The sequence below is a fragment of the Dokdonella sp. genome (assembly GCF_036518555.1).
Taxonomy (GTDB): domain Bacteria; phylum Pseudomonadota; class Gammaproteobacteria; order Xanthomonadales; family Rhodanobacteraceae; genus Dokdonella_A.
This window is the reverse complement of sequence record NZ_DATDMY010000268.1, coordinates 1-44,381: the sequence shown is the minus strand read 5'-3', so window position 1 is coordinate 44,381 and position 44,381 is coordinate 1. Positions and strand designations below refer to the sequence as shown.

Annotated in this window: 34 protein-coding genes, 1 other RNA gene and 1 riboswitch; of the genes, 12 read left to right on the top strand and 23 right to left on the bottom strand. The window is 69.9% G+C overall.

Translation table 11 applies throughout. The features are described from left to right. The 8 genes from VI238_RS14595 to VI238_RS14560 form a co-directional block, all read right to left on the bottom strand. Positions 1-1,388: choice-of-anchor Q domain-containing protein (locus tag VI238_RS14595; RefSeq protein WP_331652631.1), on the bottom strand; the 1,388-nt coding region annotated here is incomplete at its 3' end. An 80-nt stretch (positions 1,389-1,468) separates the two neighbouring features. After that, positions 1,469-2,113: a ribose-5-phosphate isomerase RpiA gene (rpiA, locus tag VI238_RS14590; RefSeq protein ID WP_331652629.1), complete on the bottom strand. Its 645-nt coding sequence runs from the start codon at positions 2,111-2,113 to the stop codon at positions 1,469-1,471. A gap of 127 nt (positions 2,114-2,240) precedes the next feature. Beyond that, positions 2,241-2,693, bottom strand: a complete 453-nt coding sequence (locus VI238_RS14585; protein ID WP_331652627.1) for an EVE domain-containing protein — start codon at positions 2,691-2,693, stop codon at positions 2,241-2,243. A 74-nt stretch (positions 2,694-2,767) separates the two neighbouring features. Further along, on the bottom strand, positions 2,768-3,379 hold the full coding sequence (locus VI238_RS14580; protein WP_331652625.1) for a 5-formyltetrahydrofolate cyclo-ligase: 612 nt from the start codon (positions 3,377-3,379) through the stop codon (positions 2,768-2,770). Between the two features lie 263 nt (positions 3,380-3,642). Continuing rightward, positions 3,643-3,831: non-coding RNA, 6S RNA (gene ssrS, locus VI238_RS14575), on the bottom strand. Positions 3,832-3,838: 7 nt separating this feature from the next. Continuing rightward, positions 3,839-4,144 (bottom strand): cell division protein ZapA, encoded by a 306-nt coding sequence (locus VI238_RS14570; RefSeq protein WP_331652623.1) that lies wholly within the window; start codon positions 4,142-4,144, stop codon positions 3,839-3,841. Then, positions 4,141-4,359 carry a TIGR02449 family protein gene (locus tag VI238_RS14565; protein ID WP_331652621.1) on the bottom strand — a complete coding sequence of 73 codons (219 nt, stop codon included), beginning with the start codon at positions 4,357-4,359 and terminating at the stop codon, positions 4,141-4,143. The genes VI238_RS14570 and VI238_RS14565 overlap by 4 nt, the downstream gene beginning before the upstream one ends. 87 nt (positions 4,360-4,446) lie before the next feature. Further along, positions 4,447-9,027 carry an EAL domain-containing protein gene (locus tag VI238_RS14560; protein WP_331652619.1) on the bottom strand — a complete coding sequence of 1,527 codons (4,581 nt, stop codon included), beginning with the start codon at positions 9,025-9,027 and terminating at the stop codon, positions 4,447-4,449. A gap of 172 nt (positions 9,028-9,199) precedes the next feature. On the opposite strand from VI238_RS14560, the gene VI238_RS14555 reads away from it, so the two are divergent. The 5 genes from VI238_RS14555 (at position 9,200) to VI238_RS14535 (ending at position 14,158) form a co-directional block, all read left to right on the top strand. Next, positions 9,200-9,748 carry a UPF0149 family protein gene (locus VI238_RS14555; protein ID WP_331652617.1) on the top strand — a complete coding sequence of 183 codons (549 nt, stop codon included), beginning with the start codon at positions 9,200-9,202 and terminating at the stop codon, positions 9,746-9,748. A gap of 77 nt (positions 9,749-9,825) precedes the next feature. After that, on the top strand, positions 9,826-11,139 hold the full coding sequence (gene pepP / locus VI238_RS14550) for a Xaa-Pro aminopeptidase (protein ID WP_331652616.1): 1,314 nt from the start codon (positions 9,826-9,828) through the stop codon (positions 11,137-11,139). Further along, positions 11,136-12,575: an AcvB/VirJ family lysyl-phosphatidylglycerol hydrolase gene (locus VI238_RS14545; RefSeq protein WP_331652614.1), complete on the top strand. Its 1,440-nt coding sequence runs from the start codon at positions 11,136-11,138 to the stop codon at positions 12,573-12,575. Before pepP ends, VI238_RS14545 begins: the two co-directional genes overlap by 4 nt. A 95-nt stretch (positions 12,576-12,670) precedes the next feature. Further along, on the top strand, positions 12,671-13,135 hold the full coding sequence (locus VI238_RS14540; protein WP_331652612.1) for a hypothetical protein: 465 nt from the start codon (positions 12,671-12,673) through the stop codon (positions 13,133-13,135). A gap of 9 nt (positions 13,136-13,144) precedes the next feature. Further along, positions 13,145-14,158 carry a DUF2167 domain-containing protein gene (locus VI238_RS14535; protein WP_331652610.1) on the top strand — a complete coding sequence of 338 codons (1,014 nt, stop codon included), beginning with the start codon at positions 13,145-13,147 and terminating at the stop codon, positions 14,156-14,158. A gap of 9 nt (positions 14,159-14,167) precedes the next feature. Here VI238_RS14535 and mprF read toward each other — a convergent pair whose 3' ends face one another. From mprF to VI238_RS14490, 9 genes are all read right to left on the bottom strand, one after another. After that, entirely contained in the window at positions 14,168-16,792 is a 2,625-nt protein-coding gene (gene mprF / locus VI238_RS14530; protein ID WP_331652609.1) for a bifunctional lysylphosphatidylglycerol flippase/synthetase MprF, read from the bottom strand. A gap of 159 nt (positions 16,793-16,951) precedes the next feature. Next, positions 16,952-17,776 (bottom strand): AcvB/VirJ family lysyl-phosphatidylglycerol hydrolase, encoded by an 825-nt coding sequence (locus VI238_RS14525; protein WP_331652608.1) that lies wholly within the window; start codon positions 17,774-17,776, stop codon positions 16,952-16,954. 64 nt (positions 17,777-17,840) lie between these two features. Next, complete coding sequence (cydX, locus tag VI238_RS14520; protein WP_331652606.1) at positions 17,841-17,969, bottom strand: cytochrome bd-I oxidase subunit CydX; 129 nt, start codon at positions 17,967-17,969, stop codon at positions 17,841-17,843. Between the two features lie 99 nt (positions 17,970-18,068). Beyond that, the gene (gene cydB / locus VI238_RS14515; protein ID WP_331652604.1) at positions 18,069-19,199 is read right to left on the bottom strand and encodes a cytochrome d ubiquinol oxidase subunit II; all 1,131 of its coding nucleotides are present in this window, start codon (positions 19,197-19,199) and stop codon (positions 18,069-18,071) included. A gap of 72 nt (positions 19,200-19,271) precedes the next feature. After that, a complete protein-coding gene (locus VI238_RS14510) occupies positions 19,272-20,855 on the bottom strand; it encodes a cytochrome ubiquinol oxidase subunit I (RefSeq protein WP_331652602.1) in 1,584 nt (527 codons plus the stop codon). After that, a complete protein-coding gene (gene cydP, locus VI238_RS14505) occupies positions 20,845-21,066 on the bottom strand; it encodes a cytochrome oxidase putative small subunit CydP (RefSeq protein ID WP_331652600.1) in 222 nt (73 codons plus the stop codon). Before cydP ends, VI238_RS14510 begins: the two co-directional genes overlap by 11 nt. Before the next feature lie 38 nt (positions 21,067-21,104). Continuing rightward, the gene (locus VI238_RS14500; RefSeq protein ID WP_331652598.1) at positions 21,105-21,488 is read right to left on the bottom strand and encodes an MmcQ/YjbR family DNA-binding protein; all 384 of its coding nucleotides are present in this window, start codon (positions 21,486-21,488) and stop codon (positions 21,105-21,107) included. A 35-nt stretch (positions 21,489-21,523) separates the two neighbouring features. Further along, positions 21,524-22,858, bottom strand: coding sequence for a Xaa-Pro dipeptidase (pepQ, locus tag VI238_RS14495; protein ID WP_331652596.1), 1,335 nt, complete (start codon positions 22,856-22,858; stop codon positions 21,524-21,526). 68 nt (positions 22,859-22,926) lie between these two features. Continuing rightward, entirely contained in the window at positions 22,927-23,448 is a 522-nt protein-coding gene (locus VI238_RS14490; protein WP_331652594.1) for a DUF3016 domain-containing protein, read from the bottom strand. 230 nt (positions 23,449-23,678) lie between these two features. Here VI238_RS14490 and VI238_RS14485 point away from each other — a divergent pair, with 230 nt between their 5' ends. The 5 genes from VI238_RS14485 (at position 23,679) to VI238_RS14465 (ending at position 31,342) form a co-directional block, all read left to right on the top strand. Then, a complete protein-coding gene (locus VI238_RS14485) occupies positions 23,679-25,271 on the top strand; it encodes a hypothetical protein (RefSeq protein WP_331652592.1) in 1,593 nt (530 codons plus the stop codon). Positions 25,272-25,640: 369 nt separating this feature from the next. Continuing rightward, positions 25,641-25,735, top strand: a riboswitch (TPP riboswitch). A 90-nt stretch (positions 25,736-25,825) separates the two neighbouring features. Continuing rightward, entirely contained in the window at positions 25,826-27,703 is a 1,878-nt protein-coding gene (thiC, locus tag VI238_RS14480; protein ID WP_331652590.1) for a phosphomethylpyrimidine synthase ThiC, read from the top strand. Positions 27,704-27,807: 104 nt separating this feature from the next. After that, positions 27,808-28,404: a ferritin-like domain-containing protein gene (locus tag VI238_RS14475; RefSeq protein ID WP_331652588.1), complete on the top strand. Its 597-nt coding sequence runs from the start codon at positions 27,808-27,810 to the stop codon at positions 28,402-28,404. A gap of 96 nt (positions 28,405-28,500) precedes the next feature. Continuing rightward, positions 28,501-29,514, top strand: a complete 1,014-nt coding sequence (locus VI238_RS14470) for a DUF2333 family protein (protein ID WP_331652586.1) — start codon at positions 28,501-28,503, stop codon at positions 29,512-29,514. Positions 29,515-29,698: 184 nt separating this feature from the next. Further along, a complete protein-coding gene (locus VI238_RS14465; RefSeq protein ID WP_331652584.1) occupies positions 29,699-31,342 on the top strand; it encodes a glycosyltransferase family 39 protein in 1,644 nt (547 codons plus the stop codon). 156 nt (positions 31,343-31,498) lie between these two features. Here the strand turns inward: VI238_RS14465 and ppa are convergent, their stop codons facing one another. Further along, entirely contained in the window at positions 31,499-32,047 is a 549-nt protein-coding gene (gene ppa, locus VI238_RS14460; RefSeq protein ID WP_331652582.1) for an inorganic diphosphatase, read from the bottom strand. Between the two features lie 365 nt (positions 32,048-32,412). Continuing rightward, positions 32,413-34,503, bottom strand: coding sequence for a prolyl oligopeptidase family serine peptidase (locus tag VI238_RS14455; protein ID WP_331652580.1), 2,091 nt, complete (start codon positions 34,501-34,503; stop codon positions 32,413-32,415). 288 nt (positions 34,504-34,791) lie between these two features. Here VI238_RS14455 and VI238_RS14450 point away from each other — a divergent pair, with 288 nt between their 5' ends. Together VI238_RS14450 and VI238_RS14445 are read left to right on the top strand one after the other, a co-directional pair. Continuing rightward, positions 34,792-38,085, top strand: a complete 3,294-nt coding sequence (locus VI238_RS14450; protein WP_331652578.1) for an InlB B-repeat-containing protein — start codon at positions 34,792-34,794, stop codon at positions 38,083-38,085. A 118-nt stretch (positions 38,086-38,203) separates the two neighbouring features. Next, entirely contained in the window at positions 38,204-38,644 is a 441-nt protein-coding gene (locus tag VI238_RS14445) for an LIC_13387 family protein (RefSeq protein ID WP_331652576.1), read from the top strand. Positions 38,645-38,653: 9 nt separating this feature from the next. On the opposite strand, the gene VI238_RS14440 is transcribed toward VI238_RS14445, so the two are convergent. The 4 genes from VI238_RS14440 to VI238_RS14425 form a co-directional block, all read right to left on the bottom strand. Further along, positions 38,654-39,757 carry a putative porin gene (locus tag VI238_RS14440; protein ID WP_331652574.1) on the bottom strand — a complete coding sequence of 368 codons (1,104 nt, stop codon included), beginning with the start codon at positions 39,755-39,757 and terminating at the stop codon, positions 38,654-38,656. A 2-nt stretch (positions 39,758-39,759) separates the two neighbouring features. Next, positions 39,760-42,438, bottom strand: coding sequence for a serine/threonine-protein kinase (locus tag VI238_RS14435; protein ID WP_331652572.1), 2,679 nt, complete (start codon positions 42,436-42,438; stop codon positions 39,760-39,762). Continuing rightward, positions 42,425-43,084, bottom strand: coding sequence for a methylamine utilization protein (locus VI238_RS14430; RefSeq protein ID WP_331652570.1), 660 nt, complete (start codon positions 43,082-43,084; stop codon positions 42,425-42,427). Before VI238_RS14430 ends, VI238_RS14435 begins: the two co-directional genes overlap by 14 nt. Positions 43,085-43,549: 465 nt before the next feature. After that, positions 43,550-44,381, bottom strand: an 832-nt coding sequence (locus VI238_RS14425) for a sodium/proton-translocating pyrophosphatase (RefSeq protein WP_331652568.1), incomplete at its 5' end; no start/stop codon positions are given.

Sequence of the window (44,381 nt, the reverse complement as noted above, 5' to 3'; positions counted from 1 at the left end):
GCGCCGATATCCGCCGCCGCACCGAACACGCGCGGGAAGTTCGCGCCGCGCTGGTCGAACGCGAGGCCGCCGACGTTGCTGCCCGCGTCGATCGCCGGACTGCCCACGCCGAGTGCGTGCGTGCGCGTCGGGCCGCCGTTGGCACGCAGCGGCCCGAGCAGCGGATCGGCGTCGCGCGTGTCGGCGGGCAGCGCGATCGCGGGATCGCTGAGCCCGATGAGGTTGTTGCCGCCGCCGACGGCGAGGGGCTCGTTCGCGAGCGGATCCACTCCGCCCACGTTTGCGGAGCCTGAAGTGCTCGAGTTTCCGTAGACGATCGTGCTGTGCAGCTCGGTGCCGTCGGCCGCGATCCAGATGCCGCCGCCCGCGGTGGAACGGTTCGCCGCAATCGTGCTGTTGGTCGCGAACAGGACCGAGGGCCAGCGCATGAACACGCCACCGCCGACGCCGTCCGCGGCGACGTTGCCCGATATCGTGCTGTTGGACACCGCCAGCGGGTTGAACGAGGCCACGCCGCCGGCGCGACCCTCGCTGTAGTTGGTGTCGATCGTCGAACTGCGGATGTTGCCGCCGACGACGGCGACGATCGCGCCGCCGATGTCGTAGCTCGATCGGCCGGGCCGCACCACGTGTTCGGCGCGGTTGCCGCTGACCGTGCTCGCGGTGAGGTCGAGCACGTACGTGAACACCGCTCCGCCGAACGCGGCCGTGCCCGAATCCTCGTGGATGCCCTTCGCGACGTTGCCGGACAGCGTGCTGCGGTCGAGCGTCACGGCGTAGGCGTAGATCGCCCCGCCGTACGAGCCTTCCCCGCCCGCATAGCAGTTGCGCACGGTCGAGTCGCGCAGGTAGACGAAGGCAGCCGAGGCGATGCAGCCGCCGCCGGCGACGTCGAAGCCGCTCGCCCGGTTCCATCCGTTCTCGATCGCGAGGCCTTGCACGGTCAACGCGCCCGAGCCCGGATGCACGAGCAAGCGGTCGTAACGGTTGCCGTCGATCGTGAGGCGATCCCGACCGGGGCCGGTCAGCGTGAGGCTGTCGACGTCGACCTCGATCCCGCCGGTCGTCAGCGTGATGCGCGAGCATGCGAGGTGGCGCAGGTCGATCTCGTCGTTGTCGCTGGCCGCGGCGACGGCTGCGCGCAGGCTGCCGGGGCCGTCATTGGCGCAATTCGTCACCGGCAGCACGGCAGCGGGCGCGGAGGGGCGCGGCATGCTTCGGTCGGGCGCGAACGAGCGAAAGATGCGCCGTGCAGGGTCGTCGCGCAGGCGCGGCGACGAGTCCGCTTGCTTCGCGCAGGCCGGGGACGCGAACGCGCCGCCGATGACGGCCGCGAGGGCCGACGCGAGCAATCGGCGCGGCAGGCGATGCGCGAAGGGGGCGGTCATGCAGCGGTCTCCGTCGAGGCTGCCGGCGGCGGCGGGCTGGACCCGCATGGGAGCACGGCCGCGGCGAGACGGTCAAATGCTCAGCGCATGACCTCGGCGCCGATCAGCACGACGTCGGCCGGGCGCTGAGCGAACAGCCCGACCGTGACGACGCCGGCGATCTGGTTCAACTCGCGCTCGAGCTCGACCGGCTCCGTGATGCGCAGGCCGTGCACGTCGAGGATCCAGTTGCCGTTGTCGGTGACGACGCCGTCACGCCAGACCGGATTGCCGCCGCGCTTGACGATCTCGCGCGCGACGTAGCTGCGCGCCATCGGGATCACTTCCACCGGCAGCGGAAAGCGGCCGAGTACGTCGACACGCTTGGCCGGGTCGATGATGCAGACGAACGTGCGCGAAGCCGCGGCGACGATCTTCTCGCGCGTGAGTGCGGCGCCGCCACCCTTGATCAGGCACCTGCGGCCGTCGCATTCGTCGGCGCCGTCGACGTACAGTGGAATGTCGCCGGTCGAGTTGAGATCGAGCACGGGGATGCCGCGCTCCTTCAACAGGCGCGACGACTGTTCCGAACTCGACACCGCGCCCTCGATGTCGGCGCGCCGCTCGGCCAACGCGTCGATGAAATGCGCGACGGTCGAACCGGTGCCGACGCCGACGATCATGCCGTCCTCGACGTAGCGCATCGCGGCGCGCCCCGCAAGGCGCTTCTGGTCGTCCTGGCTCATCGCGTGCTCCGCAGGCTGGGTTCGAGGTCGCGCATGGTACGCGTTTGGCGCGGCCGGCTCACGCGCCGGGTCGAGGCGTCGTCACGCGGCGCCCGCCCGTACCGGGCGCAGGCCCGTGTTCCGCTCGCTACTCGAGCGCGAGGATCGCGTCCCACTGCGCCTTCGCCACCGGCAGCACCGACAGGCGATTGCCCCGCTGCAGCAGCGCGAAGCCGTCGAGGCGCGGGTGCTCCTTCAGCTCGGCGAGCGTGATGGTGCGCCCGAGCTTGCGCTTGAACGCGACGTCGACGAGCATCCAACGCGGATCCTCGCGCGTGCTCTTCTCGTCGTAGTACTCGCTCGTGCGATCGAACTGGGTCGGATCCGGGTAGGCCGCGCTCGCGACCTCGGCGACGCCGGCGACGCCGGGCACCTCGCAGCTCGAATGGTAGAACAGCACGCCGTCGCCCTTGCTCATGCCGTCGCGCATGAAGTTGCGCGCCTGGTAGTTGCGCACCCCGGTCCACGGCTCGACGCGCACGCGCGCGAGATCGTCGATCGAGAAGACGTCGGGTTCGGATTTCATGAGCCAGTAGCGCATCGCCGCAATCCGTCGGCCGGTGAAGCGGCGAGAGTAGCGGGTTTCGGCGCGGGCGTCCGTCGTGCGCGCAACGCCTACAGCGCCGCGACCGGCGCGGTGAAGTCGAGCAGTTCGCGCTCGGTCGCGACGTAGTCGAGGCGCACGTCCCAAGGCTGTGCGTCGAGGGCGTCGATCTCCTGCCATGCATAGGCGACGCCGACGAGTACGGGCTTGCCGACGTCGGCGCGCGCGGCGAGGAACGCGAAACTGCGGTCGTACCACCCGCCGCCGAAGCCGAGCCGGTGGCCGTTGCGGTCGAATCCGAGCATCGGCACGAGCACGACGTCGAGCTCGCCGGCGGCGAGCAGGTGCGTGGGCGCGAAGGCGGGCTCGGGGATGCCGAACCGGTTCGTCGCCAATGCGTCGCCCGGCCGCCACGGCGCGAAGCGCAGCAGGCGATCCGCGCCGACGACGGGCAGGCAATACTGTTGGCCGCGTGCTCGCATGCCGCCGATCAGTGCGGCGAGCGGCAGCTCGCCCTCGACGGCCCAATAGCCACCGATGCGCCGATCGGTCATGAACTCGGGCACCTGCTCGAGCTGCGCGACGACCGCCTGCGCCGCCGCGATCCGCTCCGCTGCCGGCAGCGCCGCACGCCGCTCGCGCAGAGCCTTCCTCAGCACGGCGCGGTTGGGAGTGGCGTTCATGTCATGGGGTCCTGCGCGCCGCTGCTCACGTCGAGGCCGGATCAGGGGCAAAATGGATGCCCGCTTTCGCGGGCATGACGTCGAGGAGTTTTGCACGACCGTGAGGACCGCTGCGCCGCAGCGCGCCCAGGCGAAAAGGTCGAGCAAAGGGCTCCACCTGAAAAGTGCGGCCAAGGACGGCCGCTCTGGACTGGACCAGAACGCGGCGCGCACACCGCACGAACGCTTCAGAGAGCCGCTTTCACGGACGAAAGCAAAAGAAGATGTCCTCCGCGATGTGCCGGTGCGCATCGAACGACCTTGATCCTCGGGATCAGGTGGGAGGGCTGACGGAACCATAAGGCTTTCCGCTCGTGGCGGACCTGCACACCGGTTGTCGTCTCGCCGTCCCGGGGTCGTCTATAGGAACAAGGCAATATGTAAGAGTGCGCTGCCGGGCACTGCAGAGGACACCTGGCGCTATTGTAGTGACGCGGGCAACACGCGTTCAAGCTTCAGGTTGATCGCTTGCAGTTTCTCTGCCATCTGGCGGGATTCGCTCGACTCCCGCGCGCGCTCGTCGAGCAGTTCATGGCAGATGTTCAATGCGGCGAGGATCGCGATCCGGTCGAGCCCGGCCGTGCGCGCGTTGTTGCGCATCTCGCGCATCTTCTCGTCGAGGTAGCGAGCCGCGGCGAGGAGCCCGGCGCGCTCGTCCGGCGTGCAGGCGACGTGGAACTCGCGGTCGAGGATGTGGACGGTGACAGGTTCGCCGGGACCATTCATGCCTGGTTCTGCTCCAGCGACTTGAGCCGCATGATCATCGCCTCGACGCGCGATCGTGCCTGCTCGTTGCGCGCGATCAGCTGCGCCCGCTCGTTCGCGAGCTGCTCCTGGCTGTTGCGCAGGCTGCGGTTCTCCTCCTGCAGCGAGCGGCACAGGTCGAGCAGGCGGTCGACCCGTTCGCTGATGGCCAGCAGGCTTTGCTCGTGCGCGGACATGCGGCCGAATATAGCGGGAATCCGTGGCAGGGAACAGCGAGGCAGGACGCGGATCCCGGCGCCGATGGCGCCCGGCCCGCGGCGGCCTCAGCCGCGTTCGTCGAGCGCCGCCCGGCGCCGCTGCGCGCGTTCGCGCAGGAACGCGAGGCACTGGTCGGCGGGCAGCGGATAGGAGAGCCAGTGGCCCTGCACCTCGTCGCAGTCCTGCTCGCGCAGGTAGTCGACCTGCTCGACCCGTTCGACCCCTTCGGCGACGACGTTGAGGCCGAGGGAATGGGCCATCGCGATCACGGTCGCAGTGATCGCCTCGTCGTCGGGGTCGGTGGTGATGTCGCCGACGAATTCCTTGTCGATCTTGAGCGCGTCGATCGGCAGGCGCTTGAGGTAGCTCAACGACGAATAGCCGGTGCCGAAATCGTCGATCGCGAGGTTGACGCCGATCGCCTTGAGCCGGCGCAGCGTCGTGATCGACTGCTCCGCGTTCGCCATGACCATGCTCTCGGTGAGCTCGAGCTCGAGCTGGTTCGGCGCGATGTCGTGCTCGGCGAGCACGTCGCACAGGCGACGGATCAGGTCCCCGCGCAGGAGCTGCGCGACCGATATGTTGATCGACATCGTGATGTCGTGCAGGCCGGCGTCGCGCCACTGCGCGAGCTGCGCGCACGCGTGCTCGACCACCCAGTCGCCGATCTCGATGATCATCCCGGTCTCCTCGGCGATCGGGATGAACACGCCCGGCGACACGTCGCCGAGGTCGCCGCTGCGCCAGCGCAGCAGCGCCTCGACGCCGGTGATGCGGTCGTCGAGCAGGGACAGCTTGGGTTGGTAGTGCAGGGTCAGCTCGTTGCGCTCGAGCGCCTTGCGCAAGGCCGCCACGGTGGTCGCGCGCAGGCGCGCGGCGGCGTCCATCGCCTCGGTGTATACCATCCACGTCTTGCGGCCGTGCTCCTTGGCCTGGTACATCGCGGTGTCGGCGAACTTGAGCAGGTCGCTCGCCGCCTGGCCGTGGTCCGGGTGCAGGCTGATGCCGATCGACGGCGAGATGACCACCTCCTGGCCGTTGTCGAGCTCGAGCGGCTGCTCGAACGCGGCGATGATCTTCGCCGCGACGTGTTCGGCCTCGGTGCTGCTGCCGATGTCCTCGATCACGACCGTGAATTCATCGCCGCCGACGCGCGCGACCGAATCGCCTTCGCGCACGACGTGCCGCAGGCGCGCGCCGGCCGCCTTGAGCATGCTGTCGCCGGCGGCATGGCCCATCGAATCGTTGACGTGCTTGAAGCGGTCCAGGTCGAGGAACAGGACCGCGACCTTGCGTCCGTTGCGCCGCGCGCGCGCGATCGCGTGCGCGATGCGCTCGCTGAGCAGGGTGCGGTTCGGCAGGCCGGTCAGCGCGTCGTAGTTGGCGAGATAGCGCAGTTCCTGTTCGGCGCGCTTGCGGTCGGTGATGTCGGAAGTCACGCTGACGAAGTGCGTGCGCTTGCCGTTGGCGTCGCAGATCTCCGAAATCTCGACCCAGCTGAGGAACTCCTCGCCGGTCTTGCGCCGCTGCCACAGTTCGCCGCGCCAGTGGCCGTCGCGATTGAGCACTTCGCGCAGTTCGAGGTACTGCTCGACCGGGTGCCGCGCGCAATTGAGGATCGCCGCCGAGCGGCCGACGATCTCCTCGACGCGCCAGCCGGTGATGCGCGTGAACGCGGGGTTGATCGTCATGAAGCGGAATTCGAGGTCGGTCACCGCGACCGCTTCGCCCATGCTGCGGATGACCTCGTGCGCGACGCGGCGCTCGTGCTCGGCCGCGCGTTCGGCGGTGACGTCGCGCGCGGTGCCGCACATGCGCAGCGGCTGGCCGTCGCTGTCGCGCTCGACGATCTTGCCGCGCGCGAGCGACCAGCTCCATTCGCCCTTCTTGTTGCGCACGCGGTGCTCGGACTCGAAGGTGTCGGTCGTGCGGTTGATGTGCTGGTCGAGGCGTCGTTCGACCGCGGGCAGGTCGTCCGGATGCGTGTTCTCGCGGAACCACTCGCGCGTCAGTTCCACCGGTTCGCGCGAAACGCCCCTGAAGAGGTCGCCCGGCCCGGTCACGACGATCGTGCCGCTCGCCATGTTCCAGTCCCAGAAATCGTCGCCCGAGCCCCACAGCGCGAGGCGCAGGCGGTCCTCGCGTTCGCGCAGGTCGCGGTGATACGAACGCTCCTCGCGCCGCCGCTCGCGATGCGCGCGCCAGAGCACGAGCGCGATCGCGGCCGCGGCGAGCAGGTAGAGCGTGCGCGCGGCGAGGCTGTCCCACCATGGCGGCGTCACGCGCAGCTCGGCGCGCGCGACGCGGTCGCTCCAGTAGCCGTCGCGATTGCTCGCGCGCACGCGGAACGTGTAGCGGCCCGCGTCGAGGTTCGTGTAGGTGGCGTCGTGGCGCGTCCCCGCATCGACCCAGTGTTCGTCGAAGCCCTCGAGCTGGTACGCGAAGCGGTTGCGCTCGGGCGCGGCGAAATCGAGCGCGGCGAACTCGAACCGGACGACGCGCTCGGCCGCCTCCATCGTCAGCACGCCGCCCTCGCTCTGGGCGGGCGAGCCTTGCGACCCGACCCGAACCGCGGTGAAGACGACCGGCGCCGCGTAGCGGCTGCCGACGATCGTTTGCGGAGCGAACAGGTTGAGGCCGTTGACGCCGCCGAACGCGATCTCGCCGTCGGCGAGGGTCGCCACCGCGCCGCCGTTGAACTCCATTCCCTGCAGGCCGTCGGCGATCGTGAACGCGCGGAACGTGCCGGTCTGCGGATCGAACGACGCGATGCCGCGGTTCGTGCTCAACCACAGCCGCGCCAGCCGGTCGTCGCGGATCGCGTAGACGGTCGCGCCGGGCAGGCCGTCGCGTGGCTGCCAGCGCGAGAAGCGCGCGTGCGTCGCATCGAGCGAATCGAGCCGGTTGAGGCCGGCCTGGGTCCCGATCCAGAGGTGGCCGTCGGCCGCCTCGTGGATCGAGCGGACGAGGCTCGCCGAAAGCGAGTGCGGGTCGTGCGCATCGCTGCGGAACACCCGCACGGTACGCGCCTGCGCATCGACGAGGTTGAGGCCGTTGATGTTGCCCGACCAGATGCGGCCGTCGCGATCTTCGTACAGTGCGAGCACGCGGTCGTCGCTCAGGCCGCCGACGGCTTCGCCGCCCGCCTCCCGCCGGAAGCTCGTCCAGCGATTCGCGCGCGGCTCGTAGCGGGCGATGCCGGCGCGCGTGGTGCCGAACCAGAGGCTGCCGTCGTCGGCTTCGAGCAGGCTGCGCACGTTCGCGTCGGCGAGGCCGTGCGTGCCGTCCGGGTCGCGCGGCAGGAACGCGATGGTCCGGCGCGCGGGATCGAACAGGCCGGCGCCGTGATCGGTGGCGATCCACAAGCGCCCGTGGTCGGCCTGCGCGAACGCATAGACGACGATGTCGCCGATGCGGATGTCGCCCTTGAGGCCTTGCAGCGCGAGGTCGTCGAAGTACTCGAAGCGGTTGCTGTCGCGCAGGTAGCGCTTGAGGCCGTCCTTGGCGCCGATCCAGAGGCTGCCGGCTTCGTCCTCGAACACGGCGCGCACGTAGTTCGTCGCGGTCTGCGGCCGCTGCGGATCGCGCTCGGCGACGTAGCGGAACGGCGTGCCCTCGGGATCGACCTTGCTGATGCCGCGTTCGTGCGAGCCGAGCCAGAGCAGGCCGGAGCGGTCGAAACGCATGCTCGTGACGATCGCATCGGGCAGGCTGCCGGGCGTGTTCGGATCCGGCCGCAGCCATTGCGTGTCGCCGTGCACGGGATCGAACAGCGCGACACCCGCGTTCTGCACGCCGAGCCATAGGCGATGGCGCGCATCCTCGACCATCGCGGTCACGAGCTGCTCGCCGCTCGCGGGCCAGATGCGCTGCGCGGCGCCCTTCGCGTCGATGAGGTAGAGGCCGTCGCTGGTGCCGACCTGCAGGCGTCCGTCGAAACGCGTGAGCAGCGCGCGCGCGTCGGCGATCGACTCCGCGGCGACGCGCCGCGGCGCCTCGTCGTCGGCGCCCAGTCGCAGCAGGCCGCCGGAGCTCGCCACCCACAGCGCGCCCGCCTCGTCGACGTGGAACTGGCGGAACAGCACGCCGCGGCCGTCGGCCGCACTGACCGGCCAGCGCCGCTCGACCCGCCCCGTGCGGCCGTCGAGCAGAACGATGCCCTCGTCGCAACCGATCCACAGGCCGCGCCGTGCGTCGGCGAGCAGGGCGTGGACGTTGGCGACGTCGCCGAGGTCGACGCGCTCGAAGCCGGCCGCGTGCGGCGCATGCCGCACGAGCCCGGAGCCGAGCGTTCCGATCCACAGCGTGCCGTCGCCGTCCTCGGCGAGCGAGGAAATCGGACCTTCGGGCAGGCTCGCGGGGTCGTCGCCGGAATGCTCGAACGTCGTGAACGCGTAGCCGTCGTACTGCTGCAGGCCGCTGTCCGTACCGACCCAGAGGAAGCCGTCGCGATCCTGCAGGAACGCGCTGACCGTGTTCTGCGCGAGGCCTTGTTCGGTCGTGATCGTCTGGAAATAGAAGTCGCGTCGCAGCGCGTCGCCGCGTGCGCTTCCAGCCAGCAGGAAGCCCAGCGCAAGCAGTCCGCCGCACCAGCGACGGAGCGGGCGCGATCGGACCGATGACGACGCGGGTCTCGGACGGGGCACTGGGAATGACGGGATTGGGCTGATCGCAGTGTAGGCAAACGCCGCCGCGGGTTCCATTCGCGGCGTCGACGTTCCGATCGCGGCCACGTCCGGCCACTGCCCCGCGTGGCCCGACCACAGGGCGTCGCGCGGGGGCCTGCTAGACTGCGCGCTTTACTGCCCACGAGCGCCGATGGCCGAACGTCCCAGCCACGAGGAACTCGCCGGCGCGCTCGCCGCGTTGCGCCTCGGCGTGAATCCGAGCGACCTGCACGGTTCGTTGACCGGTTATCTGTGCGCGGGCGGCATCGCGGGCGCGGACGACTGGCTCGATCGCCTCGAACTCGCGCCCGCCGACGCGCATGCCGTCCGCGATGTCGCGCTGAAGGCGCTGCTCGCGGCCGCGAGCGCGCAGTTCGAGCAGGATCCGGCGCGCGTCGTACCGCTGCTGCCGGCGCGCGACGCGCCGCTCGCGCGGCGCGCCGAGGCGCTCGTCGAATGGTGTCGCGGCTTCCTCGGCGGCTTCGGCCTCGTCGGTACGACGCTGCGCGCTCGGCTCAGCGACGATGCGGCCGAGATCCTCGCCGACCTCGGAACGATCGCCGCATCGCGCCTCGAGATCGAGGGCGGCAAGGAGGACGAGCAGGCGTTCGCCGACGTGCTCGACTTCGTGCGCACCGCGATCGCGGTCCTGCATCGCGAGACCGGCGCCGGCGGGCGCACGGCGCGCTCGCTGCACTGAGCGCCGCGCGGGGCGTTGGGTATCCGGGGCGAATCGCGGATACTACGCACGTCATTCGCTCTCCGCGCGCTCGACCGATGATCGAACCCAGGGAATACGCGCGCCGACGCAAGCAGCTGATGCGCATGGCCGGGCCCGACGCGATCGTGATCGTCGCGGCGGCGCCGGAACGGGTACGCAACAACGACGCGCACTACCCGTACCGGCAGGACAGCGACTTCCACTACCTCACCGGCTTTCCCGAGCCCGACGCCGTGCTCGCGCTCGTGCCGGGGCGCGCGCCGAGTGAGACGATCCTGTTCTGTCGCGAGCGCGATGCCGAGCGCGAGCGCTGGGACGGTCCGCGCGCCGGCACCGACGGCGCGGTCTCGACGTGGGGCCTCGACGACGCGTTCCCGATCGACGACATCGACGACATCCTGCCCGGCCTCATCGAGGGCCGCACGCGCGTCTACTACCACTTCGGCCGCGATACCGAGTTCGATCTCAAGATCATCGGCTGGGTCAACCGCGTGCGCGCGCAGGTGCGCCTCGGCGCCAGGCCGCCGCACGAGTTCGTCGCCTTGTCGCACCTGCTGCACGACCTGCGCCTGTTCAAGTCGCGCGCCGAACTGCGCCTGATGCGCCGTTCGGCGCAGATCGCCGCGGAGGCGCACGTGCGCGCGATGCGCGCGACGCGGCCTGGCATCAACGAGCACGAAGTGGAAGCCGAGCTGCTGCATGCGTTCCGCAAGCACGGCGCCGTACCGAGCTACGAGCCGATCGTCGGTGGCGGCGCCAACGGCTGCGTGCTGCACTACCGCGCGAACAATGCGGAGCTGCGCGACGGCGACCTGCTGCTCGTCGACGCCGGCGCCGAGTTCCAGTGCTACGCATCGGACATCACGCGCACGTGGCCCGTCAACGGGCGCTGGTCGACCGAGCAGCGCGCGCTCTACGACGTCGTGCTCGCCGCGCAGCTCGACGCGATCGACCAGGTGCGCGCGGGACGCTCGTTCGACGCCTACCACGAGGCGGCCGTGCGCACGATCACGCGCGGCCTGTGCCGGCTCGGCCTGCTCGCCGGCAGCGTCGAGAAGAACCTGCGCGAGCAGGCCTATCGCCGGTTCTACATGCACAAGACCGGCCATTGGCTCGGCCTCGACGTGCACGACGTCGGCGATTACCGCATCGACGGCGAGTTCCGCGTGCTCGAGCCGGGCATGGTCGTCACGGTCGAGCCCGGCCTGTACATCGCGCCGGACGCGAAGGGCGTGCCGGCGAAGTTCCGCGGCATCGGCATCCGCATCGAGGACGACGTGGTCGTCACTGCCGGCGAGCCCGAGGTGATCTCGGCCGGCGTTCCCAAGCACGCGGACGAGATCGAGGCCTTGATGGCGGGTGTCGGATGAGCCTGCTGCATGCGCTGCTCGCGCTGCTCTTCGCGACCACGGATGCGTCCGGCGCCGCCGCGACCCGCGCTTTCCAAGCCTCGGCGCCCGTTGCGCCGCCGTCGACGATCAACTACGGGCTGTTCGGCTCGCTGCACCTGTACCGGCCCGCGGGCGACGTCGTCCACGCGGTGCTCCTGTTCTCCGATCGCGACGGCTGGACCGCGCGCCAGCAGGTCCTCGGCGATGCGCTGGCGAGACAAGGCGCGCTCGTGGTCGGCATCGACCTGCCCGCGTACCTCAAGCGCATGGAAGCGATCGAGGACGCGTGCTCGTATCCGGCCGGGCACGTCGAGGAAGTCGCGCACTGGGTCGAGCGCCACGAAGGCGTCGCGAGCTACACGGCACCGCTCGTCGTCGGTGACGGCGCCGGCGCGACGTTCGCCTATGCGCTCGCCGCGCAGGCGCCGCTCGGCACGTTCGAGGGCCTGCTCACGCTCGGCTGGGACGATGCCGTGCGTTTTCCCAAGGCATTCTGCGCCGGCGACGCCGGCGCGATGACGCGCACGAGCGCCGCCGGCGACTGGCAGGTGCAGCCCGTCGAACGCCTGCCGCTGCGATGGTCGGCGCATCCGTTCGCCGCTGGCGCGCGCCTCGACGTCGCGCCCGTGCCGCTCGCGACCGCGTGGGACTGGCTCCGCGCCTGCGCACCCTCGGCGTTCGGCGTCGCCGACCCCGCGCGCGAGCTCGGTACGGCGTGGCGCCGATGGCGCCGCAGCGAGGACGCGCAGCGCACGGCGCTGCCGGACGACCTCGCCGACCTGCCACTCACGGAGATCCCGCCGCGTGCGCCCGCCAAGGATCCGGCGAATGCGCACCGCGTCGCGATCATCGTGACCGGCGATGGCGGCTGGGCCGGTCTCGACCGCGGCGTCGCCGAAGCCCTGACGGACGACGGCGTACGCGTGATCGGGTTTTCGACCCTCAAGTTCTTCTGGCACAAGCAGACGCCCGACGCGGCCACTGCCGCGATCGCCCGCGTCATTGCCCACTACGGCGCGCACGACGCGGACGCACGCTTCGTCGTCGTGGGTTATTCGTTCGGCGCGAGCCTCGTCCCGGTCATCGTCAATCGGCTGCCCGCCGATGCGCTCGCGCGCGTGCAGGGCGGCGTGATGATCTCGCCCGACGACGCGGCCGTGTTCGAGATCCATGTCGGCGACTGGTTCGGCTCCACCCGCCACGACGACGCGCTGCCGATCGTGCCCGAGCTCGCCGCGTCGCGCGTGCCGCTCGTGTGCGTGCACGGCAATGACGAGGACGACAGCATCTGCCGCGGTCCGCTGCCCGCGCGCGTGCGCGCGATCGGGCTGCCCGGTGGCCATCACTACGACGGTGACTACGCCGCGCTGGGCGCCGCGATCGTCGCCAACCTGCCCGCTCCCGTCGTACGGTGACGCCGTCGGCTGGAGTGGATCGACCGCCATCGTCTATGCTTCCGGCCGCCTGGGGTCGATGCGAAGGATCGACGCGGTCAGCTCGAGGGGGAACCATGGGCAGGTCGAATGGAAATCGCTGGCTTTTCGCGCTCGCGATCGCGACCGCGTGCGCGGGTGGCGCGGCGGTTGCGCAGACGCTCGAGCAGGACGAAGCCCGCATCGAAGAGCTGATGGCGGCGGGGCCGGCGGCGGCCGCGCCCGACGCAGGCAAGCCGGTGCCTGCGTACGACGATTCGGTCAAGGAGACGCCGGTCGTCGCGGCGGTCGTCGCGCCGCGCCCGAGCGCGGACGACGAATGGCTGGCGGCGCCGAACCAGGACGGAAACGCGATCCCGTTCGACGAACTGCGCTACCACATCGGCGAGCGCGTCGCGATCACGACGGCGAACGAACGCGAGCACAACGGCGTCGTCGTCTCGGCCGACGCCCGCCAGGTCACGATGGAGATCCGTCGCAAAGGCGGGGCCGCGACGTACGTGCTCAAGAAAGAGCAGGTCCTGCACATCCATTCCCGCTGAGGCCGCCGCATGTTCACCGCGCTTTATCTGCTCGTGGCATTGCCGGTCGTCGCCGCGCTGCTTTACCTGCTCGCGCTCGTGCGTGTCTGGCGCACGGAGCAGATGCTCGCGGTTCTCATGCTGCTGTTCTGGCCGGTCGGCCTGTACGCGCTGGTGAAGTACTGGGGCGAAAAGGAAGCCGGCGTGCGCACGCCGCTGCTCGCCTCGTTCATTCTCGTCGCGGTGTGGGCCGGCGCGCTGGCGTGGGGTGCCGGATACCAGCCGCCGGACGAGCCGATGGTCGCGGATGACGACACGGAGGCGCCTGCCGACGACGGCATCGGCGCGCAGGTGCGGCGTTCGGTCGCGCTCGCGAACTTGCCGCTGCGCGGCGGACTGGTGGATATCCCGGTCGCGAAGGCATCGATCGACGTGCCCAAGCACTTCCGCTTCATCGATCGCGACGCGCTCCAGGCCGCGTTCGCGGGTACCGACGACGAGCCCGAGGCGCAGACCGTCGGCTGGATCGTGCACGAGCGCGTCGATCTCGCGGGCAAGAACGCCTGGCACGTCGACGTCGATTACCTTGCCGACGGCTTCGTCAGCGACGAGACGTTCGCCGCGCAATCGCGCGAGACGCTGCTCGCCGCGGGGCAGCGCGCGACGAAGGCGGTATCCGACCAGCAGGACGCGGGCGAACCCGAATTCAGCCTCGTCGACTACGCCGAGATGCCGCGTCTCGATCCGGCCTCGCACACCGCGACCTGGGTCGAGGAGATCGCGTACGCGGGCGAGCATGCGCGGCACGCCCTCGACTGCTATTCGGTGCGTCTCGGACGCTCCGGCGCGCTGGTCTTCACGATCGCCGACGCGCTGCCGTCGCAGCGCGAACTGTGCCTGCGCAGCGTGCGCCTGCTCGCCGGGCGCAGCAGCTTCGAACGGGGGCAAGCCTACGCCGATCGGTCCCGCCTGCTCGACCGCAAGGCGAAATACGACCTCGTCGCCCTCGTGACCGGCACGTTCGCGAGCGCTCTGGTGCGCTAGTCGCCGCGTTCAGCGCCCGCTGAGGAACCGCCGGTAGCCGCCCGCGACGAGCGCCGCGATGTCGATCAGCAGGCCGGGTACCCATAGTCCGCGCGGATAGGCGAGGTACGAGCCGATCCAGTCGGGCTGGAACTTCTCCTTGTAGCGGCGCAGCCCCTGGTAGTTGTAGAAGCGGCCGCCGTAGCGGAACGCGAGCGCGGCGAGCCGCTCGTTGATGCGCGCGTACGGATTGTCGCCGACGTTCGACAGCGGTGCCATGCCGAGACTGAAGGTCGCATGGCCTTGCTCCTTCGCCCACTGCATCACGCGCGCGAACAGGAAATCCATCGTCCCGCGTGGCGCGTCGTCGACATGGCGCATGAGGTCGACGCTCGCGGTGCCGTTCGGCCCGTACGGCGGCAGCACGTTCGCGAATGCGATGAGGTCGCCGGCGCGGCGCACGAGTGCGAGCGGGCTCCAGGCGAAGTAGTCGGGGTCGAAGCGGCCGAGCGAGAAGCCCTTCTCGTGCGCGCCCTTGTCGGCGAGCCAGGCATCGGAGACGCGCTCGACCTCACTCATCACGACGGTGTCGAACGGCGGTTCGACGATCTCGAACGTGAGCTGCTCCTTGACCGAGCGGTTGACCGCCTGGCGCAGGTCCTCCCAGCGCTTGCCGGCGAGCGTGAACTCGTCGAGGCGCAGCGTCGCGAGCTCGCCGAGCTTGAACAGGTCGAAGCCGAGGTCGTGGTAGAGCGACAGGTCCGGCTCGAGCACCTCGTAGAACACCGGCGCGCGGTCCTGCGCGTCGGCGAACTGGCGGAAATCGAGGATCGCGCGCCGGATCGCCTCCTGCGGGCCGGACGGCGAGCCGAGCGCGACGAGGCGGTCGCGCACCGCACCGTAGGCGACCACCGCGTGGTGGTCGCCCGACCAGAACAGGTGCTTGTCGCCCATGAAGCTGAGATGGGCGAACTCGCCGCCGCCGTGTTCGCGATAGACCTCGCGCGCGCGTTCGAGCTCGGCGCGGTCGGGCAGCTTGAGCGAAGGCCGGCGCACCGCGAAGGATTGCCACACGAGGTAACCGCACACGCCGAGACCGGCCGCGAACAGGCCGCGCACGATGCGCGAGGAGTGTTCGCCGAAGCCGAAATACCAGAGGTCGAAGCTGTCGTCGCCGAGCATCATGCCGACGCCGACGGCGAAGAACGCGCACACGACGACGATGAGGCCGGCGAGCCAGGTGAACGTCGTGAGCGAGGTCAGGCTCATCGCGCGCTGGGTGAACTCGCGTTTGCGCAGGCGCAGCAGCGCGGCGATCGCGAGCAGGAACAGTGCCTCGCCGAAGTGCAGGCCCTTGGTCACCGCGAGCAGCGCCGCGAAGACGAGCAGCGGCTGGGCGAGGTTGTAGGCGACGCGCAGGCGGCCGTCGATGCCGCGACCGAGGCCGAGCAGCAGCACGCCGGCGAGCACCGACAGCCAGTACGAACCTTCGACCGCGGCGAGCGGCAGGTTGGCGCGCACGACGATCGTATGCTCGTGCACGGCCGGGATCGCCGCCGACGCGAGCAGCAGCAGGCCGGCGCCGAACGTGAGCACGGCGAGCACGCGGATGCCGAAACCCGCAAGCAGGTTCGCCGGCAGGCCGAGCACGCCGAACAACGGGTGCGTCTGCAGCCGCGCGGCGGCGCGCGCGACGCCCGGCAACTGGCCGACGAGCATGCTCGAGCCGACGTAGAGGCCCGCGAGCAACGGCAGCAGGTAGTAGGCGATGCGGAACAGGAACAAGCCGGACAGTACCTGCGCGTTGTCATAGCCGCCGCCGGAGAGCGCGAGCAGCATGAGGCCGTCGAACACGCCGAAGCCGCCCGGGATCAGGCTCAGCAGGCCGAGCGTCTGTGCCGCGGCGAAACTGCCGAGCAGGGGACCCGGTTTGACATGCGCACCCGAGATGTACAGGCAGCCGTACAGGACGCCCGCGCTGAGCACCCAGTCGACGAACGACAGCGCCGTCAGCGCGAGCTTGAGGCGCAGTGGCGGCAGCTCGCGCCCCGCGGGTAGCCAACGCATGAGGCGCCGGCGCGTGGTCAGCACGAAGAACGCGGGCAGGTAGCACGCGGCCGCGGCCAGTACCGCGACTGCGAGCCAGTGCGTGGTCGCGCCCGGCGTGATCGGACGCGAGCCGAGCAGGAGCGTGATCACGATGAGCACCGACAGCCCGAGCGGCAGCGACAGGACCTGCAGGCCGATCAGCGCAGCGCCGCGCGCGAGTTCGACCTTGCGCGCGGCGAAGCCGATCAAGCGCACTCCGGACCCGACCGCGCCGGAGAGGTTGAGGGTGTTGGCGAATGCGTTCGCGACGAAGGCGAGCCGCAGCATGTCGCCGGCCGGGATCGGCAGGCCGAGCCAGCGCGCGATCGCGACATCGACGAGGCCGGTGAACGCGACCGCGACCAGCGCGAGCGCGGCGACGCCGAGCGCGCCGACGGTCGGCACCGCGAGCAGCGTGCGCTGGAGCTCGGGCAGGTCGAACTCGTCGACGCCGCGCCAGACCAGCCAACCCACGAGCGACAGGAACGCGATCGGAACGAGCCAGCGCAGATGCGCCCTCCAGCCGTGCCGCGCGGAGGGCGCCGTGGCGGTATCGGTGGTGCTCATGGCGCTTGCGTCGTCCCTGGATTGCAGGGCGTGGATTCTAGGGTAAGCGTCGGGCGACGGGAGACATTCCGGGCACGGGCGGCTGCCCCCGCACGCGGACGACGGGCTCGCGCACCGTGCACCGCCGTGCGCGGTCCGTTCCCCGCCGGGCGCGATGGCTCAGCGCGCGTCGAGCAGGTCGCGCAGGCTGCGCCGATACTGCCCGAGCCAGTTCTTCGGTACACCGAAGCCGTGACCGACCTTCGGCAGCATGATCGCTTGCGCATCCGCCTGGCCATCGGCGAATTCGGGCGCGAACGCCGGATCGCAGACCTGGTCGGCTTCGCCCTGCAGGATCCGCCATGGCGCAACGACGGTATCGCGCTTGTCGAATATCCACGCAGGCGGATGCGACTGCCAGTGCGCGGTGAGGCCGCCGGTGCCGGGGCAAAACGGCCTGTGGATGACCAGGTCGGGGCAAAAGCCGAGGCTGATTCCGCCACCGAAGCGCCGCCCCGCGTCGGCGGCGAGCGCGGCATAGACGACTGTCGCGCCGGACGAGTAACCGACGACGACCGCTCGCGTCGGCGTGGGCAGCGCGAGTTCGTGCACGAGGTTGTCGGCGAGGCGTGCGAGCACGCCGTCGGCGTCGCTGCAGGCGCCTTCGCCGGCATCGAGCGCGGCGAGGAAGCGCGGCGTGCTGAACCCCGCGACCCAGTAGCCGAGCGCGGCCGCTTCGTGGGCCATGTCGGTGACACCGAGGCTCCAGCCGCCGTCGCCCGAGGCGAACAGCACGAGCCCACGCGCGTCGCCGTGCGGACGGTACAACGCGATTGCGCCGAAGCCGCCCACGTCGATCCAGCGGTCGACCTTCGGATCCTTCGCGGGAGCGGCCGCGTGCCGCGGCGCGGCCGCGCGGGAAACGGGAACCTTCGCGGCTGCCGCAGGGATCGCGCACACGGCTAACGGAAGCAATGCAGCAACGAGGCGGACGGGGTTGATCAAGGCAGGACGATCGCGTGGAAACGCGCCGAACCCTATCCGAAGCCGCGAGCGCCGTCCACGTCGGTCAACGCGGGGGCGGTTCCTCGGCGGCGCGATGCGCCGCCGCGTCGGCGGCGAGTTCGAACCACATCGCATTGAGGATCGCGAACGCGAGCGCGAGGCCGAGGCCGAGGATCCAGCTGAAGTACCACATGGCTAACCTCCTTCGTGATCGTTCGGAAACCGGCCGACCGGCGCCGGACTCGTCGCTCGCTTCGAGCGCGTGCCGCGAGCGCCGGTTCCCCGTCGGCGCTCAATACATCCCGTGCGAGCGCCGCACATGCTCGAGCGACACGCGTCCGCGCATGACGCGATACACCCATGCCGTGTAGGCGAGCACGATCGGCAGCAGCACGAGCGTCGCGACGAGCATGAGGCCGAGCGTCTTGTGGCTGCTCGATGCGTCCCACACGGTGAGGCTGCTGCGCGGATCAAGGCTCGACGGCAGCAGGAACGGGAACAATGCGAGTCCGGCCGAGCCGATCGTGCCCGCGACCGCGATCGAACTCGCGACGAAGGCGCTGCGGTGGCGGCGCCGCAGCGCCAGCAACGGCGTCGCGAGGGCGGCCGCGATCGCGACGGCCGCCGCCACGACGGCCCAGCCGCCCAGCTGCGAATCGGCGAGCCAATTGCCTGAGTGAAGCACACTCTTGGCGAGCGGATTGGACGGGCCGTCGAACCTCGCGGCCTGCAGCGTGTAGCCGGTGACGCCGACGTACAGCCAGGCGCCCGCCGCGCAGTACAGCAGCACGAACGTCGGCGCGAGCACGCGCAGGAGACGTTCGGCGCGCGCGAGCACGACGCCCTCGCTCTTCACGGCGACCCACGCCGCGCCGTGCAGCAGGATCAACGCGACGCACGCGAAGCCGGTCAGGAGCGGGAACGGTCGCAGCAGGCCGAAGAAGCCGCCTTCGTAGGTGACGCGCAGCGTGTCGTCGTAGCGCAGCGGCACGCCGAGGAACAGGTTGCCGAATGCGATCCCGAACACGAGCGCGGGCACGAGGCCGTGCACGGTCAGCAACCAGTCCCAGCACCCGCGCCAGCGCGGATCGGCGAACTTGTTGCGGAAATTGAAACCGACCGGACGGACGATCAGCGCGAGCAGGGTCAGCAGCATCGCGAAATAGAAGCCGGAGAAGGCAGCGGCGTAGAGCAGCGGCCAGGCCGCGAAGATCGCGCCGGCGCCGAGGATCAGCCAGACCTGGTTGCCTTCCCAGACCGGTTCGACCGTTTCCAGCACCGCGCGGCGTTCGGCGTCGTCGCGGCCGAGCACGCGCAGTAGCGCCGCGATGCCGAGGTCGAAGCCGTCGGTGACCGCGAATCCGATCAGCAGCGCGCCGAGCAGCACCCACCAGGTCACGCGCAAGGTTTCATAGTCGGGCATGGCGATCACTCCGGACGATGGCCTCGACGGACGACGGAATCGACGACGGGGCGGCGGGGCGACCCGGCCCGGTCACGGCGATGCCCCGACGACCGCATGAGCCGGCACGGGTTCCGGCGCGACCGGCGGCCACATGCCGAGTCCGTCGGGGCCCTTGCGGGCGTACTTCAGCATGAGGATCGCGTCGACCACCGCGAGCGCGGTATAGAACACGACGAAGCCGACCAGGCTCGTGGCGACCTGCGCCGCCGAAACGGACGACACGCCGAGCGCAGTCGGCAGCACGCCCTCGATCGCCCACGGCTGGCGGCCGTACTCGGCGACGATCCAGCCGAGCTCGATCGCGAGCCACGGCAGCGGCAGGCTCCACAACGCGGCCTTGAGGTACCAGCGGCGGCGGTCGAGTTCGCGCCTCGCCGACAGCCAGAACGAGTACGCGAACAGTGCGATGAACCAGAAGCCGCAGCCGACCATGATGCGGAACGACCAGAACAGCACCGGTACGTTCGGGATCGTGCTCTCGGCGGCCTTCGCGATGTCGGTCGGCGTCGCGCTCGCCGGGTCGGCGAGCGTGCGCTTGAGCAGGAGCGCATGGCCGAGGTCCTTCTTGTGCGCCTCGAACTCCGTTCGCGCGGCGCCGTCGTCGCGGTTCGCGCGCAGTCGTTGCAGGGCCGAGTACGCCTTGAGGCCGCTCTCGATGCGCTGGCGCGCCTCGTCGACGAGCTCGCCGATGCCGGGCAGCACGCCGTCGAGCGAACGCGTGCCGATCAGGCCCATGACCCACGGCACGTGGATCGCGAAATGCGTCGTGCGCTCGGCGACGTCGGGGAAACCGAATGCGGTGAACGCGGCGGGCGGCGGTTCGGTCTCCCACATCGCCTCGATCGCGGCGAGCTTCATCTTCTGGTGCTCGGTCACCGTGTAGCCCGATTCGTCGCCGAGCACGACCACGCTCAGCGCCGAGGCGAGGCCGAAGCTCGCCGCGACCGTCATCGAGCGCTTGGCGAATTCGATGTTGCGGCCCTTGAGCAGGTACCACGCGCTGATCGACAGCACGAACATCGCGCCGAGCACGTAGCCGGCGCTGACCGTGTGCACGAACTTCGACTGCGCGACGGGATTGAAGACGACCGCGCCGAAGTCGGTGACCTCCATGCGCATCGTGTCGAGGTTGAACTCCGAGCCGACCGGGTTCTGCATCCACGCGTTGGCGATGAGGATCCATAGCGCCGACAGGTTCGTGCCGAGCGCGAGCAGGAAGGTCACGACGAGGTGCTTCACGCGCGAGAGGCGGTCCCAGCCGAAGTAGAACAGACCGATGAACGTCGCTTCCAGGAAGAACGCCATCAAGCCTTCGATCGCGAGCGGCGCGCCGAAGATGTCGCCGACGTAGTGCGAGTAGTAAGCCCAGTTGGTGCCGAACTGGAACTCCATCGTCACGCCGGTGGCGACGCCCATCGCGAAATTGATGCCGAACAGCACGCCCCAGAACTGGGTCATGCGCTTCCACACCTCGCGCCCGGTCATCACGTACACCGCTTCCATGATCGCGAGCATCCACGACAGGCCGAGCGTGAGCGGCACGAACAGGAAGTGATACAGCGCGGTCAGCGCGAACTGCAGGCGCGACAGCGTCACGACGGTCTCATCGATCATGGGTAGCCTCGTGGGCGGCGGGCCCGAGCACGTGATCGGCGACCGCTTCAGGCTGCGTGTCCGCGCGCGGCTGCGGGCGGATGCAGAAGGTCCAGATCAGGGCGAGCGCGACGAGCTTGAGCACGACGATCGCGCCGAACTCGGCGCCGAAACGACGACCGCCGCGGCTGCGGAACCAGGACGCTTCGGCGGGGCGATGCGGTCGGGTCACCGCATGAGGTTACGCCTGTGGCGCGGCGCTGTCTCGCGTCACGATGCCGCAGCCGGGACCATTCCTGCTCCGGCGAGCGCGGCCTGCTTCGACTTCGGCAACGACGCGAGCGCGCGCCGGTACGACCAGGCGACGAGTTCGCGCAGGTAAGCGGCGGGCACCGTGCGCACGTCGACGACCGTGACCCAGTGGAAGCGCGCCATGTAGCGCGCGGGCTTGATGCCGGGAATCCCCGTGAGTTCGAGGAAGCGCTCGGGCGTGGCGCGGAAGCTGAAGCGCCATCTTTCCGGGTCCGACAATTTGAAGTACGCGAACTGCCTGCCGCCGACTTCGTAGAGCAGGATGTTGTACGGCGGCCCGAGCGAGCGCGAGATCGCGCCGGGGAAGCGTGCGCAACAGGCCTTGAGCGCGCGGGCGTCCACCTCGATTCAGCCAGGCGCCGGCGAGCGCATCGGCGTCAGCCGAGCGCAGCGAACGCATCGCGCGTGAGGTTCTCCGGCTCGCCGTCGGTGCACGCGACATCGTCTTCGATGCGGATGCCGCCGTACTTGCGGAACGCGCCGACGCGCGCCCAGTCGACATCCTTCGCCGCCGGCTTGTTCCTGAGTTCCGCGAGCAGCATGTCGATGAAGTAGAGGCCCGGCTCGATCGTGACGACCATGCCCGGCTCGAGCGCGCGCGTCATGCGCAGGTACGGATGGCCCGGCGGGCGCGGCAGGGTGCCGCCGCGGTCGCTGGCCTGGAAGCCGGCGACGTCGTGCACCTGCAGTCCGATCGGATGGCCGAGGCCGTGCGGGAAGAACGTCGACGTGACGCCGCCCTCGAGCGCGGCTTCCGCGCTCATGCGCACGAAACCATGCTCCTTCAGGATGCCGCCGAGCACGAGGTGCGCGTGCACGTGCAGGTCGGGGTAGCTCTGTCCCGCGCGCACCTTCGCGACGAACCCGCGCTGCGCGGCATCGACCGCGTCGACGAGCGCCTGGAACTCGCCCGCGTCCGCGGCCGCGTAGGTGCGCGTGATGTCGCTCGCATAACCGTGGAAACTGGCGCCCGCGTCGATCAGGAACGAATGGGCGCGCGCGGGTGGCGCGTGCGCGAGTTCCATGTAGTGCAGTACGGCCGCGTGCTCGTTGAGCGCGATGATGTTGTTGTACGGCAACTCGTTGTCGCCCTGGCGCGCGCTCGCGAGGTAGGCGACGTGGATATCGAACTCCGACGCGCCGGCGCGGAACGCGCGTTCGGCGGCGCGATGGGCGCGCGCGCCGATCTTGCTCGCCACGCGCATCATCGCAAGCTCGTAGGCGGTCTTGTACGAGCGCTGCCAGTGCAGGTAGTCGAGGATCCCCTGCGGGTTGTTGGGGACGAAGCCGTCGACGGCGGCGCCCGCCTCGCCGATCGCCGCGCAGCGCGCGACGTCGCTGGGCAGGTGCGCGCGTGCGTCCTTCGCGTCGCGGATGATCGCGACCTCGAAATGCTCGACCCAGTACCCGGCCGGCGCATCGGGCACGACGTGCCAGTAGTCGTGTGGCTGCAGGTAGACGAGCTTCGGCCGACGCCCCGGCGTGTACACGATCCACGAGCCGGGCGCCTTCGTCGCCGGCAACCAGTGCTTGAAATGCGGATTCACCGCGAACGCGTACGGGCGATCGTCGAGGAACTGCATCGCCGGCTGGCCCGCGGCGATCACGAGGTGGTCGAACCCCTCGCGCGCGAGCGCCTCGTCGGCGTGCGCCCGCAGCGTGGCGAGATGCTCGGCGTAGAGCGGATGCAGGTCGGGATGCTGGGTGTCCATCGCGGGCTCCGGAACGGAGCCCGCATTGTGCCGCCAACGCGCCGCGGCGTGTAGACGCATCGCGTCGCTCAATGGCCGGCCGGTTGGAACTCCTTGCGCAGCCAGTCGTCGAGCAGGCGCTTCTCGAAGCGCAGCGCGTCGCTGTCGTCGGAGGTGCCACGCATGAGGAACGCGTTGTCGCGCAGCTTGCGCTCGCCTTCGGCGATGACCCGGCCGTCGGCGGCCGTCAGCGTGAAACGCAGGTCGATGCGCGGCGGGTAGATGTCCTTGACGATGCGCACGTCGTTCCATTCCGGGCCACGCCATGGTTCCACGCGCCCGGCGCGATCGACGTCGGTGAACGTGACGTCGAGGCGTTCGCCGGCGGGCAGCATCGGCTCGGCGCGCCGCTCGAGATGCTTCGCCAGCAGCGCGAGCCACTCCTCGGGCCGCATCTGGCGGATACCCGGGTTGTCGCGCGTGTCGGAGAACGCGTGCGGGTCGGTCCAGTGCACGGTCACGCGCTGGGCCGGCTCCGCCGCGCTCGCGAGTGTGGCGAGCCAAAGCGCGGCGAACGTTGCGGCGCCGCGTCCGGCAAGGCGAAAGGTCATGTCGATCTCCTCGTGTTCGATATTCCCATGACGCAACTTCGACCCGCGACGTCGCGCCGAGTGCGAACACGGGCGCGACAAGGGAATGCAGCGTTGTGCGCCGGTTCAGTGTGCGGATATTGCTCGTCTGCCCGCATCCGCTGCCGGACATCATCGCCGGGCGTCGCGCTGCGACGCTCGGCCGCGATGCCTCGTCAGGGACAGGTGTCCATCGTCCGAGGCTTTGCGCCATGAGCATGAAAAGCAGTCTTGCGTCGACGATCGCGGCCGCCTCCGCGATCGCCGGAATGAATGCGCACGCGATGCACGTCGATCCGCATGGAATGGGCCAGGTGCTCGTGTTCCCCTACTACACTGCGAACGGCGGTAACGACACGCTGTTCGTGGTCACCAACACGACGGATCACGCGAAGGCACTGCGCGTGCGCTTCCACGAAGGCTACGACGGACGCGGCGTGCTCGATTTCGACGTCTACGTGGGTCCGCACGCTGCGTGGTCGGCGAGCGTGACGGCGTCGGACGGAGGCGAGTCGCCGGCGCGGCTCGTCACGAGCAGCGCCGCGTGCACCGTGCCCGCGTTCGTGGCGCACTCGATCGACTTCAACGGTGCGTCCTACGAGGGAGAGAACGCCGCGTCGGGCCCGACCGGGAACGCCGACGGTGGCCCTCAAACCCCCGACCGTATGCGCGAAGGGCATTTCGACGTGTTCGAAATGGGCGAAGTGACGGGCAATCTGCACGGCAGTGCCGACGCGGTGGCCCACGGCGATTGCGCCGCGATCGTCGCCGCGTGGTCGCCGGGCGGCCACTGGAGCGCGCATGCGGATGTCGACCTCGCGCCGCCCGCGGGCGGACTCTACGGCACCGAGTACGTCGTCGACGTCGCACGCGGCACGATGTTCGGCATCGACGCCATCGCGATCGACCGGTTCCGCTCGGCGCCACTGCACACCGCGCCCGGCGACGCCGCACCGGATCTCGACAGCGCGAGCGCGGAGCCCGACAGCCGCTACGCCGCGCTCGTCATCATCGACGGCGCGCAGCGCACGCTCGAATACGCCCATCCGGTGGATGCGGTCAGCGCGCTGTTCATGGCCGGCGCGCTCGAAGGGGATTTCACCCGGAACCCGTCGATTGGTGCCCGCACCGACTGGATCGTGACTGCGCCGACGAAGCGCTGGTACGTCGATCCCGCGCTCACGGGCGGCAGCGCGAAACCGCCGTTCGAGGCGAGTTTCGTCCAGTCGTATACGAGCGGCCAGATGACGAGCAACGGTGTCGTCGTCGACCGGTGGGCGAGTGCCTTCCCGTACGCGTGCGCGAACGTCGGCGCCGTCGCCTACGGCCGCGACGGCGTGGTCGTGCCGCTTGGAGCGGCGAATGACGGTGGCTCGGCTGGACTGGCGGACACGGCTGCAAATCCTGCCCTGACGCCGTGTCTCGAGACGTCGGTCCTCACGTTCGCGACCGCGGCCGATCCCGCGGGCATCGAGCTGCCCGTGTCGGCGACCGGCTCGCGTCTCACCAACGCGACGGATCCCGGTGCCCACGTCTCGCGGAACTACGCGGGTATCGAGCTACTGCCGTCGGCCGGCGGGCTGTCGCTCGATCTCGCGCATGACTTGAGCGGCGCGTCGATCTCGTCGCACGCGTTGCCTGCGGCATCGAACGGCGACGTGCTCACGGGCCTGCCGCTGATCGCGTTCTCGGCGACGACGTTCGTGAACGGCAACGTCGCGGACGGCGTGCTCGCGAACTACGCCGCGAGTGCCGCCGTGCGAAGCCGCGTAGCCTGCGTGAACGCGGGCAATCCCTGTCGCTGAGCACCCAAGTCCACGCGGAGCGCGGCGGGCCGCACGCCCGTGCGGTCGCCCGCGCCGCGTCGACGAGGCCGAGGTCGGCGAGTCCATCGAGGCGGTCGGCTGCCGCAGGGCGCCGGCACCGACCGCCCGCAACGCCTCGCTTCGCTCGAACACCTCGAGGGCGCGGCCGCCGCGCGCGAGGAAGAGCGCGGCGGTCCGGCCGGCGGTGTCGCAGCCGACGATCGCGATCGTCGTCCGGTCCTTCGCGAACGAGGGAAGCTGCGCCCGCCGTCGCCGTGGAAGCGAGCGACACGCGCATGTGCGTGCCGCAGCGGCATCGTTGCGCGCCGCCGGAGCGGTGGTCGCGCGGCAGCGAACGTGCTTCAATGCGCCTCGAAGCGGGGGTGCCGGCGGTCGCCGGCTGAGAGAGTCCCTTCGAACCTGATCCGGCTAGCACCGGTGTAGGGAGCTTTGAAGCCGCGGCGCACACGCACGCTGCGGTCGGCAAGGGCCGCGCTCCTCATGCGCTGACTTGCGCGAAAGCTCCCGTCGCACCGGCATCGAGGAGCTTTGAAATGAACGCCGTTCCGACCGCGCTGCTGCGCGAAACCGCCGAACTCTCCGCATCCGTGACGCGGCCGATCCCTGGTTCGCGCAAGGTGCACGTCGAGGGATCGCGCGCCGACCTGCGCGTGCCGATGCGCGAGATCGCGCTCGCCGACACGCCGTCGATGTTCGGTGCCGAGAAGAACGCGCCGTTCACCGTGTACGACACGTCGGGCCCGTACACCGACCCGGACTACCGAGTCGACCTCGCGGTGGGCCTGCCCGCGCTGCGCGCGCGCTGGATCGCCGAGCGCGGCGACAGCGAGCCGCTCGCCGATTTCAGCTCGCCCTTCACGCGTCGCCACGCGAGCGCACCGTCGCTCGCCGAGGTGCGCTTTCCGGCGATCCCGAAGCCGCGCGCGGCCAAGGCAGGCATGAACGTGTCGCAGATGCACTACGCGCGGCGCGGCATCGTCACGCCGGAGATGGAGTTCGTCGCGATCCGCGAGAACCAGCGCCTCGAGGCGATCCGCGAGGCGCACCTGCTCAAGCAGCATCCGGGCCAGTCGTTCGGTGCCGCGATTCCGGGACTGATCACGCCCGAGTTCGTCCGCGAGGAGGTCGCGCGCGGCCGCGCGATCATCCCCTGCAACATCAACCACCCGGAAAGCGAGCCGATGATCATCGGCCGCAACTTCCTCGTGAAGATCAACGCGAACATCGGCAATTCGGCGGTCACCAGCTCGATCGCCGAGGAAGTCGAGAAGATGGTCTGGGCGATCCGCTGGGGCGCCGACACGGTGATGGATCTTTCCACCGGAAGGCACATCCACGAGACGCGCGAATGGATCCTGCGCAATTCGCCCGTGCCGATCGGCACGGTGCCGATCTACCAGGCGCTCGAGAAGGTCGGCGGCGTCGCCGAGGATCTCACCTGGGAGCTGTTCCGCGACACGCTGATCGAGCAGGCGGAGCAGGGGGTCGACTACTTCACGATCCACGCCGGGGTGCGCCTCCCGTTCGTGCCGCTCACCGCGCGGCGCGTGACCGGCATCGTCAGCCGTGGCGGCTCGATCATGGCGAAGTGGTGCCTCGCGCACCATCGCGAATCGTTCCTGTACGAGCGGTTCGAGGAGATCTGCGAGATCATGAAGGCGTACGACGTCGCGTTCTCGCTCGGCGACGGCCTGCGTCCGGGCTCGATCGCCGACGCCAACGACGCCGCGCAGTTCGCCGAACTCGACACGCTCGGCGAACTCACGCAGGTTGCGTGGAGGCACGACGTGCAGGTCATGATCGAGGGGCCTGGCCACGTGCCGATGCACCTGGTCAAGGAGAACATGGAGCGCCAGCTCGAGAAGTGCGGCGAAGCGCCGTTCTACACGCTCGGGCCGCTCACCACCGACATCGCGCCCGGCTACGACCACATCACGAGCGCGATCGGCGCCGCGATGATCGGCTGGTACGGTACCGCGATGCTCTGCTACGTGACGCCGAAGGAGCACCTCGGCCTGCCCGACAAGCAGGACGTGCGCGACGGCATCATCACCTACAAGCTCGCCGCGCACGCGGCCGACCTCGCCAAGGGCCATCCCGGCGCGCAGGCGCGCGACAACGCGCTCAGCAAGGCGCGTTTCGAATTCCGTTGGGACGACCAGTTCAACCTCGGCCTCGATCCGGAGAAGGCGAAGGAATTCCACGACGAGACCCTGCCCAAGGACGCGCACAAGAGCGCCCACTTCTGCTCGATGTGCGGGCCGAAGTTCTGCTCGATGAAGATCACCCAGGACGTGCGTGACTACGCGAAGGAGCACGGCGTCGGCGACGAGCAGGCGCTCGCGGAAGGCATGGCTGAGAAGGCGGCAGAGTTCCGCGCGCAGGGCGGCGAGGTGTACCGCCCCGGCTGAGCCGGGGGCGCCTTCAGCTGGCGGACATGCGCCTGGCGTACCCTAGGCGGGCGTCGCCCGCGGTGCGGGCGCGCCATTCCCATCGTTTCAGGAGGAGGCAGGCAATGGCAGCGAGTCCGCGCAGCGACAAACCGTTCCTTTCCGACATCAAGACGATCCGCAAGCGCGCGCGCGAGCACATCGAGCGCGGGGCCGTCACCGACAGCTACACGCTCGACCGCCCGACCGTGCTCAAGCTGCTCAACGAGGCGCTCGCGACCGAACTCGTCTGCGTGCTGCGCTACAAGGCCCACTACTACCTCGCCTCGGGCATCAACGCGAAGAGCGTCGCCGCCGAGTTCCTCGAGCACGCGGCGGAGGAACAGTCGCACGCCGATACGATCGCCGAGCGGATCACGCAGCTCGACGGCACGCCGAACTTCTCGCCTGAAGGACTCTCGGGTCGCAGCCATTCCGAGTTCGTCGTGCCCGAAGACCTCGCTTCGATGATCGAGGAGAACCTCGTCGCCGAACGCATCGCGATCGACAGCTATCGCGAGATCATCAACTACATCGGCGATCGCGACACGACCACGAAGCGCCTGCTCGAAGGCATCCTCGCGGTCGAGGAAGAGCACGCCGAAGACATGAAGACGCTCATGGAGCACTTCGGCCAGAAGGGCGAGCCGGCGAAGCCGGGCAAGGGCGGCGGCAAGAAGTAACTGGCCGATGGCCTAGAATGGCCGCGAGGCCGCGGGCGATCGGCGCCCGCGGCGACTGGCATGCCGGCGCATTCGGCCGGCTCGATGGGGGAACACGTGGACGGAACTTCGCTCGGTCGCGCGCGCTCGTGGCTTTTCGGCGGCATCGGCGTCCTGCTCGCCGCGGCGATCGTGCTCGTGCTCGTGCTGATGTGGTGGTGGGATTACGAACCCGACCACTTCGACCCAGTTGCGGCCGCGCAGGCGCGCGTCGTCGCGAAGGGCGAGCGCGTCGTCACCGGCAGCGTCACGACCGTCGCGCTCATGACGACGGCCGAAACGCTGCTCGACAAGCGCGGCGGCTACCTCAGCAACGACCGCTTCCCGCCCGGCGTGCTCATGGACAACGTGCCGAACTGGGAATTCGGCGTGCTGACCGCGACGCGCGACCTCGCGCGCGCGCTGCGCAACGACTTCAGCCGGTCGCAGACGCAGTCGGTCGAAGACAAGGACCTGCAGGAGGCCGACCCGTTGTTCAGTTCGCCGAACGATCGCTGGCTGCTGCCGAGTTCGGAGAGCCAGTATCGCAAGGCGATCGCGCGCGTCGACGCCTACCTCACGCGCCTCGGCGACGGCGACGACAGCAATGCGCAGTTCTACGCGCGTGCCGACAACCTCGCCGACTACCTGCAGGTCGTCTCGGCTCGCCTCGGGTCGCTCTCGCAGCGGCTGTCGGCGGCTGCAGGGCAGGTGCGCATCGACACCGACCTCGCCGGGGACGAGCACGCGCGGCAATCGACCCCGGCGCCGAGCCCGCGCCTCGTGAAGACGCCGTGGACGAAGATCGACGACAATTTCTACGAGGCCCGCGGCTACACCTGGGCGCTGCGCGAGCAGCTCGAGGCGGTCCGCGCCGATTTCGCACCGATCCTCGCGAGCAAGAACGCGGCCGTGAGCCTCGAGCAGGTGATCCGCGAACTCGAGGAATCGCAGAAGCCGCTCGGCAGCCCGATCGTGCTGAACGGCACGCCGTTCGGCTTCTTCGCCAACCATTCGCTCGTGATGGCGAACTACATCTCGCGCGCGAACGCGGCCGTGATCGACCTGCGCGAGCTGCTCAAGCGCGGCTGAGCCTGCCGGCGCCGAAGCCGGAGCGAAGCGCCAAGTCTCGGCCACGAAGAACGCGAAGGGCAGGCGGATCAGCGCCCTGAGAGGCCGGGACCCCGCGTCGGCGCGAGAGCGAGACGGTCGCGCGCAGGGCGACCGGCGTGCCAAGATTCGCGTTCCGCCGATCCGGCAGCGAGTGCACAGGCCCGTGTTTCCATCGACCGATCCCGACTGGCGCGCCGCGCTGACGCATCCATTGGCGGTCGCCGCCTTGCTGCTGCTGCCGATCGTGTTCCTGCTCGGGCCGCTGCCGATCGACGAAACGCGCTATCTCGCGGTCGCATGGGAAATGCGCCAGACCGGCGAGTATCTCGTGCCGCATCTCAACGGCGCCACCTACGCGCACAAGCCGCCGCTGCTGTTCTGGCTCATCGACGCGGGCTGGCTGCTGACCGGCGTGCACGCGTGGACGGCGCGCGCGATGACCTTGCTGTGCTCGCTCGCGAGCCTCGTGCTCATGCAGCGCTTGACGCTGCGGCTCACCGGCTCCGCCACCACGGCGCGCGCGTCGATGTGGTTCCTGCTCGGCGCGATCTACTTCGCGCTGTTCTCCAACGCGATCATGTTCGACGTGCCGCTGACCACCTGCGTGCTCGTCGCGCTCCACGGCGTGCTCGATCTCGTGCGCGGACGCATGCGCCGCGGCGTGCTGCTGACCGGCGCCGCGATCGGCCTCGGCATCCTGGTCAAGGGCCCGGTCATGCTGCTCGACGTCGCGTTCGTCGCGCTCGCCGCACCCTGGTGGAGCGGCGATGCGCTCGCGGGCCGACGCGCGCGCTATTTCGCTGCGTTCGGCCTGTCGATCCTCGTCGGCGCGCTCATCGCGCTGGCGTGGGCGATTCCTGCCGCGCTGCACGGCGGAGAGGCGTATGCGCGAGCGATCTTCCTCAACCAGACGCTCGATCGCATCGGCGGCGTCAAGGGCACGAGCGCGCACGGTCGCCCGCTCTGGTGGTACATCGTCGTCTTCCCGTTGATGTTGCTGCCGTGGCCGCTCGTGCTGCGGCCGGGTGGCACGAGCATGCGGACGCTCGCGACGCAGGTGCCGTGGCGTTTCGCGGTCGCCTGGGTCGTTCCGACGTTCGTCGCGTTCTCGCTCGTCGGCGGCAAGCAGCCGCACTACCTGCTGCCGATGATTCCAGGCGTCGCGCTCCTGCTCGCGGTCGCGCTCGAGCGCGACGCGCTGCGCGTGCGCGTCGGCGCGTTCGGCCTGTTCCTCGTGCTGTCCGGGGTCGCGACCGCAGCGCTGCACTGGCTGGCGCCGAGGCTGCCGTCGGTCGCGTTCGCGGCCGACGTCTCGCCGTTGTGGGGCTGCATCATCGCCGCGGTCGGGCTCGTACTCGCGGTCGGCCGGAAGCGCTTCGCACGCGCTGCATCGGCGGCCACCGCGATGCTCGCCGTCGCGCTCGTCATCAAGCTCGCGGTGATCCAGGGCGCGGGCGACCGCTACGACATCGATGCGATCGCCGCGCGCATCCACGACGCGCAGGAGCGCGGGCAGCCGGTCGCACACCTGGGCTGGCACCACGGCGTGTACGAGTTCGCCGGACGCCTCGTGCAGCCGCTACCGGCGCTCGAGACGCTCGAGCAATTCCAGGTCTGGGCGCGCGAACATCCTGACGGCTATGTCGTGAGCTTCTACCGCCGCTTCCGCTTCCGCGCCGACCCCGTCCACGCACAGAAATTCCGTGGCGGCGAGCTCGCGATGTGGAAGGCCGCCGACGCCCTCGCGTCCGGCGTCGACCCGGCGGCGTCGCATGCGGGCGACGAACCCGACGACAGCGACGACTGACGCCGTCGCTCCCGACGCGGCGGCCATGCCGGGAGAACGAGGGACGCGGGCCAGGTTCACCGACCCAACGCGGAGCACGCGGCGCAGGCGCGTCGCTCCCTGCTTGCGGCGCGCGTGGCGCGCTGCATGTCGCGGTCGTCGATCTCCGGCGCCGGCTCAGAAGGCGGGTTTCTGTACCGACGATTCGTAGCGTTCGACGCCGGCAGTGATCTCGGCCTTCGCGGCCGCCGCGTCGGCCCAGCCTTCGAGCTTGACCCACTTGCCCTTCTCGAGATCCTTGTAGTGCTCGAAGAAGTGGCCGATGCGTTCGAGCCAGTGGCCGGACACCTGGCCGATGTCGGCGATGTGTCCATAGCCCGCGAAGATCTTCGCGTGCGGCACGACGACGAGCTTCTCGTCGGCGCCGGCCTCGTCGGTCATGCGCAGCATGCCGACCGGGCGGCAGCGGATGACCGAGCCGGGCACGAGCGGCAGCGGCAGGATCACGAGCGCATCGAGCGGGTCGCCGTCGCCGCCGAGCGTGTGCGGGACGTAGCCGTAGTTGCACGGGTAACGCATCGGGGTCGACAGCACGCGGTCGACGAAGATCGCGCCCGAGGCCTTGTCGACTTCGTACTTGACCGGTTCGGCGTCTTTCGGAATCTCGATGATGACGTTGATCTCGTCGGGCACGTGGGCACCGGCGGGGACGCGTTCCAAACCCATGGCTGGCTCCTGAAGCATGTTCGAATCGGCGTGCCTCGACGGGCGCGCGGCGGGCCGCGCCCGCGAGGCGCGAAGGATACGGCAATGCCTGCGGCGGTGCAGCAAAAGCGCGATGCGGCGCTCGGTCGCAGCGATCTGGCATGCGTCGCGGCGGCTATCGCGACGGGCCCGCGGGCGGGCCTCGGGCCGCCCACCGGCTACGCGCCCATGCGGGCCTCCTGCGCGCGTCGCCGCGCGTGGTCCGTGCGTCCGGGTCCGACCGCGATGTGCGGACCGCGCTGGGTGCCCACCTCGGCGCGCGCCAGCGTGGGCGAGCGGTCCGTCCACGCGCGACGCACGGCCGCGCGCGAGCCGAACCGCCCCGCTCACTTCGACGGCGGCTCCGTCGGCGCGAGCTGCTGCCACAGGAAGCTGTAGGCGAGTGCGTGCATGAAGGCGGACTGCTGGTTGTCCGCCGCGGCACCGTGCCCGCCTTCGGTGTTCTCGTAGAACCACGCATTCGAATAGCCGAGCTCGCGCATGCGCGCGGCCATCTTGCGCGCCTGCACCGGGCCGACGCGGTCGTCGCTCGTCGCGGTGTAGAACAGCACGGGTGGGTAGTCCTTGCCCGTGGCGAGGTTCTGGTACGGCGAAAAGGTCTTCAGGAACGCCCATTCCTCGGGCTTGTCCGGGTCGCCGTATTCGGCGATCCACGACGCGCCGGCGGACAGGTGCGTGTAGCGCTTCATGTCGAGCAGCGGTACTTCGCAGACGATCGCGCCGAACAGGTGCGGATAGCCGGTCAGCATGTTGCCCATGAGCAGGCCGCCGTTGCTGCCGCCCTCGGCGCCGAGGTGGCGGCGCGACGTGATGCCGCGCTTGACGAGGTCCTCGGCGACCGCGGCGAAGTCCTCGAAGGCGCGCGGGCGATTCGCCTTCAGCGCGGCCTCGTGCCAGCGCGGGCCGTACTCGCCGCCGCCGCGGATGTTCGCGACCGCGAACGCGCCGCCGCGCTCGAGCCACGAGCGGCCGACGCTGCCGCTGTACATCGGCGTCAGCGCGACCTCGAATCCGCCGTAGCCGTACAGCAGCGTCGGCGTGCTGCCGTCCGCCGCGAGATCCTTGCGCGCGACGACGAAGTACGGCACCCGCGTGCCGTCCTTGGAGGTCGCGAAGTACTGATGCACGTCCATGCCCTTGGCGTCGAAGAACACGGGTGCGCGCTTGACCGGCGCGGCGTCCGCGCTGCCGAGTGCGCCGTAATACAGCGTGGTCGGCGCGAGGAAGCCGCTCACGCTGAGGAAGTACGCGTCGCTCGAGTCGGCATCGATGCCGTGCGCCTCGATCGTCGACAGCGCAGGCGCGCCGCCGAGTTTCTCCCGGCGCCAATCGCCGCTGCGCGGCGTGAGCACCTCGAGGCGGCTGACGACGTCGTCGAGGATGTTCAGGATCAGGTGGTTGCGCGTCCAGGAATGCGCCGACAGCGAGGTCGTGGCGGTCGGCTTGAACAGCACCGCGAGCTTTCGCTTGCCCGGCGTGTTCTGGTTGGCGACGAAGTCGTCGAACTTCGCCGCGAGCAAGGCGCCCTGCGGATACGTCGTGCCGTCGAGCGTCCACGCGTCGCGCAACTGCACGAGCAACCACTCCCGGTGCGTGTCGATCGTGGCATCGGGCGGCACCTCGAGCTTGACGAGCTTGCCGTCCTTGCGGCGCACGAACGTCTCGCTCGTGTAGAAATCGATCGCGCGCGTGACGAGGTCGCGTTCGAAGCCGGGCGTGAGGTCGCGCGCGGCGGAAATCGCGAGGTCGTCTTCCGTGCCTTCGTAGACGGGCGTCGCCGCAACGAGCGGCGTGCCGCGCTTCCATTCCTTGACGATGCGCGGGTAGCTCGACTTCGTCATCGTGCCGGGGCCGAAGTCGGTCGCGACGTAGATGCGGTCCTTGTCGATCCAGGCGACGTCCGATTTCGCTTCGGCGAGTTCGAAGCCGCCCTTGACGAACTTGCGTTCGACGAGGTCGAACTCGCGCACGACGTTCGCATCGCCGCCTCCGGGCGAGAGCGCGACGAGGCAGCGTCGGTTCGCGGGGCGCAGGCAGGACGCGCCCTGCCAGACCCAGCGCTTGTCCTCGGCCTTCGCGAGCGCGTCGAGGTCGATCACCGTTTCCCAACGCGGCTTGTCCTTGCGGTACTGCGCGAGCGTGGTGCGCCGCCAGAGGCCGCGCGGGTGGTCCTTGTCCTTCCAGAAGTTGTAGTAGCGATCGCCGATCTTCGTGACGGCCGGGATCTTCGCATCCGAGTCGAGCACCTCGAGGATGCGCGTGCGCGTGCGCTCGAAGTCCGGCGTCGACGCGAACGCCTGCTTCGTTTCCGCGTTGCGCTGCTCGACCCATTCGAGCGGCCTGGCGCCGTGGATGTCCTCGAGCCAGAGATAGGGGTCTTCGACCGCAGGTGCGGCGGGGCGGGGCGGAGCCATCATGCAACCGGTTCCGAGCAGGAGCGGGAGGAGGGTAGCGAGGCGCGGGAGCAGGCGCATGGACCGGTTCCGTTCGTCGAAAAAATCCATCCTGCGCAAAGCTGAACGCGATTGTCCAGTGCGAGGCGGCGGCATGCCCGAATGGGCCACGTCGCCGGCGCGTCGAGCGGCTTCCATTTACGCTTTCAATGAAGCGTGCCTTCCGAAAAAGCGTGATAGGCTTCGCAGTACCGGGGTACGACTCCGCCCGGGGGCGGAGTCGACGGTGTGCCATCTATCAGGGGGAAATCCATGTTCCGCACTCGTGCGTCCTTCGTGACGCAGGCGTTCCTATGCGCGTCGGCCCTGCTCGCTGCAACGGCGCTGGCTGCGCCCGAGCCAGACAGCGGCATCGCCGGCGTGGGCGTACCGACCAGCACCGGCGTCACGCATACGTCGGCCGAACTCATGCAGCAGGAAGCGGTACGACCGCCACGTCGCGGCCCGCGTCCCGAGCACGAACTCGAAGGTCCCGAACGCGACAACCTGCAGCCGAATCCAGCCGCCCCCATCGTTTCACGCTATCCCTCGTCCGCGACCAGCGAGCCGGAGCGCGGGCCGCGCGCGATCCACACGCCGTCGACGTCGTTCGACGGCGCGACGCTGGCCGATACCGGCGCATTCCCGCCCGACTCGATGGGGACGGTCGGCCCGACGCAGTACGTCGTCGCGGTCAACGGCCGCATCCGCTCGTTCACCAAGGCGGGCGCCGCCGACGGCGTGCTCAACCTCGATACCGACACGTTCTTCGCCCCGGTGATGACGCCGGTCGGCGGATCGGTCGTGCTCACGTTCACGAGCGACCCGCAGGTTCGCTACGACCGCTTCAGCGCACGCTGGTTCCTGAGCATCATCGACGTGCCGTGCACGAACGCGAGCTGCACCACCCTCGCGCCGAACCGCTGGCTGCTCGCGGTCAGCGACGCCGCGAGCAACGGCACGATCAGCGCCTCGACCGTGTGGACGTATTTCTTCGTGCAGACCGATCCGACGAACTTCTGCGACTATCCGTCGCTCGGCATCGACGTCAATGCGCTCTATGTCGGCTGCAACATGTTCTCGAGCGCGGGTGCGTTCGTCGGCACCAACGGCTACGTGGTGCGCAAGAACTCCGTGCTCGGCGCGGGGCCCGCGGTCGCCACGGCGTTCCCGAACCTCGTGCTGGGAGCCGGGGCCGGACCGTACGCCCCGCGCGGCGTCGACAACTTCGACCCGACCGCAAACGAAGGCTATTTCGTCGGCGTCGACAACGCGTCGTGGAGCACCCTCACGTTCCGCCGCGTCAGCAATCCCGGCGGCACGCCGACGATCTCGGCCAACATTTCGCTGACGGTGCCGACCACCGGCGCGACGAATCCCGTCGAACACGCGGGCAACACCGGCGGCACGAACGGACGCCTCGATTCGCTCGACGACCGCCTCTACGCGGCGATGATCCGCAACGGCCACCTGTGGACGGCGCACAACCTGCGCGTGAGTGCGGCCGGCGTCGCGAGCACGACGACGGCCGCGCGCAAGGCCGCGCGCTGGTACGACATCCAGAACCTCACGACGACGCCGTCGCTCGTGCAGTCGGGCACCGTCTACGACAACGCGGCGACGCTCGCGGCCGCGCTGCAGTACTGGATTCCGTCGATCACCGCGACGGGCCAGGGCCATGCCGTGATCGGCTTCAGTCTCGCCGGAACACCGTCGGGAGCGACGGCCGCCTACGCGGGCCGCCTCGCCGGCGACACGCTCGGCACGATGACCGGGCCGCCGACCGCCGCGGCCGTTCAGTATGGCCTGACGTCCGCGAACTACAACCCGCCGTCGGATCCGGGCGGATCGGCGGGCCGGCGCTGGGGCGACTACTCGTTCACCGTCGTCGATCCGCTCGACGACATGACGGTATGGACGGTCCAGGAGTACAACCAGGCGTCCAACAGCTATGCGGTACGCATCGGCAAGTTGCTCGCGCCGCCGCCGGCGACGCCGACGTGCTCGACGACGCCGATCCCGTTCACGGGCGGCACCGGCAACGTCACGATCAATGCGACCTCGACCGGTGGCTCGGGCTTCTACGACCCCGGCGCGAACCTGCCCGCGCCCGCGCGACCGTTCAATCACATGGCGGCGACGGTCACCAACGCGACGGTCAACAGCGTCACCTACAACTCGCCGACCCAGGTCGTGCTCAACATCACCGCGACCACGGCCGGCGCGCAGAACGTCACGATCACGAACCCCGACGGCCAGTCAGTCACCGCGAACGGCTGCCTCAACGTCACGGCCACGACGCACACGGTCACGCCGAGCGTAGCGGGCGGCAACGGCACGATCAGCCCATCCGCGCCGCAGACCGTCAACGACGGTGCGACGACTGCCTTTACGCTGACGCCGGATGCGGGTTACCACATCGTGACGCCGGTCGGCGGCACCTGCGGCGGCACCCTCGTAGGCAACACGTACACGACGAACGCGGTGACCGCGGACTGCAGCGTGATCGCGAGCTTCGCGATCGACACGCACACGGTGACGCCGAGCGTGTCGGGCGGCAACGGCACGATCGCGCCTTCGACGCCGCAGACCGTCGATCACGGCGCGACGACGGTGTTCACGCTGTCGCCGTCGGCGAACTATCACGTCGCGGCCGTGACCGGCACCTGCGGCGGCACGCTCGTCGGCACCACGTACACGACGAATGCGGTGATCGCGGACTGCACCGTGATCGCGAGCTTCGCGATCGACACGCACACGGTGACGCCGAGCGTGAGCGGCGGCAACGGCACGATCAGCCCGTCCACGCCGCAGACCGTCGATCACGGCGCGACGACGGTGTTCACGCTGTCGCCGTCGGCGAACTACCATGTCGCGGCCGTGACCGGCACCTGCGGCGGCACGCTCGTCGGCACCACGTACACGACGAACGCGGTGATTGTGGACTGCAGCGTGATCGCGAGCTTCGCGATCGACACGCACACGGTCACGCCGAGCGTGAGCGGCGGCAACGGCACGATCGCGCCGTCGACGCCGCAGGCCGTGAACCACGGCGCGACCGTGAATTTCACCGTGACGCCAGCGGCGGGGTATCACGTCGTGACGCCGGTCGGCGGCAGCTGCACCGCGGGCTCGCTCGCGGGCACGAGCTACTCGACCGGCCCGGTCACCGCCGACTGCACGGTCGTCGTGAGCTTCGCGGCGAATCCGGCCGACCACATCAGGTTCCTGCAGCAGCCGGCCGACGTGCCGCGCGGCGATCGGCTCGGCAGCGTGCAGGTCGCGATCGTCGACGCGTTCGACAACGTGATCGCGACCGACTCGACGTCGCAGGTCACGCTGGCGACGACGGCGTGCGGAGGATCGATCGTGCTCGCACAGGCGACCGCGAGCAGCGGCATCGCCTCGTTCCCGGCCAATGCAACGCAACGTTTCTACACGTTGGCCGCAAGCAGGACATTGGCCGCGACGAGCGGCGCACTGAACGGAACGAGCGCTGCATTCGGCGTGACCTCCGCGGGGAGCGTGCTCGTCTTCGCCGACGACTTCGATCTCTGCCGGCTCTGAGCCGGACGTCGGCCCACCGGCGCAGGACCCCGCTTAGGCGGGGTCCTTGCTTCGGGTCGTCGCTTGCGTTCGCGCGGGCACCTGCCGAAGATCGGCGCAAGCCGTGGAGGTGCCGATCGTGTCCGAACTTGCGTTGCGTCTGGGCGTGCGCAGTGCCGGCAGCGTGCTGCTGATCGCGAGCGGCGTGCATGCGAGCGCGCACTACCGCGCGTTCGTCGACACCGCGTCGTTCGATGCGCCACGGCGCGCGCTCATGGACGCGATGCGCGCGTATGTGATCCTGCCGCGCTGGGGCGTCGACGCATGGACGATGCTGTGCGGCTACAGCCTGTGTTTCGCGATCCTGCTGATGCTGTGCGGAACGCTGCTCTGGTGGATGGGCAGGCATCTCGCCGCGACGCGCCTGCGCCCGCTCGCAGCGGCGAGCGCGCTCGTACTGTGCGTCGGCATCGCGCTGATCGCATCGCTCGATCCGATGCCGGTGCAGATGAGCGTGCTCGCGCTCGCCGCACTGTGCCTCGTGCTCGGTGTCCTGCGCGGTCGCGTCGCGACGGACTGATGCGCCCGCCTACCAGCGCGCTTCCAGGTCGACCAGCACCCGCCGCGTATGGTCGGCGAGGCCGTCGCGCTGCTCGCGGAAGCCCGCAACGCGCACGCTGAGCCGGTCGGTCAGCCCATAGCCGAACCACGGCATCGCACCGTGCGCGAAACTGTGGAACCACCAGTCGTCTTCGCTGAATGCGGCGAGCACGGCGTCGCGCTGCTGGCGCTGCCAGGCGAAGCCGAACTCCCACCGGTGCGCGCGCCGGCGATCGCCGGCGACGAGGCTGAGCCGCGCGCCGTCGGCATCGTCCTCGGCGCCGAGATTGCGCACGAGGTCGACACGCGCCTCGAACGGCCAGTCGCCGAACGCGTGCCGGCCGACGAGTTGCAGGTCGAGCAGGCGGAAGTCGCTCACGAAGCCGCTCGCCGTGCGCAGGTTGGTGCGTCCGAGGCCATTGTTCGCGAGCCGGTCGATGTGGTCGAAATCGATCAGCGACAACAGCACCGCGGCATTGCCCGGCGCACCCTCGTGCCAGCGCCAGGCGACCTGCAGCGCGCCGATGCGCGAGTCGTCGCCATAGAGGTGCTCGCCCGCGAACGCGCCCGCGGTCAGCTGCACGCGGCTGAAGTCGCCGAGCGCGATGCCATGGTCGATGCTGACGCCCGCAGGCCGCAGGTCGCGATCCCACACGAGCGGCGACAGCTCGAGCGGGAACGGCGCCTTGCCGAACAGCAGCGATGTCGATTCGCCCGCGCGCCAGCGCACGAACAACTGGTCGAGCGCGGCGTCGTCGCTGCGCTCGTTGTCGTTGTTGGCGCGGTTGTCGCGGTTCGCGTCCGACCCGAGCGCGAACTTCAGCGCAGCGCCGATCTCGAGCTCGTCGCGCGGCGTCCACGTCACCGCGGGACGCACGCGGCTGCGTATGCGCTCGAGCGTCGGACTCGGCCGCGCGCCGGGAATTCCGTTCGTGTGTTCGTAGCGCAGTGTCGCGTCGCCCGACCAGCTCAGCGTCGACGCCGGCGCTGCGTCCGCGGGGGCTTGCAGCAGCGGATCGTCCGACGCCTGCGCGATCGCGAACGCGGGCGCCGCGATCAGGGCGAAGTGGCACGCGAGTGCGAGGCGGCGCATCGTCAGACCCTCAGTCGGGCGAGATCGGCGGCGAGCTCGCCCGCGCTCGCGTAGCGTTCGTCCGGCACCCGCCTCAGGCAGCGCAGGATCACGCTTTCGAGATCGGGCGGGACCTCCGGCCACAGCGTCGACGGCCGCGTCGGCTCTCCCTGCATCTGCGCCATGTAGATGTCCATCGTCGACGGACCGTCGAAGGGAAGACCGCCGCAGAACATCTCGGTCATCAGCACGCCGCAGGACCAGATGTCGGCGCGCTCGTCGACGTTGCCGCCGGCGAGCTGCTCGGGCGCGCAATAGTTCGGCGTGCCGAGGAACGTGCCCGGCTCGGTGTGGCCCGGCTGCACGCGCGCGGTCGGTCGCGCGATGCCGAAGTCCATGAGCTTGGCGTTCGCGTTCGCTTCGAGGATGAGGTTCTCGGGCTTGATGTCGCGATGCAGGACGCCGACTGCATGCGCGGCGCCGAGGCCGGCCGCGAGCTGGCGCGCGACGCGCAGCCCGGCCGAATACGGCACGCGCTTGGCGTCGCGCAACAGGTATCGCAGCGTGAGGCCGCGCACGTACTCCATCGAGATGTACGGCACGCCGCCGATCTCGCCGAAGTCGAACGTGCGCAGCACGTTCGGATGGGTGATGCGCCGGGCGAGCTTGATCTCGTCCTTGAGGCGCTCGAGCTGGCTGCCGTCGGTGAGCGCGCCGGGCTTGACCATCTTGAGCGCGACGAGGTCGTTGAGCTCGAGGTCGTTCGCCTTGTAGACGACGCCCATGCCGCCCTCGCCGAGCACCGAGACGATGCGGTAGCGATTGCCCAGCACCGCGCCCGGCACGATCCCGAGTGCGGTCTTCGCGCCGGGCGCGGGCGCACGCGCCGCGCGGGCTTCCGCGCGTACGACCGTGCGATCGGTCGGCAGCCGATCGAGTGCGCGCAGCCACACGTCCGCGAGCACGGCCGCGCGCGGCTTCGCGCTGTAGGCGCCGGTGACGGCCTGCACCGCGGTGGCGCCATGCTCGCGCGCGAGTGCGTCGCCGAAGGTACCGAGCGTGAGCAACTGGCCCGGTGCGGCGTCGCAAAGCAGGCGATGCACCTGGGCCTGCGGCATGCCGAGCAGGGCATCGCCCGCGTGCAGCAGTTCGCCTTCGACGACGGTGCCCGCCGGCGCGCCCTGGCGCTGCGCGGCCGCCGCGTCGAGCAGGGTCGCCCAGCACGCGAGCGCGCGCCGGTGCGCATCGTCGCCATCGAACGCGAACAGCCAGCGCGCGCCCTCGGCCGCGTGAAGCTCGGCCGCGTGCGCGCGCGCGAGGTCGTCGAGGCGTGCCTGCAAGGCGTCGAGATCGCCGATCGCCTGTGCCGGCGTCGCGTCCGCGCGCTCGGCGAGAAGGTGGCGGAATTCGACCCCGAGCAGCGTCGCCGCGCCACGCCGTGGCACGATGTCGGTCGCCGCGCGCCGACGCGTCGGAGCGTCCGATACGACGTCGGCCGCGGGTTCGGGCAGGAACCGTGCGAGGTGGCCGACGTAGCCTTCCATGTCGCTCTTCTCGCGCAGCTCGGACAGCAGGGTGTCGAACGCCTGCGACAGGCGCCCGAGGTCGTCGCTGCCGCCACTGCCGATGCGCGCCTGGTAGTTGCCCGCGGCGGCTTCCTCGGCCGCCTGGGCCATGCGTCGCACCGGGCTCAGGATCCCGCGCGAGAGCAGCAGCGAGAGCAGCAGCGCGGCGGCCATCGAAGCGAGGCCCGCGAGCGCGACCCAGTTGAGGATCGCGCGGTAGCCCGAGACGAAACGATCGGCCGAGGTGAGCACGAGCACGCTGCCGAGCTTGCCGTCGGCCGCGGTCCCCATCGGCCGCGCGCGGCCGACCCATTCCTGCCCGGCGAAACGGACGCGGAACGAATCGATCGCGCGGCCTCCGTCGAGCGCCGAGCGCACGGCCGGATCGAGCGCGGCGATCGCGGGTGCGAGCTCGGCGCCGTTCGCCGCGTCGAGCGAACTCGCCACGACGGCGACCTTGCCCCCCGCGGGGATGCGGAACGCGACCTGCGCACCGCTCGCCTGCGCGACCTTCCTGGCGAGCACGTCGTCGACGCCTTGCGCGAGCAGCAGGTAGCCGAGCAGGTCGCGATCCTGCACGACCGGCATGATCGCGGCCTGATAGAGACGGTCGCCCTGGCGCCAGTAGCCCGCGAACGGAGGCGCGTCGTGCAGCGCGGCCGCGACGAGCGGATCCTCGGCGAGCGACTCCTGCACCGATTCGTTGCGGTCGGTGCGCACGAGCGTGCTGCCCTGTCCGTCGAGCAGGATGCCGAGGTCGAAACCGAACTCGCGCTGGCGCTCGAGCAGCAGGTCGCGCATCGAGCTGAGATCGGGGCCGCTTTGTCCCTCGACGCCGGGCAGCGCACCGCCGCCGGCGGCGCTGCCGATGTAGCGCGCGAATGCGGAGTCGGCGGCGACGAGCCGCGCGTTCGATTGCAGCGTTTCGAGCCGATGCTGCTCGAACTCGCGTTGCACGGCGTCGCTCGTCGCGACCGCCTTGTCGAGCGCGTCGGTCGCGATGCGCTGTCCCTGGGTGTAGGTGACGAGCACCGCCGCGCCGAGCGCGAAGGCGATCAGCACTGCGGTCGCGAGGAAGAAACGCAGCGCGAGCGGCAGCGTGAAGCCCTTCGCGGGGGAATGCTCAGTAGCCGGCATCGTTGGCCCTTCCGTACGGCTTGCCGAACTTGTTGAGGTGCGGCGGAACGCGCTTCTGCGTGAGATCGAGCTGGATCGCGAGCGGCTTGGCGCCGGCCGCGAGTTTCTGGTGCCACGGCGTGGCGCGGTCGTGCCATACGACGAGGTCGCCGCTGCCAGCGGGCAGGCCCTTGAGCGCGAACTTCCCGGCCGCGTCCGGATGCGTGAAATACGGCGTGTCGAGCACGAGGATGTGGCCGACCATCGACTGGTGCACGTTGCAGAACACGCGCACGTAGCCCGCCTGCGGGAAAGCGACCGCCTTGCCGTCGCCCTGGCCGTAGACGCCGACGTCGAACGTGTTCGCGGGCGAGGTCGAGAACGCGTTGTGCAGGATCGGGTCGCGGTTCGGGAAGCGCACTTCGCTGCCGACCGTGATCGGCAGGATGCGCGGCGTGAACTGCTTGCGCTGCGTGCCCATCACGTACGGCTCGCTCGCTGGCGTGACCTTCGGCGGGTTCGCGGGGCGGAAGTATACGACCGCGTCAGCGGCCTCTTCGCTGCGCAGCGCCTGCCCGTCCGAGACGAGCGCGACGCTGCCCGACAGCTCCGCGCCCTGCAGCGGAGCCGACATGATCGCGGCCAGCACCAGCCATTTTGCATGCATGCATTTCCCCCTGGCCCGCTGGGCACGGCGCGTTCGCGCCGCTCCCATGCCCCGGCCGCATCATAGAACAAGGCCGTGCGCCGGCGCCGGACCGCGGACCCGCGGAGCGGCCGGCGCCCGGTTCCAGTGGACCGGCTGAGGCGGGATTGGCTCGCACGTGGCTCGAATCGCTGTGGCAGGGTTTGTTCAGTTGACGGGCAACGCCCGTCGACCGGGACGCCGGGGTGCCCTTTCTCCTGGTGCCTTCTCTATGGGCGAGCTAAAGAGAAGGCGCCCGCTCGCCGCGGAGGCGAGCGGAGCCTTGCGTCACCATCGCGCCTGGCGAAAGAAGCCTTGTCCTACCCGCCCTCGCAGGAACAGATGGCGCCTGCCGGCGCTCCGCTCGCCTGCCTCCAACCATGTACGAGGCGCCAAAAAAAGAAGGCCGCCCAGAGGCGGCCTTCCGATTCGCGTCCTGCGCGCGCGTTACAGCAGCGGCACGAGCAGCAGCGCGACGATGTTGATGATCTTGATGAGCGGGTTGACGGCCGGCCCGGCGGTGTCCTTGTACGGGTCGCCGACGGTATCGCCGGTGACCGCGGCCTTGTGCGCGTCCGAGCCCTTGCCGCCGAAATGGCCGTCCTCGATGTACTTCTTCGCGTTGTCCCACGCGCCGCCGCCGGTCGTCATCGAAATCGCGACGAACAGGCCGGTCACGATCGTGCCGATGAGCAGGCCGCCGAGCGCCTGCACGCCGGCCATCGGCCCGCCGATGAAGCGGAAGCCGAACGCGACGACGATCGGCACGAGCACGGGCAGCAGCGACGGCACCATCATTTCCTTGATCGCCGACTTGGTCAGCAGGTCGACCGCCTTGTCGTACTGCGGCTTGCCGGTGCCGTCCATGATGCCCTTGATCTCGCGGAACTGGCGGCGCACTTCCTCGACCACGGCTCCGGCCGCGCGGCCGACCGCCTCCATCGCCATCGCACCGAACAGGTACGGGATCAGGCCGCCGATGAGCAGGCCGATGATCACGTAGTGGTTGGAGATGTCGAACGTGTAGATCTGGTCCGGATGCTCGACGCCGAGCTTGTGCGTGTAGTCGGCGAACAGCACGAGCGCGGCGAGGCCTGCCGAGCCGATCGCATAGCCCTTGGTGACCGCCTTGGTCGTGTTGCCGACCGCGTCGAGCGGATCGGTGACCGCGCGCACTTCCTTCGGCAGCTCGGCCATCTCGGCGATGCCGCCCGCGTTGTCGGTGATCGGGCCGTACGCGTCGAGCGCGACGATCATGCCGGTCATCGACAGCATCGCG

What these genes read in the sequence shown, in the direction of transcription:
- VI238_RS14585 (WP_331652627.1), bottom strand. Translation starts at nt 2,693, where the DNA reads ATGCGCTACTGGCTCATGAAATCCGAACCCGACGTCTTCTCGATCGAC.
- VI238_RS14580 (WP_331652625.1), bottom strand. Translation starts at nt 3,379, where the DNA reads ATGAACGCCACTCCCAACCGCGCCGTGCTGAGGAAGGCTCTGCGCGAG.
- cydX (WP_331652606.1), bottom strand. Translation starts at nt 17,969, where the DNA reads ATGTGGTACTTCAGCTGGATCCTCGGCCTCGGCCTCGCGCTCGCGTTC.
- pepP (WP_331652616.1), top strand. Translation starts at nt 9,826, where the DNA reads ATGATCGAACCCAGGGAATACGCGCGCCGACGCAAGCAGCTGATGCGC.
- VI238_RS14490 (WP_331652594.1), bottom strand. Translation starts at nt 23,448, where the DNA reads ATGACCTTTCGCCTTGCCGGACGCGGCGCCGCAACGTTCGCCGCGCTT.
- VI238_RS14565 (WP_331652621.1), bottom strand. Translation starts at nt 4,359, where the DNA reads ATGTCCGCGCACGAGCAAAGCCTGCTGGCCATCAGCGAACGGGTCGAC.
- VI238_RS14435 (WP_331652572.1), bottom strand. Translation starts at nt 42,438, where the DNA reads ATGCCGGCTACTGAGCATTCCCCCGCGAAGGGCTTCACGCTGCCGCTC.
- cydB (WP_331652604.1), bottom strand. Translation starts at nt 19,199, where the DNA reads ATGCCCGACTATGAAACCTTGCGCGTGACCTGGTGGGTGCTGCTCGGC.
- VI238_RS14455 (WP_331652580.1), bottom strand. Translation starts at nt 34,503, where the DNA reads ATGATGGCTCCGCCCCGCCCCGCCGCACCTGCGGTCGAAGACCCCTAT.
- VI238_RS14570 (WP_331652623.1), bottom strand. Translation starts at nt 4,144, where the DNA reads ATGAATGGTCCCGGCGAACCTGTCACCGTCCACATCCTCGACCGCGAG.
- VI238_RS14545 (WP_331652614.1), top strand. Translation starts at nt 11,136, where the DNA reads ATGAGCCTGCTGCATGCGCTGCTCGCGCTGCTCTTCGCGACCACGGAT.
- thiC (WP_331652590.1), top strand. Translation starts at nt 25,826, where the DNA reads ATGAACGCCGTTCCGACCGCGCTGCTGCGCGAAACCGCCGAACTCTCC.
- VI238_RS14440 (WP_331652574.1), bottom strand. Translation starts at nt 39,757, where the DNA reads ATGCGCCGCCTCGCACTCGCGTGCCACTTCGCCCTGATCGCGGCGCCC.
- VI238_RS14450 (WP_331652578.1), top strand. Translation starts at nt 34,792, where the DNA reads ATGTTCCGCACTCGTGCGTCCTTCGTGACGCAGGCGTTCCTATGCGCG.
- pepQ (WP_331652596.1), bottom strand. Translation starts at nt 22,858, where the DNA reads ATGGACACCCAGCATCCCGACCTGCATCCGCTCTACGCCGAGCATCTC.
- ppa (WP_331652582.1), bottom strand. Translation starts at nt 32,047, where the DNA reads ATGGGTTTGGAACGCGTCCCCGCCGGTGCCCACGTGCCCGACGAGATC.
- VI238_RS14535 (WP_331652610.1), top strand. Translation starts at nt 13,145, where the DNA reads ATGTTCACCGCGCTTTATCTGCTCGTGGCATTGCCGGTCGTCGCCGCG.
- VI238_RS14485 (WP_331652592.1), top strand. Translation starts at nt 23,679, where the DNA reads ATGAGCATGAAAAGCAGTCTTGCGTCGACGATCGCGGCCGCCTCCGCG.
- VI238_RS14475 (WP_331652588.1), top strand. Translation starts at nt 27,808, where the DNA reads ATGGCAGCGAGTCCGCGCAGCGACAAACCGTTCCTTTCCGACATCAAG.
- VI238_RS14540 (WP_331652612.1), top strand. Translation starts at nt 12,671, where the DNA reads ATGGGCAGGTCGAATGGAAATCGCTGGCTTTTCGCGCTCGCGATCGCG.
- mprF (WP_331652609.1), bottom strand. Translation starts at nt 16,792, where the DNA reads ATGAGCACCACCGATACCGCCACGGCGCCCTCCGCGCGGCACGGCTGG.
- VI238_RS14510 (WP_331652602.1), bottom strand. Translation starts at nt 20,855, where the DNA reads ATGATCGATGAGACCGTCGTGACGCTGTCGCGCCTGCAGTTCGCGCTG.
- rpiA (WP_331652629.1), bottom strand. Translation starts at nt 2,113, where the DNA reads ATGAGCCAGGACGACCAGAAGCGCCTTGCGGGGCGCGCCGCGATGCGC.
- VI238_RS14430 (WP_331652570.1), bottom strand. Translation starts at nt 43,084, where the DNA reads ATGCATGCAAAATGGCTGGTGCTGGCCGCGATCATGTCGGCTCCGCTG.
- VI238_RS14555 (WP_331652617.1), top strand. Translation starts at nt 9,200, where the DNA reads ATGGCCGAACGTCCCAGCCACGAGGAACTCGCCGGCGCGCTCGCCGCG.